The sequence below is a fragment of the Flagellimonas onchidii genome, assembly GCF_004804315.1.
In the GTDB taxonomy this organism is placed as follows: Bacteria; Bacteroidota; Bacteroidia; order Flavobacteriales; family Flavobacteriaceae; genus Flagellimonas; species Flagellimonas onchidii.
Genome location: NZ_SRXX01000022.1, coordinates 1 through 47174, shown reverse-complemented (window position 1 = coordinate 47174; position 47174 = coordinate 1). Strand labels below are relative to the sequence as shown.

At 39.6% G+C, this 47174-nt stretch carries 39 protein-coding genes; 28 read left to right on the top strand and 11 right to left on the bottom strand.

Features of this window, described 5'->3' with window-relative positions; genetic code table 11:
• The first annotated feature begins 151 nt into the window (after positions 1–151).
• From nrdD to E4661_RS17255, 11 genes are all read left to right on the top strand, one after another.
• A complete protein-coding gene (gene nrdD, locus E4661_RS17305; protein WP_136468722.1) occupies positions 152–2029 on the top strand; it encodes an anaerobic ribonucleoside-triphosphate reductase in 1878 nt (625 codons plus the stop codon).
• 132 nt (positions 2030–2161) lie between these two features.
• Positions 2162–2602, top strand: a complete 441-nt coding sequence (locus E4661_RS17300) for a c-type cytochrome (protein ID WP_136468721.1) — start codon at positions 2162–2164, stop codon at positions 2600–2602.
• A gap of 10 nt (positions 2603–2612) precedes the next feature.
• The gene (locus E4661_RS17295; protein ID WP_136468720.1) at positions 2613–3950 is read left to right on the top strand and encodes a cbb3-type cytochrome c oxidase subunit I; all 1338 of its coding nucleotides are present in this window, start codon (positions 2613–2615) and stop codon (positions 3948–3950) included.
• A gap of 16 nt (positions 3951–3966) precedes the next feature.
• Positions 3967–5427 (top strand): copper-containing nitrite reductase, encoded by a 1461-nt coding sequence (nirK, locus tag E4661_RS17290; RefSeq protein WP_136468719.1) that lies wholly within the window; start codon positions 3967–3969, stop codon positions 5425–5427.
• Between the two features lie 10 nt (positions 5428–5437).
• Complete coding sequence (locus tag E4661_RS17285) at positions 5438–6214, top strand: formylglycine-generating enzyme family protein (RefSeq protein WP_417936421.1); 777 nt, start codon at positions 5438–5440, stop codon at positions 6212–6214.
• Positions 6201–6920 (top strand): SCO family protein, encoded by a 720-nt coding sequence (locus tag E4661_RS17280; protein ID WP_240751520.1) that lies wholly within the window; start codon positions 6201–6203, stop codon positions 6918–6920. Before E4661_RS17285 ends, E4661_RS17280 begins: the two co-directional genes overlap by 14 nt.
• Before the next feature lie 109 nt (positions 6921–7029).
• Entirely contained in the window at positions 7030–7854 is an 825-nt protein-coding gene (locus E4661_RS17275) for a CbbQ/NirQ/NorQ/GpvN family protein (RefSeq protein ID WP_240751518.1), read from the top strand.
• Between the two features lie 7 nt (positions 7855–7861).
• Positions 7862–9637: a nitric oxide reductase activation protein NorD gene (locus E4661_RS17270; RefSeq protein WP_136468718.1), complete on the top strand. Its 1776-nt coding sequence runs from the start codon at positions 7862–7864 to the stop codon at positions 9635–9637.
• 20 nt (positions 9638–9657) lie between these two features.
• Entirely contained in the window at positions 9658–10233 is a 576-nt protein-coding gene (locus E4661_RS17265) for a cytochrome c oxidase subunit 3 (RefSeq protein WP_136468724.1), read from the top strand.
• Positions 10234–10470: a cytochrome C oxidase subunit IV family protein gene (locus tag E4661_RS17260; protein ID WP_136468717.1), complete on the top strand. Its 237-nt coding sequence runs from the start codon at positions 10234–10236 to the stop codon at positions 10468–10470.
• Positions 10471–10509: 39 nt separating this feature from the next.
• The gene (locus E4661_RS17255; RefSeq protein ID WP_136468716.1) at positions 10510–12306 is read left to right on the top strand and encodes a hypothetical protein; all 1797 of its coding nucleotides are present in this window, start codon (positions 10510–10512) and stop codon (positions 12304–12306) included.
• A 30-nt stretch (positions 12307–12336) separates the two neighbouring features.
• On the opposite strand, the gene E4661_RS17250 is transcribed toward E4661_RS17255, so the two are convergent.
• Complete coding sequence (locus E4661_RS17250; protein WP_136468715.1) at positions 12337–12777, bottom strand: RrF2 family transcriptional regulator; 441 nt, start codon at positions 12775–12777, stop codon at positions 12337–12339.
• A gap of 140 nt (positions 12778–12917) precedes the next feature.
• Here E4661_RS17250 and nadA point away from each other — a divergent pair, with 140 nt between their 5' ends.
• On the top strand, positions 12918–13844 hold the full coding sequence (nadA, locus tag E4661_RS17245; protein WP_136468723.1) for a quinolinate synthase NadA: 927 nt from the start codon (positions 12918–12920) through the stop codon (positions 13842–13844).
• The gene (gene nadB, locus E4661_RS17240; protein ID WP_136468714.1) at positions 13845–15395 is read left to right on the top strand and encodes an L-aspartate oxidase; all 1551 of its coding nucleotides are present in this window, start codon (positions 13845–13847) and stop codon (positions 15393–15395) included.
• 14 nt (positions 15396–15409) lie between these two features.
• Here nadB and E4661_RS17235 read toward each other — a convergent pair whose 3' ends face one another.
• The 3 genes from E4661_RS17235 to E4661_RS17225 all read right to left on the bottom strand — a co-directional run bounded on the left by E4661_RS17235 (position 15410) and on the right by E4661_RS17225 (position 21795).
• The gene (locus E4661_RS17235; RefSeq protein WP_136468713.1) at positions 15410–16621 is read right to left on the bottom strand and encodes a hypothetical protein; all 1212 of its coding nucleotides are present in this window, start codon (positions 16619–16621) and stop codon (positions 15410–15412) included.
• Between the two features lie 123 nt (positions 16622–16744).
• On the bottom strand, positions 16745–17467 hold the full coding sequence (gene ric, locus E4661_RS17230) for an iron-sulfur cluster repair di-iron protein (protein ID WP_136468712.1): 723 nt from the start codon (positions 17465–17467) through the stop codon (positions 16745–16747).
• Between the two features lie 221 nt (positions 17468–17688).
• Positions 17689–21795, bottom strand: a complete 4107-nt coding sequence (locus E4661_RS17225; protein ID WP_136468711.1) for a hybrid sensor histidine kinase/response regulator transcription factor — start codon at positions 21793–21795, stop codon at positions 17689–17691.
• Between the two features lie 450 nt (positions 21796–22245).
• On the opposite strand from E4661_RS17225, the gene E4661_RS17220 reads away from it, so the two are divergent.
• The 7 genes from E4661_RS17220 (at position 22246) to moaC (ending at position 34105) form a co-directional block, all read left to right on the top strand.
• Positions 22246–23610, top strand: a complete 1365-nt coding sequence (locus tag E4661_RS17220; protein WP_136468710.1) for a Gfo/Idh/MocA family protein — start codon at positions 22246–22248, stop codon at positions 23608–23610.
• 35 nt (positions 23611–23645) lie between these two features.
• The gene (locus tag E4661_RS17215) at positions 23646–26627 is read left to right on the top strand and encodes a SusC/RagA family TonB-linked outer membrane protein (RefSeq protein WP_136468709.1); all 2982 of its coding nucleotides are present in this window, start codon (positions 23646–23648) and stop codon (positions 26625–26627) included.
• Positions 26628–26651: 24 nt separating this feature from the next.
• Positions 26652–28310: a RagB/SusD family nutrient uptake outer membrane protein gene (locus tag E4661_RS17210; RefSeq protein ID WP_136468708.1), complete on the top strand. Its 1659-nt coding sequence runs from the start codon at positions 26652–26654 to the stop codon at positions 28308–28310.
• 62 nt (positions 28311–28372) lie between these two features.
• Positions 28373–31696: a VCBS repeat-containing protein gene (locus E4661_RS17205; protein WP_136468707.1), complete on the top strand. Its 3324-nt coding sequence runs from the start codon at positions 28373–28375 to the stop codon at positions 31694–31696.
• Position 31697: 1 nt separating this feature from the next.
• Positions 31698–33032, top strand: coding sequence for a DUF3472 domain-containing protein (locus E4661_RS17200; protein ID WP_136468706.1), 1335 nt, complete (start codon positions 31698–31700; stop codon positions 33030–33032).
• A 200-nt stretch (positions 33033–33232) separates the two neighbouring features.
• On the top strand, positions 33233–33673 hold the full coding sequence (locus tag E4661_RS17195; RefSeq protein ID WP_136468705.1) for a molybdenum cofactor biosynthesis protein MoaE: 441 nt from the start codon (positions 33233–33235) through the stop codon (positions 33671–33673).
• A 3-nt stretch (positions 33674–33676) separates the two neighbouring features.
• Positions 33677–34105 carry a cyclic pyranopterin monophosphate synthase MoaC gene (moaC, locus tag E4661_RS17190; protein ID WP_136468704.1) on the top strand — a complete coding sequence of 143 codons (429 nt, stop codon included), beginning with the start codon at positions 33677–33679 and terminating at the stop codon, positions 34103–34105.
• Between the two features lie 3 nt (positions 34106–34108).
• On the opposite strand, the gene E4661_RS17185 is transcribed toward moaC, so the two are convergent.
• Entirely contained in the window at positions 34109–35056 is a 948-nt protein-coding gene (locus E4661_RS17185; RefSeq protein ID WP_136468703.1) for an NAD-dependent epimerase/dehydratase family protein, read from the bottom strand.
• A 63-nt stretch (positions 35057–35119) separates the two neighbouring features.
• Here E4661_RS17185 and E4661_RS17180 point away from each other — a divergent pair, with 63 nt between their 5' ends.
• Both E4661_RS17180 and E4661_RS17175 read left to right on the top strand, forming a co-directional pair.
• Positions 35120–35617 carry a hypothetical protein gene (locus E4661_RS17180; RefSeq protein ID WP_136468702.1) on the top strand — a complete coding sequence of 166 codons (498 nt, stop codon included), beginning with the start codon at positions 35120–35122 and terminating at the stop codon, positions 35615–35617.
• The gene (locus E4661_RS17175; protein ID WP_136468701.1) at positions 35607–36107 is read left to right on the top strand and encodes a nuclear transport factor 2 family protein; all 501 of its coding nucleotides are present in this window, start codon (positions 35607–35609) and stop codon (positions 36105–36107) included. The genes E4661_RS17180 and E4661_RS17175 overlap by 11 nt, the downstream gene beginning before the upstream one ends.
• Here the strand turns inward: E4661_RS17175 and E4661_RS17170 are convergent.
• The 3 genes from E4661_RS17170 to E4661_RS17160 all read right to left on the bottom strand — a co-directional run bounded on the left by E4661_RS17170 (position 36104) and on the right by E4661_RS17160 (position 39971).
• Positions 36104–36805 carry a hypothetical protein gene (locus E4661_RS17170; protein WP_136468700.1) on the bottom strand — a complete coding sequence of 234 codons (702 nt, stop codon included), beginning with the start codon at positions 36803–36805 and terminating at the stop codon, positions 36104–36106. The two genes, E4661_RS17175 and E4661_RS17170, sit on opposite strands and share 4 nt — an antisense overlap.
• Positions 36806–36889: 84 nt before the next feature.
• Complete coding sequence (locus E4661_RS17165; RefSeq protein ID WP_136468699.1) at positions 36890–37699, bottom strand: NAD(P)H-binding protein; 810 nt, start codon at positions 37697–37699, stop codon at positions 36890–36892.
• The gene (locus tag E4661_RS17160) at positions 37692–39971 is read right to left on the bottom strand and encodes a M28 family peptidase (RefSeq protein WP_136468698.1); all 2280 of its coding nucleotides are present in this window, start codon (positions 39969–39971) and stop codon (positions 37692–37694) included. Before E4661_RS17160 ends, E4661_RS17165 begins: the two co-directional genes overlap by 8 nt.
• Positions 39972–40093: 122 nt before the next feature.
• On the opposite strand from E4661_RS17160, the gene E4661_RS17155 reads away from it, so the two are divergent.
• Complete coding sequence (locus tag E4661_RS17155) at positions 40094–40564, top strand: CBS domain-containing protein (RefSeq protein ID WP_136468697.1); 471 nt, start codon at positions 40094–40096, stop codon at positions 40562–40564.
• Positions 40565–40568: 4 nt separating this feature from the next.
• Here the strand turns inward: E4661_RS17155 and E4661_RS17150 are convergent, their stop codons facing one another.
• Entirely contained in the window at positions 40569–40922 is a 354-nt protein-coding gene (locus tag E4661_RS17150) for a hypothetical protein (protein WP_136468696.1), read from the bottom strand.
• A 190-nt stretch (positions 40923–41112) separates the two neighbouring features.
• Here E4661_RS17150 and E4661_RS17145 point away from each other — a divergent pair, with 190 nt between their 5' ends.
• Complete coding sequence (locus E4661_RS17145) at positions 41113–41862, top strand: SDR family NAD(P)-dependent oxidoreductase (RefSeq protein ID WP_136468695.1); 750 nt, start codon at positions 41113–41115, stop codon at positions 41860–41862.
• Between the two features lie 38 nt (positions 41863–41900).
• Positions 41901–42482, top strand: a complete 582-nt coding sequence (locus E4661_RS17140) for a TetR/AcrR family transcriptional regulator (protein WP_136468694.1) — start codon at positions 41901–41903, stop codon at positions 42480–42482.
• A 1-nt stretch (position 42483) separates the two neighbouring features.
• On the opposite strand, the gene E4661_RS17135 is transcribed toward E4661_RS17140, so the two are convergent.
• Positions 42484–43185: an SIMPL domain-containing protein gene (locus tag E4661_RS17135; protein ID WP_136468693.1), complete on the bottom strand. Its 702-nt coding sequence runs from the start codon at positions 43183–43185 to the stop codon at positions 42484–42486.
• A gap of 131 nt (positions 43186–43316) precedes the next feature.
• Between E4661_RS17135 and E4661_RS17130 the strand changes: the two genes are divergently transcribed.
• Positions 43317–44453 carry a glycerate kinase gene (locus E4661_RS17130; RefSeq protein ID WP_136468692.1) on the top strand — a complete coding sequence of 379 codons (1137 nt, stop codon included), beginning with the start codon at positions 43317–43319 and terminating at the stop codon, positions 44451–44453.
• Positions 44454–44466: 13 nt separating this feature from the next.
• Here the strand turns inward: E4661_RS17130 and E4661_RS17125 are convergent, their stop codons facing one another.
• On the bottom strand, positions 44467–45066 hold the full coding sequence (locus tag E4661_RS17125) for a GNAT family N-acetyltransferase (protein WP_136468691.1): 600 nt from the start codon (positions 45064–45066) through the stop codon (positions 44467–44469).
• 140 nt (positions 45067–45206) lie between these two features.
• Between E4661_RS17125 and E4661_RS17120 the strand changes: the two genes are divergently transcribed.
• Together E4661_RS17120 and E4661_RS17115 are read left to right on the top strand one after the other, a co-directional pair.
• The gene (locus tag E4661_RS17120; protein ID WP_136468690.1) at positions 45207–46223 is read left to right on the top strand and encodes an RHS repeat domain-containing protein; all 1017 of its coding nucleotides are present in this window, start codon (positions 45207–45209) and stop codon (positions 46221–46223) included.
• 2 nt (positions 46224–46225) lie between these two features.
• Positions 46226–46984 carry a hypothetical protein gene (locus tag E4661_RS17115; protein WP_136468689.1) on the top strand — a complete coding sequence of 253 codons (759 nt, stop codon included), beginning with the start codon at positions 46226–46228 and terminating at the stop codon, positions 46982–46984.
• Positions 46985–47174: the final 190 nt, after the last annotated feature.

Here is a 47174-nt window from a genome sequence, read left to right as displayed (position 1 = left end):
CCTTTGCAGACTTTTGAGGATTCCATACTTTTAGCAAAAGAAAAGCTCATCGAATACAATGAGCTTAAAGGTTCTTTTCAAGTGTCAGATTAACCACAACTGTCAGGTTAAGTAGTGGCTAGTACAACTTATTCCTAAAAGAGCAACAAATATGATACGACTTACCGACGCACAGATTTCAAAAAAAGTAAAGTTCATCAATCAATATATGCATTCGGCCAATGCAGCAGATGGATCAAAACTGGATGCCAACGCCAATGTAACCTCAAAAAACATTGCCACCATGGAAGCCGAATTGAACAAGGATATCAACATACAGGTCAATAGAGAGTTGGTCAAGCATAGGATTCAATTGCTCTTTGGAAAAGAACTTGCCGAAGAGTATATAAGACAAATTGAATCTCATGAAATCTATGTTCATGATGAAACTTCTTTAAAACCCTATTGTGTTTCCATTAGTATGTATCCTTTTCTTTTGGATGGGCTTACCAAATTGGGAGGAGAGAGTAGGGCGCCCCAACATTTGGAAAGTTTTTGCGGTGAGTTTGTGAATCTTGTGTTTGCCATAAGTTCCCAATTCGCAGGGGCGTTGGCCACGGTTGAGTTCTTGATGTACTTTGATCATTTTGCTACAATTGATTATGGCAAAGATTATCTGAAATCCCATGAAAAGGCCATTGCGAACCATTTACAACATGTGGTCTATGCCATCAATCAACCTGCCGCGGCCAGAGGATACCAGTCAGTCTTTTGGAATATTTCACTGTACGATGAAGCTTATTTTAATAGTATGTTTGGAGATTTTGTTTTTCCCGATATGACAAAACCTCGCTGGGAAAGTGTAAGAAGGCTCCAATCGTATTTTATGAAATGGTTCAATGCCGAGCGCACCAGGGCCATTTTGACCTTTCCTGTGGTTACGGCTGCCATGCTCACCAAAGAAGGGAAACCGGTAGATAGAGAATTCACCCAAATGTGTGCAAAGGAATTGAGTGAAGGGAATTCGTTTTTCATTTATCAATCCGAAAATGCAGATAGCTTGGCTTCCTGCTGTCGCCTCCGTAACGAGATCAGTGACAATACCTTTAGTTATTCTTTGGGTGCTGGGGGAGTGGCTACCGGTTCGATAAATGTAATTACCCTCAACATGAACAGATTGGTTCAGAAGGGAGCGGACATTGTTGAGGAAGTTCAAAAGATTCACAAATACCAAGTGGCTTTTCGAACACTCATTGAAGAATATGAGGCAGCTGGATTATTACCTGTTTATAAGGCTGGATTTATTGGGTTGGACAAACAATTTTTAACCATTGGAATCAATGGAATGGTGGAAGCAGCAGAAAGTCAGGGGATAGAAGTTGGCAATAATGAATACTACAAGGCCTTCGTCAACAAATATCTAAAAGCCATTTACACCGAAAATAAAAGAGCAAAACAGGAATATGGCTATATGTTCAACATCGAATTCGTGCCCGCCGAAAATCTGGGTGTAAAAAATGCCGATTGGGATAGAAAGGATGGACTTTTTGTACCCCGGGACTGTTATAATTCCTATTTCTATAAAGTAGAGGACACTACCACCAATACTTTGGATAAAATTATTTTGCATGGCAAGGAAACCATTAAATATCTGGATGGCGGTTCCGCGCTGCACCTTAATCTAGAGGAAGCGCCCAATCAAGAAGGGTTTGAAAAGTTGATTCATGCAACGGCAAGGGCAGGATGCAATTATTTCTGCTTCAATATTAAAATCACTATTTGTAACCATTGCGATCATATCGATAAGCGCACCCTATATAATTGTAGTAACTGCAATTCAAAAGAAGTGGACCATGCAACTCGGGTTATTGGATACCTAAAAAGAGTTTCCAGTTTTAGTTCAGGAAGACAAAGGGAACATGGCTTGAGATATTATGATGAAAACAAAAAAGAAAGGCACTTGGCCAAGAAAAGGCTTGAGACCTTGAATAGTTATCAGTCCAAGAATCAACCTACTCTTGATTATTCAGATGCGCAACAGATCATCTGATAATTGCCCCATTGCTACCGCTCTTTTGGTTGAACACATGATATTTATCATGTTTTCAACTAAGGTGCTTATCTATTTTTGCAAAATAAAGGATAAAATAGTCTTTTATTATCAAATACTAATCAATTTACCATGTTATCAAAAAAACAAGCACGTACTTTTTTTCTTGGAGGGACGGTAGTGACATTTCTTGTCTTTATCGGACTTACGATTTATTCCTTTAGTAAGGAACAAGATCAATCCAACTACGAGAACATTACCGAACAAGTTGTTCGGGGAAAACAATTGTGGGAAGCCAACAATTGTATGGGGTGTCATACCATTCTGGGTGAGGGCGCCTATTACGCACCAGAGCTTACCAAGGTCATTGACCGAAGGGGTAAAGGGTACATCAAGGCGGTACTTACTACTCCAAATGCCTGGGCACCCAACGGTAGGAAAATGGTCGCTTATGGATTTTCGGATGAAGAAGCAGAAGACTTGATCGCATTTTTTGATTGGATAGACGACATTGATCTCAATGGCTTTGATACTGTGGTATCTCCATTGGCAAAGGATAAAACCAACAACTAATCCCAACGTTATGAAATACAAATCACAAAAAGTAGCCTATTGGTTTTTTGCACTTTCCATGCTGCTATTAGTTTTACAATTGGTCTACGGTTTTATTATGGGCTTTGCCCGTGTGGGGCTCGATGGACTTCATGATTTTATACCTTTTAATACTGCTAGGGCGGTACACACCAATTTATTGGTGGTTTGGTTGCTCTCTGGTTTTATGGGGGCCGCCTACTATATTATCCCGGAGGAAGCGCAACGCGAATTGGTCAACGTGAAATTGGCCTATGTGCAACTGATTTCCTTGGCTTTAGTGGGTGTAGCTGCCATAGTTGGCTACCATTTTAACTGGTGGGAAGGACGAAAATTCCTGGAAATTCCGAGACAATTAGACTTTTTGGTAGTAGCCAACGTACTCTTGTTCTTAGGGTTGATTTTGGTCACCCTGTTTAAAGGAAAACGGAGGACCACCACAGCCTTGGTACTCTCCATGGGGCTGTTGTTCGCCGCACTCCTGTATTTACCGGGAATGTTGCCCTTTGACAGTCAAGTTACAGATTCTTTTTTCCGATGGTGGGTAGTTCACCTTTGGGTTGAAGGAGTATGGGAATTGATTATGGGGGGTATTCTTTCCTTTCTGTTGATCAAACTTACCGGAGTGGACCGTGAGGTCATAGAAAAATGGCTTTATGTCATTGTGGGACTAACATTCCTTTCAGGTGTATTGGGAACAGGCCACCACTATTATTATATAGGTGTAAACAAGATTTGGCTAGTTGTAGGAGGAATATTCTCTGCATTGGAACCCTTGGCGTTTTTGGCCATGGCCTTGTTTGCTGTGAACATGTATCGTAAAGGAGAAAAAAAACATCCCAATAAACTGGCATTGTTCTGGACTTTGGGAGCTGCTATCGTATCCTTTTTGGGAGCAGGATTACTGGGTTTTGCGCATACGCTACCGCAAACCAATCTGTATACCCATGGAACCTTGGTTACGGCCATGCATGGGCACCTGGCATTTTGGGGAGCTTACGCGATGATCGTGCTTGCAATCATAAGCTATAGTATGCCCAATATGACCGGCAGGAAACTGTATTTAAGTGCTAGAGGTAGAGCTGCATTTTGGCTTTCAAACATTGGTATGATTGGAATGACCGTGGCCTTTGGAGTTGCAGGTGTTGCCCAGGTGTACCTGGAACGAAAGTTTAAAATGGAGTTTATGGCGGTGCAGAATGAAATCAGCATACACTTTTGGGTTCTACTAATCTGTGCCACCATATTAACATTTGGAATCGCACTATATATCATCGATTTTATCAAACACGGTAAACCAACCGATCAAGCTTTAGAATTACAACCATAAACCAAAAATGATATAAATGAGAAAACCTAATAATGGACTGGCAGTACTATGTCTAATGGCCATTGGAGCCATTGGCCTGCAAAGTTGTATAGATAATACCACAAAAAAGGAGTACGCTTCTGCAGCCGATATTCCAGTAAGTAGAGAAATGACAGCGGAGCTGACAGCTCCACCCAATGTTCCGAGGGGAGTTGGCGATCGTAAAGCTAAAAAACTCATTGTGAACATGGAAATTCTTGAACAAGAAGGTACCATGACTGATGGAACTACCTATAACTATTGGACCTTCGGCGGTTCCGTACCTGGAAGCTTTATCAGAACCAGAGTTGGGGATGAGGTGGAGTTTACCCTATCCAATCACCCAGATAACAAGTTGCCCCACAACATAGACTTACATGCGGTAACTGGCCCTGGTGGAGGGGCGACATCTTCCTTTGTGGCTCCCGGTCATGAAAAGAAATTCAATTTTAAGACCATAAATGAGGGCTTGTATGTATATCACTGCGCTACCGCTCCCGTGGGAATGCACATTGCCAATGGAATGTACGGATTGATCTTGGTTGAACCGGAAGGAGGACTACCAAGAGTGGACAAGGAATATTACATCATGCAGGGCGATTTTTATACCCAAGGTGAAAATGGCGATCCGGGGCTACAACCCTTCGATATGCAAAAAGCTGTTGATGAGGATGCCGATTATGTGGTTTTCAATGGAAGCGTAGGTTCCTTAACCGGTGATAATGCCATTACCGCCAATGTGGGAGAAACTGTTCGACTTTATGTTGGGAACGGTGGTCCGAACTTGGTATCCTCCTTTCATGTGATTGGGGAAATTTTTGACAAGGTGATGGTTGAAGGTGGTAGCAGCATCAATGAGAATGTGCAAACTACTTTAATTCCTGCAGGTGGAGCCGCAATTGTGGAGTTCAGGGTAGATGTTCCCGGCACCTTTATTTTGGTGGACCATTCCATTTTCAGGGCCTTCAACAAGGGTGCTTTGGGCATGCTTAAAGTCCAAGGTGAAGAAAACAAGACCATTTATTCCGGTGTAATACAAGAGGGGATTTATAATCCAGAAGGAGGAGGAATACAGGCCATGCCCAACGGAGGGGATAAAGCAGATACAAGTTCAGGTACCAAAACTTTGGCAGAAAAAATGGAATCAGGAAAGCAGATATATGCCAAAACCTGCTTTGCGTGTCACCAGGCCAACGGGGAGGGAATCCCAAATGCCTTTCCACCTTTGGCTGAATCGGATTATCTCAATGCCAATGTGAATCGGGCCATAGATATTGTTCTGAATGGTAAAACCGGTGAAATCACGGTCAATGGCCAAAAATACAATAGCGTAATGACCAAGCAGGCCATTAGTAGCGATGAGGTTGCCGATGTGCTTACCTATATCTACAATTCGTGGGGAAATAATAAAACCAATGTGACCAAGGCTCAGGTGGACCAGGTTAAAAGTGGACATTAATCAGTAGCGGATGACTGTTTTAAGATTGACATTTTGTGTACTTTTTCTTTGGATGGGCCATGCAAATTGTCAATCTAAAATGGTCGCTGTTCAAGGCGGAAACTATATTCCACTTTACGGAAGGGATTCTTTAAAGGTTACCATAGCTGATTTTTATATGGATGTATATCCGGTCACCAATGAAGAGTTTGTGGCTTTTGTGAAAAAGTATCCCAAGTGGCGAAAATCGCAAGTAAAAAAACTCTTTGCGGATGGTAGTTATTTGATTAATTGGGCCTCGGATACCGCCTTGGGTTATGGACAAAGCTTAAATGCACCGGTGACCAATATTAGTTGGTTTGCGGCGAATGCCTATTGCGAATGTCAAGGGAAGCGATTGCCGACCATAGACGAATGGGAGTATGCTGCCATGGCCGATGAAAGTGAACCGGATGCAAGAAAAAATGAAACCTATAACGCTTATATCTTGGGATGGTATGAGAAGCCCAAGACGTTCAACAATATAATTGGCTCAACCTTTAAAAATTATTGGGGCATTTATGATCTACATGGTTTGGTCTGGGAATGGACTTCGGATTTTAACTCAGTGCTGGTGTCCGGTGAATCACGGAAAGATGTGGATAACGACAGTAACCTATTCTGTGGGAGTGGCGCTGTTGGAGCCACAGATTTAATGAACTATGCTGCCTTTATGCGATATGCAACCCGAGGAAGTCTGAAGGCAAAATACACTATGAAAAACCTTGGATTTAGATGTGTAAAAGACAAAGAAAATGAACAGCTATAAGTGGATTATTGGCATTTTTACAATGCTCTTTGTACTGGTTTCCTGTAATAATGGAGCCAAAACCATGGCAAGAAATGAGACAGCTTATGCATGTCCCATGAAATGCGAGGGGGATAAAACCTATCATAAGACAGGAAGCTGTCCTGTTTGTAAGATGGACTTAATGACCATGGCTTCTATAACACCAGAACCTATGGAAATGGATGGGATTTCCGAAGAATCCATTTTCAATTTAACCTCCAAGTGGAATACGGAAGAAGGTAACACCATCGCATTAAAGGACCTAAAAGGAAAAACCTTGGTCATGGTCATGATATATACCACATGCAAAGCTGCCTGCCCCAGATTGGTGGCCGATATGCGAAATATTGAAAAGCAGATTCCGGAAGCTTTCAATAAAGATTTACAATATGTGTTGGTGAGTATCGACCCAAAAACAGATACGCCAGAACATTTAAAAGCTTTTGCCAAAGAAAACCTTATGGATGCAGAGCATTGGACCTTCCTTCAGGGAACAGAGAAAAGTGTAAGGGAATTTGCTAATGTGTTGGCGGTAAAATATAAACAGATTTCACCCATGGATTTTTCCCATTCCAATATTATCAGCGTGTTTGACCCACAAGGTGAATTGGTACACCAACAAGAAGGATTGGGTGTGGATAACAGAGAAACCATCAAAAAAATTATTGAAACAGTTAAAAAATAGGTCTATTAAGCAATCACGATCAGTAGTAAGGCACTCATTTTTGCTCATACCTGACTCTTCAAAAATTGCTTTGCCCGGATTGCTTTTTAGGCCTTAAAATAGATACACCATGGTCAATGCCATTGAGGAAAAAAGAATAGACATGACTACAATTTCAAAGGAAGTAGCCCCTTATTACAGATCGGTGGGACAGGAGATAGCTGTTTTCAAACACTCCCACAAAAGCAAGATCCCATTCTTGTTAAAAGGTCCAACGGGGACTGGGAAATCAAGGTTTATTGAATTTATGGCCCACGAACTTGAGCAACCATTGATAACGGTGAGCTGTCATGAAGAAACTTCATCTACCGATTTGATCGGTCGGTACATTATTAAGGGTGCAGAAACGGTATGGATGGATGGACCCTTGACCATAGCTGTTAAAACAGGAGCCATATTGTATTTGGATGAGATAGCCGAAGCTAGACCTGATGTAATCGTGGCCATACATTCCCTGACCGATCACCGGCGCGAATTGTTTGTTGATAAACTTGGGGAAACCATAAAGGCCCACCCCGACTTCATGTTGGTCGCTTCCTTTAACCCTGGTTATCAACGCGGGTTCAAAGAATTGAAACCTTCTACCCGACAACGTTTTGTGGCTGTTTCTTTCAACTACCCAGAAGCCAAAGCCGAGGCAGAGATATTGGTAAATGAAACAAACATCCTGGGAGCTGATGCTAAGAAATTGGTCAATATCGCAAATAAAATCAGGAATTTAACGGAGTTGGGACTTACAGAAACTGTTTCCACCAGATTATTGGTGGATGCTGCCAAATTAATGCGTTCCGGTTTACCCAAAAGATTAGCCGTACATGCTGCTATTGTGGAACCACTTACAGATGACCTGGAGGTTATAAGTGCCCTGAACGACCTATGCGATTTAATGATATAGTTGTGCCATGTTTGAGTTTGAACCCGATGAATATATCTTCACCAAGTTTGCCCACTATTTTAAAAAACGAAAAAAGAATAGAGAGGCCAACCTGGCAAATGCGATTATCTTGGAAGATATAAAACCACGGCTTACCATTTTTGCCCGCGCAATCACAGGGGAACCTATAGAACTCTATGCCGCTGAAAGGGAAGGAGGGTATAAAAACAATAATTTTTTTCTGCCAGTAAAGTATGCTGAGTTTGCTACAGTTGAGGAAAATCTATCCTTTTATTTATTTAGGGCCCTGTACTTATCCATTCAAAAAAACTTGGGCCTTAATTGGAAAGACCCCGATGAGCATTCTCTAAAAGATTCTCAAGAAAATGCACAAAAAACCTCCACGCTTGTCCTAGAACAATTGTTCAGGGAATTTCCGGTAACCCAAGAATATTATCAAAAATTCATATCCCATTATTCGGCCCGGGTAAAACCAAAAACAACACCAGATTTTTCATTTATTTATGGCAAATGGATGCGGGATACCCCAGGGGAGGAAATGGGGGATACTTTGGAAAATTTTTCCGAAAAAGTAAAGTCCGCAAATCAATACCAATCTAAAACTACCCTCAAAGCCAATGCCGTAGAAGAGATTGTTTCAGTTCAAGTAGATGAAAAACAAGTGGAAGATGCTGTATTGCAACACCAATTTGAAAAAGTGGAAACTGCGGATGAATTTGGAGGGAATTTTAGAAATATGGATGGAGAAGATGATTTGGAGGATCATGCCAATGCCCTTGAGGATTTAAACATGAAGCATACCGTTCGGGTTGACGATACTGTACATTCCGTTTACCAGGCAGATTTTGTTGAAAACACCACTATCGCAGAAAGTGCGGATCGTGACGATAGCGGTTACTTTGTTAGTTATGATGAATGGGACCAGTCCAAACGCAGTTACAAACAAGATTTTTGTAAAGTATACCCCAAAACCATTGTAAAAACCAATCCGGATTATTATAAGGAAGCGATTTCCAAAAACAGGACCACCTTATCGGGTTTACGAAAAATGTTGACAACGGTAAACAACAAATATCAGCAGCAGCGAAGACAAGCCCAAGGGGAAGAATTTGATTTGGATGCTATTACCGATTTGTTTGTGGATGTGTATTCTGGCCATACCCCTTCGGAAAAAGTCTACTTGTCCAAGCGCAAAAAGGAAAAGGACCTTTCCATTTTGTTGTTGTTGGATAGCAGTCTATCTAGCGATGGTTATGCGGCCAGGAACAGGGTCATTGATGTGGAAAAGCAGGTATCCATACTGTTCGGTGAAATATTGGAGGAATTCAATATCGATTTCTCTATCAATAGCTTTTATTCCAAGACTAGGAATCATTCTTCTTACGTCACCATGAAAGGCTTTGACGAGGATTGGAACCGGGCAAAATTTAAAATTGGGGCTATAGAGCCCAACGGTTATACAAGAATCGGCCCCGCATTGCGGCATTCGGGAGCATTGCTGGACAAAAGAGACACCAAGAACAAATGGGTAATCCTGATTTCCGACGGAAAACCTAACGACTACGATAGATATGAAGGAAAATATGGGATAAATGACATCAAACAGGCCTTACGTGAGCTGAATGAACGCCAAATAAACTCTTACGCATTGGCCATAGAAGCCCAGGCAAAGTACTACCTCCCACAAATGTTTGGACAGAACCATTATCAAATTTTGACCACACCAGTGGAGTTATTGCAATCCTTGGTAAAACTTTACGAGAAAATAAAGCATCAGTCTTAATGGGGGCAATGCAAACAGATATGAATCAAAAACAAATCAATTATAAAAGCATTTATTATCCTCCAGGCGGAATTTTGATTTGGATCATTATCTTTTTGGAGTTGATAACTTTCGGTATTGCCTTAATAGCTATGGTGTATGAAGGTAAAACCGAAGCAGTCCAGTTTCATGGTTCCAGATTGACATTAAATGTTACTTATGGGATGATCAATACTATCTTTTTGCTCACGAGCGGGTTTTTTATGGCGCTTTCTATTAAAGAAGTAAAGGCCAAAGGAAAGCATGCCCTTAAGAAATATCTTCTGGCTACCTTATTTTTTGGCAGCTTGTTTTTAGTAGTAAAGAGCTGGGAATACTATGAAAAACTTAGTGCAGGTTTCAGTATGGGCTACAATACTTTTTTTAGCTATTATTGGATGCTTACCCTATTTCATGTGGTACATGTAATTATAGGATTGGTTATTCTGACCTCGGTATATTTTGGGTTAAAAAAAGAATCAACCACCATTGAAGATATAGAGGCCAGTGCCGCTTTTTGGCATATGTGTGACCTCATTTGGCTTTTACTGTTCCCTATACTTTATTTATTCTTTTAGATGGACAAAACAACAACGATAACTTGGGTTTTCTTATTGGTGCTAACCATCTTGGCGTCGTTTCTTTCAGGAATACAGGGAATATTCCTCGTCATTTCAATTATGATTTTAGCTGGCCTAAAATTTTTAGGGGTGGCCTTTGAGTTTATGGAATTGAAAAAGGCTCACTCCTTTTGGAAAATTATCATTTTAAGCTTTCTAATATTATTTATAACAATCATTTTAATCATTTCATAAAATAATAAGCCACAAGACGGGAGTTGGCTTCACATAATTATGGCACAAACGCATTCATTTCATATTCCTGTAATGGGAATTGGGTTTACTGTAGATTCCCCGCTTAAAGTTTCCAAATTTGGGATAGACTCCGTGATATCATTGGTGGATGATATTTTATTGGAAAGGATGAGGAAGATGTATTGTCAAAAGTTTAAGATTCCATATGAGGAAATCACCGAGAAAATGGAAGATTTCAGGGCCAAGAGGATTACATCGTACTTAAATTTGATCAAGACATTATCTGAAAACGAGTTTGAGGAATTCAGGAAAACCACAACTAGAACCCTAAACGATATTAATGGTTTTTTTGATACACTCCCGGATGCTTCTACGCTAAAGCAGGAGTTTAAACAACTAACAAAGAATCATTTTAGTCTAAATGAAATAAAAGATTGGTTCAAAGAGAATTTTTCTATGGGTGGAATTGATGTAAATATCATGACCAAAGTAGATAAGGACAACTATAGGAAAGACATTAAACTCCCCATTGAATATAATGATGCTCATGCGGCCTTAAGAGGGTTTGCACAAAGTAAAGTCGATTCATCATTGATTCTTTCTGCGGGAATGAACCCGAGATTATATAGTTACTTGGCAAAGTTTCAAGATTTTTATCCGAATGAAAATGGATGTATCAAAAAGAAGATTGTCCTTAAGGTAAGTGATTATCGTTCAGCCTTGATTCAAGGGAAGTTTTTGGCAAAGAAAGGAATCTGGGTTTCAGAATACAGAATAGAATCAGGACTAAACTGCGGTGGACACGCTTTTGCAACGGACGGTTATCTTTTGGGTCCAGTGTTGGAGGAATTTAAGATAAAAAGGGAGGAGTTACGCCAAATCTTACAGGAAACTTTATTTCATACGCTGTCCTGCCAGGGAGGTATAATTCCTAAAAAGGATTTGGGGTTTAAAATTTCGGCCCAAGGAGGGGTCGGTACAGCTGAAGAGCATCAATTTTTGTTGGAACATTACCTTGTGGATTCTGTAGGTTGGGGAACACCTTTCTTGTTGGTTCCAGAGGCCACAACGGTGGATAAGGCTACTTTAAACAAGTTGATTGACGCTAGTGAAGAGGATGTCTATTTAAGTGATATTTCTCCTTTGGGAGTACCCTTCAATAACCTTAAGGGAAATACTAAGGATGAAGAGAAGGCACGTCTTATCCAGAAAGGAAGACCCGGAAGTGCTTGCCCCAAAAAGTTTGTGGCATTGAACAAAGAATTTACAGAGAAGGGAATTTGTACCGCATCCAGGCAATACCAGCACCTAAAAATCAAAGCTTTGGACAAAGAGGGTATTTCGGAAAAAGAATATCAGGTAAAGTTCAATAAAATCATTGAAAAAACATGTACCTGTGTAGGATTGGGAACTACAGCGTTATTGGCCAATAATTTGGACACTAAAACTGAGGGGGAGGGGGTTTCCGTTTGTCCAGGCCCCAATATAGCCTATTTCTCCAAGGCCATGGGACTTGAGGAAATTATTAAAGCCATTTATGGTAAAGCCCCGAGAATTACAAAAAAGAATAGGCCCAACATGTTTATAAAAGAGCTCAATATTTACATCGATTTTTTAAAGAAAAAGTTAGAGGAAGGAATCTTGGACACTAGTCCAAAACAAATAAAATACTTGAAAACCTTTGCCCTTAACCTGAAAGAGGGAATAGTGTATTACCGCAAACTTTTTGACCAAAGTCAGACCAGAATAACAAATTTGATTCTAGTTCTGAGCGATTTAAGAAAAAGCGAGAAAAGATTTAATGAACTAAATACGAAAATCCAAAGTTTGGAATGATATTGCTTATTGACTTAGTGAGATTATACCTTATATATCTTTTAACGAAATATGCCTGCCCTTTTGCTTTATTTCAGCTACAAACTCCTTTATGGTTTTATCTTTAAAATCAGCATAGATTTTTTTCTTGAACGGAGCTACCGTAAAATGAACTGGACACGGGTTTTCATCACCACAAGCTGCTAACCCCATAAAGCATTGGTCAAATTTGTCCGTGCCATCAATGCATTTTATGACATCCCAAACCGAGTTTTCCAAATTTTGTTCATCCAGGAAAAAACCGCCCGTGGGGCCTTTGGATGATGAAACCAAACCGTTTTTGGTAAGCTGTTGTAATAATTTGGCCAAAAAAGGCTGCGGGGTTTCAAGCGATTCGGCGATTCTTTTTACTCCAATCTTCTCATTTTCATTGGCTTGAATGCCCAAATAAAGAATGGACCGTATGGCATATTTACACGCGTTGGATAACATAAACCTTTGTTTCCCCCAAATATATAAAAGACACATTAGTCTTAAATGATAAACATTTGTTAAGGGTATCTAGTATGACTTTTATCATGCTTTTTGGTGTGGTTCAAGATTATTTTCGCATCAAGCAGAGTTATTGCCAAATGGATCTAAAACAGAGCATAGCAGAATTAAAGAAAGAGAAGAACGCAATTATCTTGGCACATTATTATCAGATTCCTGAAATTCAAGAGATTGCTGATTATGTTGGAGATAGTTTGGGACTGTCACAAATAGCTGCAGAAACAGATGCAGATGTGATTGTTTTTGCGGGGGTTCACTTTATGGCCGAAACCGCCAAAATATTGAATCCATACAAAAAAGTACTGCTCCCTGATCTGGAAGCGGGCTGTTCCCTGGCTGAATCATGTCCGTCTGATGTCTTTGAAAGGTTTGTGAAATTGCACCCCGATCACACTGTGGTCACCTATGTGAATTGTAGTGCTGAAGTCAAAGCACTGACAGATATCGTATGCACATCGTCCAACACTCTCAAAATTATTGAGTCCATTCCGGAAGATCAATCCATCATTTTTGCTCCGGACAGAAATCTTGGAAAGTACATTATGAAAAAAACAGGGCGAGACATGTTGCTTTGGGATGGAAGCTGTTTGGTGCATGAGGCCTTTTCCATGGATAAACTCTTGGCACTGCACAAAAAATATCCAGACTATAAGATTATCGCTCATCCAGAATCTGAAGAGCATATTCTCAAAACAGCAACATATATTGGCTCCACTGCTGGAATGATCCAATATGTGAAGGCCCATCCCAAAGGAAAATTCATTGTAGCTACAGAAGCTGGAATTCTTCATAAAATGCGAAAAGAAGTTCCTGCCGCTGAGTTAATTCCGGCTCCTACCCATGAAGACAATACCTGTGCTTGTAGTGAATGTGCATTTATGAAAGTGAATACCCTACAAAAATTGCATGATTGTTTGTTGAACGAAAGCCCGGAAATAGAAGTGCCCAAGCATATTCAAAAGAGAGCATTGGTTCCCATTGAACGGATGCTAGAGCTTTCCAAATAGATGGTTACTGATTATTTGGTCATAGGTTCAGGTATTGCGGGATTGACCTTTGCTGTCAAAATCGCTGAGGAGTTTGCAGATCGGGAAATCACAATTGTTACCAAGGGGGATGAAGACGAATCCAACACAAAATATGCACAGGGAGGTGTTGCGGTGGTATTGGATACTGAGGAGGATTCATTTCAAAAACACATTCAGGATACATTGATAGCCGGTGATGGGTTATGTGATGAACCGGTGGTTCAAATGGTAATTAAAGAAGGCCCAAAACGTTTTAAAGAACTGATAACATGGGGTGCCAACTTTGACATTGACCCCAGAGGAAACTTTAATTTGGGTAAGGAGGGAGGGCATTCTGAACACCGTGTGGTCCATCATAAAGATATTACCGGTCTTGAAATGGAACGGACACTTTTAGCACGGGTCCACCAGCTTGAAAATGTAACATTGTTTTCGCATCATTTTGCAATAGATCTAATTACAGAGCATCATTTAAAGCAAGGAGTCTCTCATCAATTATCTTGTTATGGAGCCTATGTTCTTGAAGAAAGAACCGGGAAGATTCATACCATAAAGGCTAAAAATACCTTGTTGGCTTCCGGTGGTATAGGCCGAGCGTATGGATACACCACCAACCCGGATGTGGCCACAGGTGATGGCATAGCGATGGCATATCGGGCGAAAGCCCAAATAAAAGATATGGAATTTGTCCAGTTCCACCCAACAGCACTATATAACAAACAGGGAGAATCTACTTTTCTGATTTCGGAAGCAGTAAGGGGGGTTGGTGCTTTCCTACGAAATAAAAAAGGACATAGGTTTATGCCAGATTATGATCCTCGTGCCGAACTGGCATCCAGAGACATCGTATCACAAAGCATAGACAACGAGTTAAAAAAATCAGGTGATACCCATGTTTTTTTAGATTGCACGCATTTGGACAGTGAAGCTTTCAAAAAGCACTTTCCAAACATCTATGAAACGTGTAAAACTCTTCATATTGATATTGAAAAGGATTGGATTCCGGTTGTGCCTGCATCGCATTATCTGTGCGGTGGAATTGTGGTTGATAAAAATGGCAAAACCACCATTAAAAATTTGTTTGCATGTGGTGAGTGTTCCAGAACGGGACTGCATGGTGCCAATCGGTTGGCTTCAAATTCGTTGTTGGAGGCATTGGTGTATGCTCATAACATATTTAAATATCTTACTGGGGAATCCAATCAACCTATGGATTTTGAAATTCCTGACCGGAACGATGAAGGCACAAGTATTCCAAAAGAACACGTATTGATTCAACATAACCTTAAAGAACTGCAAGCTCTGATGCGGGACTATGTGGGTATTGTGCGGAGTAATGACAGGCTGACTAAGGCTATTACGCGCTTGGATATTATTTATAAGGAGGTAGAAGAGCTCTATAAGACATCAAAAGTGAACACCTCCCTCTGCGAATTACGTAATATGATCAACGTGGCACATTTGATTATTGGTGAATCATTATCACGTAAAGAAAATAGAGGCGGTTATTTCAATATTGATAATATTTAACGGGCAACTTTATATCAGTTCTTAGTCATTTTTCTGAACTGATTTATAAAAATTTGGGCAATTCCTATTAAAAATACCCCACTGGCCACTGCTAAATACAACAAATAATTGGCTGTCAACCAAGACTTTGACCAAACCACAATCCCCTTATAAAAAATGAGTCCTTCGGTCAAGAAAAAACCGATCAGGTAAAGTAACATTGTTCCCTTTGATAGCCGAATTAGTTTGAAATAGGATAAAAATACCAGAGCTGCAATACTGATGACCCCTAAAAATGTCCAATGAATATATCCAATCATCAAATCTATGTTTGATGAAATTACTGCGGCAAAATAGGGTAGAGACCCAAGAATCTGGAAAAGCAATTTTATTAAAAAAAACATGCCGGTTATTTTTAACAAAGGACAAAAGAGTCTTGAGCTCAAATTTTTGATTTTTTCCCTTAAGGGCAATAGCCACTTCATTAAAATACCAAAGGCAAAAAGTTGAAGCAAAGACCCAAAACCGGAAATGAAGTAGATAAACATTGGAGGTTGCATCCATAGTACGGAAATAGCAAAAGTTGCCACAATACCAATATTCATGGTCCAAAAGAACGGTCTGAATCTCTTTGGAGATAGTTTTATTTTGTTTTGCTCAAGAACGTATAGCAGTATTCCAATAAGAGCCATGACAAACCATCCATTATATTGAAAGTGAAGGTAGAAATAGATAGCATTTCTATAGAGGTCAGAACCACTTCCCGCGGTATTCATGATTATTCCCAAAGCCCATGGGCCTATGCTCGATATTACCATATACCATAATGAAACAAGGATGCATTTGTACGAATATGTTCTTTTTTGCGCTTCGGAAGTATGTTTGATGAACAACCACATAAAAACATAGGAAGCAAACAAGAATAAGGTTGAAAATATGATGGAAAACAAAGCATATCCAGTAAAAGGGAAGGTAAACAACATGCCAACGATAGTGACTTGGGTAAACCAAAACAGGTTTCGGTATTTTTTATGAATGGAAGCTTTGCTTAAGTATGATTTATAGATCAGTGTAGTTAAAGTGGTATATACCCAGCCCAACAAGGCGACATGGGAATGGGTGTGGACCAAAAACCTGTAATCAAACGGAAGTTCAACCAGTTGGAAAAGCCGTAAAACCAGCCCCAAAAGAGCAATCAAAAGAAAATAACCTATGGCAAAAAGGCTGTGTTTTTTTAGTGTTTGCACAAAATACAATTACATGTTAAAGGTACTTCTTCTGAAGAAATGTTATGTGGTATAAAACCAAAAAATGGAGCATCTAAAGCCGTTGATACTCCATTTTATAATGGCTATGAAATTAAAATTATTTTATCCTAAGCTCTTTTCCAGTGCAATGGCTTTGGGGTGCAATATATTGTTCTCTAAATGAATGTGAAGATGTAAATCCTGTTCAAACTCATCAAGCTTAGCATATAGGGCCCTAAACGTATTGCAAGCTTCGGGGGGTGGGGTATAATTGTTTGTCAATTTGGCAATTTCCTGAAAAACTTTCCCCGCATCTTCATGTTCATGTTCCATCATTTGTATAGGGTTGTTTACAGACCCAAAAGGAGGATGAATGTCATTGGCCACATTTTCTTTTTTGGCCTTGGCCAACTGCTTAATATACGGGAACAAAACCTGTTCTTCTTTTTGGAGATGGGATAAAAGTTCATTGGCCACATTGTGGAACAAAATATTCACTTCAAGAATTTCTTTATAATGTTTCCCATGTACCTTGGCCACTTTATTGGCATATTTAGATAAAATAGGCAAACTTTCATTGACGTAGGTATGATGAACATTAATGATATGATCCACTAAAAAATTGATATCCCAATTGTCATAGTCATGGGCGCGATCAATAATCTCATCAACTGCCATAAGCTCTTTTTCCAAGAACACTTCATCGACATTGTTTTTTTCACAGGCCTCTTTTACCGAGATACCTCCTCCACAACAAAAATCAATCCCATATTTTTTAAAAATATGGGCAGTTTTAATGTTTTCAGTAACAAAATCTGCTACAGTTTTATTTTTTATGATTTCCATTTTTTAAATTAAAAGACTTTTTTATCTTTTATTGTGCGAAGGTATGCTCAAACATAAAGTAGTAGTATGATATTTATCATATTTTTCAACCGATTTGGCCCGAATAGTATCTTACAATCTTTTGGAATAGTTGTTTATTGTTATTGACCCTTGTCTTTTAAAACTATTTTAGTTCATGTATCACTTACAATTTGAAATGTTGGAATGGTGGATTAGTAAAATTAAACCTGGGCCGGAGGTTCAAAAAAGTTGACATCGCTAATGTGATATTGAGCAAGATAAACATCTACATCATCGGATAGATCAGCGTGTTTCTTAAAATCCTTGGGCGTTTCCGCAAATTGGTTTTTAAAACTTTTTGAGAAGTACTTTGGGTCATTAAAGCCTACCAAATGAGCAGCCTCGGAGATGGAATAACCAAATTTGGCCAGAAGTATGGCACCTTTTTTAAGCCGCATTTCTCTAATAAAGTCAATAACACTTAAACCAGTGACACTTAAGCATTTTCTGTATAAACTCGAATAACTCATGTTCAAGTGTCCTGCCAGTTGCTGTACCTTAAAATCCGGATCGGTGATGTTCTTATTGATATGGTCCACAAAGCTTTCTAAAAAGATCTCATCTTGTGATCGATTTTTCTCAATATGTGGTCTGTTGATCAGTTCTTTTCGATATTTGGAAATAATATACTCTTTGGATAACAGAAGGTTGTTCACTTTTAAGACAAGCTCGTTGGTGTTGAAAGGCTTGTTTATGAATTCTACAGCTCCGGTTTTCAATCCTTCAATCTTGGCTTTGGTGGAATTTTTCGCCGTTAATAGAATTATGGGAATGTGCTTGGTCAAATTATGTTTCTTAAGTTCCTTGCTCATCTCAATCCCATCCATCTGGGGCATCATAATGTCGCTTATGATCAGATCGGGAATATTGTTTTTTGCATGATAGAAACCTTCTTCGCCATTATCAGCAAGCAAAATATTGTATTGGGGAGATAAGAGATCTTTTATAAATTGCTGTAGCTCGTAGTTGTCCTCCACCACCAAGATGCTCCTTTTGTTTATATTTTCTTGGGATACTTCTTGCGCTTGAATGTTCTCCATCTGTTCTTTTTTGGAATTTGGATGGTTGATGGCAATCTTCTCAGTATCATCATAAAATTTTTCAGCAACCGGAAGTTTTATCATAAAAGTTGTTCCTTCATGAGGGGCGCTCTTAACCTTAATTTTTCCTTTGTGTAAGGTTATCAGGTCTTTGGTCAGGGCCAAACCAATTCCAGCTCCTTTAAATCTTTTGTTGGTATTGGATCTATAGAAAATTTCAAAAATTTTATCCAACTCCTCCTTCTCGATGCCCAGTCCTGAATCTGAAACAGAAATCTTGACACAACTTTTTTTGTTTATCGGTGAAACGGTTAACTGGACATTCCCCTCAGCAGGAGTATATTTAAAGGCATTGGAAAGTAGGTTATACAATATATGCTCCAATTTTTCTTTGTCGTACCATGCCTCGCCAAGGTTTTTCGGACAATTGATGGATAAGTCAATCTGTTTGTTTCTGGCAATTTCCTTAAAGGACGAACAAATATCCAATATATCTTTATGTAAGTTGTTTTGGCCTACGAGCAAACGGAGTTTGTTTGCATCCCTGTTTCTCAATAAGGTAAGTTCTCTTGCAATTCGGCTGAGTCTTTTCGCATTATTGGAAATAATGTTCAGTCTTTCCCTTAAAAGCATATTTCCATTAAGCTCAGCTCTTTGGAGCATATTTTCAATGGGACCAAGAATTAAGGTAATCGGTGTTTGGATTTCGTGTGACATCTTTGTAAAGAAGTCCATCTTTGCATTGTGAAGGTCATGTTCCTTGGTTCGGATTATCTTATTAATCAACAGTTTTTTTCTGAGCCTGTACCACTTTACAATGCTAAATATGAGCAACGAGATAAACGCAAGGTATATGATATGTGCCAGGGGTTTGTTCCAAAAGGGCCGTGCAATTGAAATATTGATTTTTTTTTCAATTTTGGAAGAAAGGTTGTCCATTCCATGGGCTTTTATATCAAGCGTATAATCCCCTGGAGGAACATTGGTGTAAGACGCCAGTCCTTCAGTATAGGTATGTCTCCAGTCATCATCAAAACCCGTCAACCTGTAAGAATAGAAGTAATTGGGATTCAGTATGTTGTCAATGGCGGAAAACCGTATGGAAAAGGAAGACTGGTCGTAGGCAAGATCTAGGTTTTCAAGATCAAACACTTCAGACTTTATCTGGTCGGGAAGAAGGTCTTTGACAGGTCTGTTCAGCACTTGTGCATCGTATACCACGAGTTTGGGGCTGGAGGGGCCTTTGGTCAATTTTTCCGGGAAGAAATGGGCCACACCTTTGGTACTCCCAAAATAAAGCTGGCCATCTTTGTCCTTAAATGTACTTCTTATCATAAAGCTACCATCTGGGAGACCGTCCGAAGCATAATATAATTTGGTCGATTTGGTCTTAAGGTCCAAGTGGACAATTGCATTGCCCGCACTGGCCCAAATATTGTCTTTGTCAACCAGATTTACTGCATTAAAACCATGATCGTTGATAGCCTTTACTTGGTCATCCTCCAAAAATGTTTTGCTATTGATATCGAAAACATTCAATTTAAACTGCTCATTAATGAACCAAATCTTATAATCCTCACTGGATACCATGGAGACCACCCGGGGAACGGTCTCTCCTGATCGGGAATGGTAATTTTCAAAAAATGAGTGGGCAAAGTTCTGGTTGTCCTCCACAAACTTAAAAAGCCCCCCACCGATCTGACCGAGCCAAATGCCGCCTTTCGAATCCTCCACTATTTTTTCAACTATGGTGCCATGTAACCCATTTTCGTTGTTACAAAAGGAGGCCAGCAACCTTTGGTTTGAATCATAAACGTTTAACGACACGTTGGAACCTACCCATATTCTACCTTTTGAATCGGTAAATAACTCACGGATATCTTGGGCAATCTGACCCTTATCGTTGGTTACGGGTACTTCCTTAAAGGTTTTGGCGTCCTCCTTGCGATGCCATAGCCCATTTCTATAGGTTCCGAACCAAATATTGGCTTTTTCATCCTCTGCAATGGATTGTATGTAAAAAGCATTGTTGTCATCATTAAAAAACTGCTTTGGGGGGGCATTTTCCGTAATCTGGGTGAGCCCAGCCCCATCGGTTCCAATCCAAAGAGCTTTGTCCGAAGCTTTTAGAATGCTCAATACCCTCATGGGAATGTCATTGTCCGAACCTGGATGGTAACCTACATTTTTGTTGGCTTTCGGAATAACGTTCAACGTGCCATACTTGTTGGTCAACCAGATGTTTTCGTGGTCATCCTCGTTGATGTCCAGTATGGTATTGCTCTCAATGGAAAACTCATCCAGATATCTTTTTTTGTATACCTGAACACGGCCGGTCTCACTGTTGATCTTAAAAAGGCCATTCCCATCTGTTCCTGCCCAAATATTTTCATTGCTATCCAAGAACAGGGTCAAAAAAAGAGAGGATCCAATATCGGAGATATCTCCGTTTAGGAAATTATCGGAGATCATTTTTTGTTGGGCAATATCATAAATGTGCAAGCCATGCCATTCGGTGCCTATCCAAAGCCTATTGGCACCATCCATTCTAAGGATGATACCACCTGGATAATCTGTAAAAGGGCCTATGATTTCGGTTTGTCGGCCAGACTGCACCGAGTATTTGTATATTTTACCTTGGGTAGTACCCACATAAACATTGTCGTTTTTGTCAAAGTCCAAAGTATTTACCTGATTGTCGGTCAGATTGATGTTTGGAATGGTGGTAATACTGTCAAACTCACTATTGTGATATTTATAGATGTCACCAGCTTTTGTGGCCATCCATACCTGTTTGCCATTGGGGCGAACTTTCCAAATGGATTTTCCCGCTAGCTTGTCATCGAAGTTCTGAAATTGACCCACCCCACCTTCGTATTTTGCCAAACGCCCATTACTCGTATTAATCCAAACATTTTTTGAGTCATCATTGACGATGTATTCAATCCTATCTTCCCAATCAATATTTGGAAAGATATCACCCTTATTTATCAAGGAAAAAGTGTAGCCGTTGTAGATTAAAACTCCATGCGATGAGGACATCCAAATGTTACCTAATGAATCCTGGCCAATATGACTTACAAAGAGCTGTTTATTATTGTGGGTTGGGATAAGGGATTTAAAATAGACCTGATCCTGCCCAAACAAAAAGAACCCTCCCAATTGAAATAGGGTAAGTATCAAAAGGAGAATCGTTTTTATTCCCGAAAAGGGCGACAAATATTTCATTTTACTGGATAAAGATCCTATATAGGTACAAATTTTGTCATTTCCACTTCAATATTGATGGGGTATTTCCACTAAAAAGGTGGAATATATAATCAGTCCACTCGTTATAGAGCATTTTTCATACATAAGGAACAAATAACCTTAAATATTACGAGTTCAATTTATTCAAAAGTTTGGATTAATGGGAGACTGATATCAACAATCAATGTAACGAAAGCACTCTTTACCTGTGGGGAGTTACAAATCAAGGGTCAAAGAAGCTATGTTGTTCTAAATCAGTTAACTCCTAAGCATCTTTGACTTGCCTTTCCAGTTGTGCAAAATCTGTCATATAGGTGTAATATTTTGTCATATCCCATTAAAAAGAAGAAATATGCCCCTTTTTTGACTGAAAACCGTAAAAACATTATCCCGTAAAACCACCAAATTTGAGTCAAATTAAACTAAAAAATGAGTTCAAGAAGAGACTTCGTCAAAACGGCCGCCCTAGCTTCAGCAGGTATGGCCATTGTTCCAGAAACAGCTTTTGGAACTAGTTCAAGCTTAAACGATAGTAAGCTAAAGCTAGCTTTTATTGGGGTAGGCCTAAGGGGCACGAACCATCTCAACAATGCCCTTCAGCGCAAAGATGTAGAAATTACCGCTATTTGTGATGTAGATCCCAAACGTATTGAGATTGCTTTGGGCAATATTGCAAAGGCAGGCTTTAAAAAACCAAACGTTTTTGGTGAAAATGACCTGGATTATTTGAACTTATTGGAATTAAAGGAAGTTGATGCAGTAATTATTGCAACCCCATGGTTGTGGCATACAAGAATGGCTGTTGATGCCATGAAAGCTGGCAAGTATACGGGCTTGGAAGTTTCGGCGGCCAACACCATTGAGGAATGCTGGGATCTGGTAAACGCTCACGAAGAAACCGGCTCCCATTTGATGATTTTGGAGAATGTATGCTACAGAAGAGATGTGCTGGCCGTACTTAACATGGTAAAAAAGAATGTGTTTGGAGAATTATTGCATTTTACCTGTGGGTACAAGCACGATCTAAGGCACGTTAAATTCAACGATGGCAAAACAGCATACGGAAAAGGAGTGGAATTTGGAGAAAAAGGAATTTCAGAATCCAAGTGGAGAACACAACACTCGTTGCTTCGAAATGCAGATGTATACCCGACCCATGGCTTAGGACCTATCGCCGTAATGGCCGATGTTAATAGAGGAAACCGTTTTGTTTCCATGACTTCTCATGCCACCAAAGGTGTGGGACTTCATAAGTATATAGTGGAAAATGGAGGGGTCGATCACCCAAATGCCAAATTAAAATGGAAGCAAGGAGACGTGATTACCTCTACCATTGAAACGGCCAATGGAGAGACCATTATAGTAACACATGATGTGAATTCACCTCGACCTTATTCTCTCGGATTTAGAGTTCAGGGATCGCAAGGCATAACCGATTTTGATTACCATACCAGAAGAATATTCGTAGAGGGCAAATCCCAAGGGCATTCATGGGAGGAAATGGATACTTGGTTAAAAGAATATGACCATCCCCTTTGGAAAAAACATGGCGAATATGCATCTGGCTCAGGACATGGGGGCATAGATTTCTTTCTAATGAATGCCTTTGTTGCGTCAGCCAAACAAAAGATAGCCCCGCCAATGGATGTTTATGATGCGGCAGCTTGGAGCGCCGTTACCCCATTGTCCGAAGCATCAATTGAAAATAATGGAGAACCTCAGGGCTTTCCTGATTTTACCAGAGGTATGTGGATCAAACGCAAGCCCTACAACTGGATAAAAGAAACCTACTAAACTAATCAATCTATTTACTAACTAAATAACTCTATATGAAAAACCGTAATTTAATTTTATTAATTCCGTTGCTGCTTTGCGCTATGGTTTCTTGGTCGCAAGAGAGGTCTATTAGTGGCACCGTAATCGATGGCGAGGGAGAACCCGTAGTCGGTGCCAATGTGGTGGTAAAGGATCAGCCCAAAGGTGCCGTTACCGATTTTGATGGAAAGTTTGCCATTGACAATGTTACTTCCCAAGATGTTTTGATAATCTCATCAATAGGATATGCCACTCAAGAAATCCAGGTGGGAACGCAAACGGACATAACCGTAATATTACAAGAGGACGTGAGCCAGCTCGAAGAAGTGGTGGTAGTGGCTTATGGAACCCAGAAAAAAGAGACGGTGACCTCATCCTTGGTCAGCATAAAGGCTGACCAATTAACGGATGTTACAACACCTGAGGTTTCCTCAATGTTACAGGGGAAGGCCGCCGGAGTTCAGATAACTGCGGAAGGAGGCCGCCCTGGAAGCCAACCCGGTATTTTAATTAGAGGTGTTGCTTCCTTAAATGGTCAGGTAACTCCACTATGGGTAATAGATGGTGTCATACAGCATGGAGTACCCGTAGTCAATCCAAATGATGTTGCTGATATTTCTTTGTTAAAAGATGCCTCGGCAACGGCGCTGTATGGTTCCAGAGGTGCCAATGGAGTGGTTTTGGTGACCACCAAAAGAGGAAAAGTTGGTGCCAGACCCCAGTTGAACATAAGTAGTAAAGTGGGGATAAACCAATTTACTTCAGGACCATTTAAGGTGATGAACTCACAACAACTATTTGATTACCACCAAGAAATGGGCATTGAACAGGCCTGGTTTTCCCAAGATTTGCTAAATCAAGATTACGATTGGTTGGAAGGAGGCACCAAAGATGCCATAGTAAATGATCATAATGCCACTTTTACGGCAACAACAGATAAACTCAGTCTGTATTTGAATGGAGGTTACTATAATGAAGAAGGTACATTGAGAGGTAATGAATTGGATAGATTCACCTTTAGAACAAATTTGGATTATAAAATTTCAGATAAACTGACAATCAAACCGAAGCTGGCATTTAGCTTTGATGATAGACAAGGAACCGCAGAAGCTCCGTTGTATGAATTGTTTTTAAACCTTCCATGGGATCAACCTAGGTTTGAAGATGGGTCTGTTGTTAATCCGGATAACCTGCCTGTAGACTACTTATGGTATGGAAGAGATCAAAGAAACTACTTCTTTGATCAACAATGGAATTATAGCGATGACAATATCTTTAATTTGAGTGCCAACTTTGATTTTGAGTTTCAAATTGTACCTCATCTGAGCTATATATCAACCAATAATTTTACCCAATTTAAAAGAAAACGATTTCAATACACAGATCCAAGATCTAATGGTGGCCGAGCCGATAATGGGAGTATAAGGGAGGACTCTGACAACAGGCGTACTAGGTTAACCACCCAGATGTTAAAATACTCCAATGTATTCAATGAGGATCATTCGGTCAATGCCCTTGTGGCCTTTGAATATAATGATTATGATTACGAATATTTCAGAGCAGTTGGTGTTGGAATAGTACCCGGATCAGCCACTATCGGTCGGGCATCAGAGGCCAAAGAAACTGATGGAACTAGAAATGATTATGCTTTCCAGTCGTTTTTCGCCGCAGCGGATTATGACTATCAAGGTCGCTATTTTGCCAAAGCCTCTATAAGAAGAGATGGGTCTTCAAGATTTGGTAAAGACAATCAATACGGTACCTTTTTCTCCTTAGGTGCAGGATGGAACATCCATAAAGAGGATTTTTTCAATACCGAAGCCATAAACGAGCTTAAACTAAGAGCCAGTTATGGATCTGTGGGTAATGTTCCTACCAATTTATATGGACATCAAACCTTATATAGTCTTTCTGGTAATTATGATGGTGCTCCTGGTGCTATTTTGTTTCAAAGCCCGAACCCAGATTTAGGTTGGGAACAATCCTATGAAGCCAATTTTGCAGTAGACACTAGATTCTTCAATAGAGTAAACCTAACTTTGGAATACTATCATAAAACCACTACAGATTTATTATGGACCCGAGAATTACCAGATGACAGTGGATTTGATTATCAATTGATCAATGCGGCAGATATGGTCAACAAGGGTTTTGAAGCCGCCGTCTCGGCAGATTTGGTGCAAAACGACGATTTAAATATCAATATCGGATTTAACATCGGTATCAATAACAACGAAATTACTGGTTTGGTGGATGATTTAACCTCTTTACCCGTTGGAAGTAAAATTTGGGAAGTTGGTAGTGATACGGGAGCTTGGTATATTCGAAAATGGTTAGGGGTTGACCCCCAGAGTGGTTTAGCACTATGGGAGGTAGTGGATGAAGATACCGGTGAAACATCGGAGACCAGCGATTGGAATGCTGCCACCTTACAAAAGGTGGGAACTGCCACACCCGATTTTATTGGCGGATTTAATACAAACATAGCCTACAAAGGATTCGCTCTAAGATCTAATTTTAGTTTTTCTAAAGGAGGGACTGTGTATAATGCGTCACGTCAACTTTTTGATTCAGATGGGTTTTATCCCACCTTCAATCAAATGGTGTTGGACGAAGATTGGTCAAGATGGCAACAGCCCGGTGATGTGGCCACACATCCAAACCCTGTTAGGGCAAGAGAGGCAAACGGGTCAGATGAAACACAGATTACCAATAGAAGGTCTTCAAGATATCTGGAAGATGCCAGCTATTTAAGATTAAACAATGTTACCTTTTCGTACAACCTGCCAATGAGCGTCTTAAGTAAAATAGGATTGAACAATGCCCGTATTTATATCACTGGAGATAATTTGTTCACCCTTACCAAATTTACAGGTGCAGATCCAACAATTGCAGATTTAGCAGCTCCTTTTGGCACAGATAGGGACAGAGGAAGTATTTCATTGGGTTATCCAATTCCTAGAAGGTATGCACTAGGTATAAATCTAACCTTTTAATGTTTAAAGAAAAAAAATAAGAAAATGAGAAAAATAATTTACGGTGCTTTATTTGCACTAACAAGTATTTTTTATTCTTGTGATATAGATAGAACTCCTTATGATTCCATCTCAGCAGAGGATTTGTTTAAAGATCCAGATGCTATACAGGTTGCTGCCGTGGGGAATTACGCCCTTTTAAAGGGAGATACAGGTTATGATGGCTGGGTGGATGATCTGCACAGAATTTCAGAATATTCTGGTGATAACGTTACCCTTAGTGGAAGTACAACAGACCATTTGTTTTTTCTGTACAATTACCAGTCAATTACCACAAATGGCAGGGTGGCCAGGTTTTGGTCCAATTCCTTTAAGATCATTGTAGGAACAAACACTATTATAGAGCAACTGCCAGAGGGTAGATCGCCTGAGGATGACCAGTTGTTGGGCGAGAATTACTATTTGAGGGCCTTGGTGTACTTTCAGATGGGGAACGTATTTGGTAGACCTTTTAACCAGGGAACATCAAATTTATCCGTGCCAATAAAATTAACAACCGACCCAGATGAAGCGCTTGTTAGAAATACGGTAGGTGAGGTTTATGATCAGGTTATTGCAGATTTGTTGAAGGCAGAGTCATTAATGAGCATCAACAAAGGAGCTTCTTTTGCCTCTAAAGGCTCGGCACAGGCCTTGTTATCTCGGGTATATTTATATATGGAAGATAATGCCAAGGCACAGGAGTATGCGGACAAGGTGATAAACTCAGGAGAATATTCATTGCTTTCCACCGAAAGGTTTTCCGTAATGAATACGTTAAAGCCAACGGATAATGAGGAGGCCATTTTTGCAGTTACCCTTAACACAAGTTCTGACTTGGCTGGGCAATGGGACGATTGGTTCACCATTGGTTCCTTTTATGCCTCTATTGAAGGAACCGGCTGGGGAGAAATGTATGCTTCACGTTCCTATTTGGATTTGATCGACCAAAACCCTGGAGATGCCAGAAAATCATTTATTGATCCACAATACTTAACCGATGAAGGTGGTGAAAGAATTCCAGCGGTGTATTGGGTAGATGAAAGCTATGTGTATCAATTTGCTAGAACTACCGATACAGGTGGAACCATTACTTTTGATTACGATGGTAGCAACCATACCTTACAGTCTGAAGATGTTGGCGGAGAAACGATATATTACTTTGATGGCCCTGGTGGACGACAAGATGTGATTTTTGACTTTGACTTGGAAAAAAGAAATGGTCATCCAAAATTCTTTATTCTTAAGGCTTCATTACAGGAAAATGACGTCCATTTATGGTCGCCAATGGTATCTCGATTAGCAGAAATGTACCTAAACAAAGCTGAGGCATTAGCAAAGTCTGGATCAGACCAATCGGCTTTGGACAACATCAATATGTTGAGACAAAGAGCCGGTGTGCCGGAATATACGCTTGGAAGCCTTCCAGCAGGTAAAACGGTTTTAGATGTGGTTTTGGATGAAAGAAGACTTGAATTGGCTTATGAAGGTCATAGAAGATATGATATTTACAGAAATGGGTTAACACTGGATAGAAGGTATCCAGGAACACATTTAGGAGCTGGTTCAGCATTTTTCCAAATTCCCCCATCGCATCCGCGGATAATTGAATTTATTCCGGAACAACAAATTATTTTAAATCCTGCCCTAGAGCAGAATCCTTAATAAACTTGAACTCCCAAGAAAAGTGCTATATTTCTTTTCTTGGGAGTCTATTTTAAAAGTTTATGATAATCAACCGCCTCAAATATTGTGTTAGTGCTATTTGTTCCATAGCATTTTTTTCTTGTTCCAAATCTGTTAAAGACCTACCACAAAATAAACTGTTCACAGAGGTGCCGACCGAAATCTCAGGGGTGACCTTTGCCAATAAAGTACTGGAATCGGAACAGCTGCACTATTATAAGTATTTGTACATCTACATTGGAGGCGGGGTAGCAGCGGCGGATTTTAATAATGATGGATTACAGGATCTTTTTTTTACTTCAAACATATATCATAACAAATTATTTCTGAACAAGGGCGATTTTAAATTTGAAGATATTACTTTAAAAGCGGGCATTGAGAAAAGAGCTGGCTTTGATACCGGAGTCTCTGTGGCTGATGTCAATAATGATGGCTTTTTGGATATCTACATCAATAGAGCGGGCTGGTACAATGGAAAGCAAAAACTCGCTAATATGCTTTATATCAATAATGGTGATTTAACCTTTACAGAAAAGGCCAAAGAATATGGACTGGCCGATTCAAATAGATCTATTGCTTCCACTTTTTTTGATTACGATAATGATGGAGATTTGGATGTTTATATAGCCAATGCACCTTCAGGAATTGGACATACAGGAAAGGTGTTGGACTTAAAAAAAGTGCAGCAGAGTGAGGAAACAGCAACCTTCAAAAGCAGTGACAGACTCTATAATAATGATGGCAACGGACACTTTACCAACGTGTCCATAAGTGCTGGAATCCTTCCTGAAATGGGCTTTGGACTGAACGCTCAAGTGGGTGACCTGAACAATGATGGCTGGCTCGATATTTATGTGAGCAACGATTTTATCATGCCCGACTTTGCCTATATCAATAATGGAGATGGAACCTTTACCGATAAAAGGGACGAACTTTTCAAGCACATGTCTTATTATAGCATGGGTGCCGACATTGCGGACATCAACAATGATGGATTGCAAGACATGCTGGTTTTGGACATGAGCCCTGAAGATTATGTGCGATCCAAGACAACCATGTCAATGATGTCCATTGATCGATTTAACTCCATGGTGGCCAATGACCATCACCATCAGTACATGCATAACGTGCTGCAGTTGAACAAAGGCAAAGACAATTTTAGCGAGATTGCGCAACTGTCAGGAGTGGCCAAAACAGATTGGAGTTGGGCTGCGTTGTTTGCCGATTTTGATTTGGACGGATACGACGACCTCTATGTGACCAATGGAATTTATAGAGATGTCGTGGACAGGGATGTCAATAATGAAATCAATAAGTACATCAATCAAAATAGGAACCAACTCAAAGAAGAAGACTTTTATAAGTTTACCCAAAAACTTCCGCAGCAAAAGCTGACCAACTATCTTTTCAAAAACAAGGGAGACCTAACTTTTGATGATACCACCCAAGAATGGTCCGACCTAAAGAGCGCTTTTTCCAACGGAGCGGTTTATGTGGATTTGGACAATGACGGCGATTTGGATATTGTGACCAACAATTTGGATGAAAATGCCACCATTTTAAAAAACAACAGCAGAGAACAAAACAAGGGCAACTATCTTCAGTTGACTTTCAAAGGACTTGCGAAAAATCCTTTTGGAACTGGGACAAAAGTTGAGCTTTTTGGGCAAGGTGGGCTATACATGACCAAACAATTGATCAATGCTAGGGGATATCTTTCGTCTACCTCCAATAAATTACATTTTGGACTCGGACAAAATACAAGTTTGGATTCCATTAAAATTACCTGGTTGAATGGAAAAGAGCAAAAAATAAACAAGGTAAAGGCCAATCAACTTCTTCAAGTGGATTATTCCAACGCAAAAAGCCCTTCAGAGACTTTCGTGGCCGAAACCACGCAGCTCGTTTTTGTTGAAGAAGCCTTCCCATTTTCACACAAGGAAAATGACTTTAACGACTTTGATATCCAGTTGCTATTACCCCACAAACTGTCCCAACTAGGCCCAGCGGTTGCTAAAACCGATATTAATGGAGATGGAATTGACGATGTCTTTCTTGGAGCTTCACATGACCAAACCGCACAGCTTTTAATATCTAATGCTAAAGGCAGGTACACCGCAAAGAAGGTTCCTGACTTTATTAAGGATAAAACCTTCGAGGATGTATCCGCTTGTTTTTTTGATGCTGATGGAGACGGAGACAAAGATCTTTATGTTGTAAGTGGAAGCTACGAGTTTACTCAAGATGAAAGCCAATTGCAAGACCGCCTTTATATAAATAATGACGGTAGCTTTAAGCGAGCACATGGAAAACTTCCCAAAATAACGACTACAGGTGCGGTTGTAATTGCTTCCGATTATGACCAAGATGGGGATGAGGATTTGTTTATAGGAGGTAGGGTTGTTCCTGGCCGATATCCATATGCCCCAAAAAGCATTTTACTTGTCAATGAGAACGGTCAATTTAGAAATACCACGATGGATTTGGCGCAGGACCTTGACGAAGTGGGCATGGTGACCACCGCACAATGGGGAGATATTGATAATGATGGCGATGAAGATTTGGTCGTTTCAGGGGAATGGATGGGGATAGAAGTGTTCTTAAATGACCAAGGTAAACTCTCCCAGGATAAAAAATATGAGAATCTTTCCGAAAAAACAGGTTGGTGGAACAAGATTGCATTAGAAGATCTGGACAATGATGGAGATTTGGATATGGTTGTCGGAAATTTAGGCCTCAATTATAAATTTCATGCTTCAGCGGAAAAACCATTCCACATTTATACCAACGATTTTGACCAAAATGGAATAGAGGACATTGTGCTTGCAAAACATTACAAGGAAAAGTTGGTTCCTGTACGTGGCAAAAATTGTACCTCTCAGCAAATGCCCTATCTGAAGGAACGAATCAAAACCTACCAAGAATTTGCAAGCAGTGATTTACAACAGATTTTGGGAGAAGAAATAACCAACGCAATCCACTTACAGGCAGTTGAGTTTAGATCTGGATACTTTGTCAACGAAAAAGGAAAGTTTCATTACATCCCATTTCCAATAGAAGCTCAACTAAGCCCAATTAATAGTATTGTATATCACGATTTTGATGGAGATGCTATAAAGGACTTGCTGTTGGCGGGAAACAATTATGGAGCGGAGGTGGAAACCACTAGGGCCGATGCAGGTGTTGGGGTGTTTTTAAGCGGGTTGGGAAATAACAAATTTGCATATCAGGATAATTTAAAAACAGGGCTCTATGCCCATGGCGATGTTCGGGGTGTTCAGCTGATTAAGCATGGGCCTGACAACGCTATTTTGATTGCCAACAATAACGATAACCATCAATTTTATAAAATAAACAACCCATAGCATGTTGAAAAAGACAGTACTGGTCAATCATATCCTTTTTTTGTTTTTTGGAATTACGGTTTTTGCCTGCTCATCGGACAATACAACAGATCCAGTTGATCCGCCAGAGGAAAAACTGAATCTCGCTATTAAAATTCCTGCTGGAGCCAACAGTTGGGTAATCAATAATACGACAAGGGATGCAGATGTCATATTCGACACAGGGATACATAACTGGACCAACCTTGATGATGTGATTCGTACTTACTTTAAAACCGAATCCAAAGGAGAATTACATGTTGGACTTAGGATAAAATCTCCTGAAGGCACTTCAAAAATTAAGGTGTCTGTTGGGTCTGAATCAAAGGAATTGGAGATTTCTAACAGTGAATACAAGACCGTTGAGATAGGTAAATTCAATATTTCTTCGTCGGGATATCATTATATCGAAATACAGGGAATGAGCAAGCCCGGAACTTATTTCGGAGACATCAATGACATTTTTATTGGCGGCCCAGCAGCAAGTTCAGTGACTTTTGTGCCTACAGATAACTTTCATTTTGGAAGAAGAGGACCATCTGTACACATGAGTTATGAAGAACCCCAAGGAAAGGATATCAAATGGTTTTATAATGAGGTGACTGTTCCTGAAGGGGAAGATGTTATAGGATCTTTTTTTATGGCCAACGGACATGCGGAAGGCTATTTTGGAATGCAGGTAAATTCAGCTTCCGAAAGACGCGTTTTGTTCAGTATATGGAGTGCCTTTAATACCGATGATCCCAATCAAATTCCAGAGGATTATAAAGTCTTGAACCTTGGCAATGGAGATGATGTTACCGTTCAGGATTTTGGAAATGAGGGTTCTGGTAAGCAGAGCTTTAAAGTGTTTAATTGGAAAGCAGACACTACCTATAAATTTTTATTGAAGGCTGAACCTTCAGTAAATAATTCTACAGATTACACAGCCTATTTTTTTGCCCCGGAAGTTGGGGAATGGCAGTTGATTGCAAGTTTGAGAAGACCACAGACATCAACCTATTTAAAACGCCCGCATTCATTTTTAGAGAACTTTGTCCCTAGTACTGGTTTTATGGCAAGAGAAGTGCTTTTTGGCAATCAATGGGCCTATACTACCGATGATACTTGGGTTGAATTGAACAAAGGTACTTTCACTGCAGATGCCACTGCTTCTCAAGGCCACCGATTGGATTTTACGGGGGGCGCCCAGGGAGATAAGTTTTTCCTGAAGAATTGTGGTTTTTTTGATGAAAATGGTACCGCTGGGACGGCATTCACACGGACTCTTTCACAAGATGCTCCCGATATCGATTTTTCAAGTTTGAAAGTCCCTTAAAAGAAATTTATGGAACTGAAAACAATTTTTACGTAGTTTAAGTTTAGTTGATTTTAATCAACGGTTTGAGTCAGTTCGTGGCGAGGCCTCCAGAATTTCTGGAGGCTTTGTATTTTATTCGTGACTATGGTGAAATTCTTTGTGGTGTTTGAATTTTATATCCAATTTAGGTTGATTACCTTAGCGAAAACAAGCCTTCCATGGAAAAGAAAGTAAAAAATGTTTTTGTAGAAGGAGCCATATCGCCTTCATTTATAGCCGACTCCATTGCTAAGCATCAATCCAAGACCCAAATTGGCGCGCATGATATTTTTTTGGGACAAGTTAGAGCTGATGATATTGAAGGAAAGACCGTTGAAGCAATAGAATATACAGCTTATGAGGAGATGGCCAATTTGAAATTCCACGAAATAAGGGAAAGCACTTTTTCCAGATTTGAGATTACCTGTATGCACATATACCATAGTTTAGGGAAGGTAAATGTTGGAGAAATTTGTCTTTTTGTGTTTGTTTCATCTCCGCATCGTAGAACGGCTTTTGAAGCTCTTGAATATGTGGTGGAAGAAATAAAATCGCAGGTTCCTGTTTTCGGGAAAGAACTTTTTGGGGACGACTCTTATCAATGGAAAGTAAATAGCTAATAGATGGTTGACATAACCCAAAAACAATCGACCCATAGAACGGCCATTGCACAAGCGGTGGTGAAAGTAAGCTCCCAAAAAACTATTGAAGCAATAGAATCGAACAATGTCCCCAAAGGGGATGTTTTTGCCATGAGCAAGGCAGCAGGCTTTCTTGGGGTAAAAAAAACAGCGGATTTACTTCCAGACTGTCACCCTTTACCTGTTGAATTTTGCGGTATTGAATATGAAATTGACCACCTTGAAATCATAATAAAGGTCAAGGTAAAGACATTCTATAAAACCGGAGTGGAAGTTGAGGCCATGCATGGAGCTAGTATAGTAGCCTTGAATATGTACGACATGCTCAAACCGATTGATAAAGGAGTGGAGATACACCATATCAAACTTTTAAAAAAGACAGGTGGCAAGTCCGATATTAATCGAAGCTAAGATTTAAGGGAGTTTGCCCAAATTTTCCAACATTTCCTTTGTAGTGGCATTCAAATCGAATCTTGGTTCCCACCCCCAATCAGTTTTAGCAGCAGAATCATCTATGCTACTGGGCCACGAATCTGCAATTTGCTGTCTAAAATCAGGTTCGTAGGCCATTTTAAAATTAGGCATTCTAGCTTGAATACTGTTTGCCACTTCTGCTGGAGTAAAACTCATACTTCCCAAATTGTAGGAAGATCTTATTTTAAGGTTTTCTGAAGGACTTTCCATTAATTTTATGGTTGCTCGTATAGCATCATCCATATACATCATTGGCAGTTTGGTGTCTTCGCTCAAAAAGCAGTTGTATTCTCCAGTTTCAAGAGCTTTGTGATAAATTTCCACAGCATAATCCGTTGTTCCGCCACCTGGCATGGTTTTCCAACTTATCAATCCCGGATATCTTACACTTCTAACGTCCACATCAAACTTTTTAAAGTAATACTCGCACCATCGCTCTCCAGATTGTTTGCTAATGCCATACACTGTACTGGGCTCCATAATTGCATGTTGAGGCGTGTTTTCCTTTGGAGTGTTCAGGCCAAAAACAGCAATACTGGAAGGCCAGAAAATCTTGGATATTTTTTTCTCCTTCGCTAGATTTAAGACATTGAAAAGTGAATTCATATTGAGGTTCCATGCCCGCATCGGAAATTTTTCCGCAGTGGCACTTAACATGGCTGCCATTAGATAAACTTCATCAATTTCATAATGCATTACCACGTCCTCGATTGCTTCATAGTTTGTGGCATCCAACAATTCAAAAGGCCCTGACTCCATTAGGTTTTCACTCGCTTCCCTTATATCACTGGCAATTACAGTTTCCGAACCATGTTTAGCTCTCAGCTCCATGGTAAGTTCTGTACCAATTTGGCCGCATGCACCAAGAATTAAGATGGATTTTTGCATTTAAAATGAAGTTAATTATATCACGCGCAAAGATAGCCTTTATTAAAATTTGTACATTCGCTTATGCGAAAATTGTCCTGTTGGATTGCTGTTTTGTTATTGATGGCAGCATGTAAAAACAAAGATGGTGTTTCGGAAGATGTACCGGAACAAGAATTGATATTCAACTATCAAAAAATGCCTAAAAAAATTGGCCTTGATTCAACAGCGACGGCGTTATCCGAGGATTGGGCAGAGTTTAAAGCTTTCACGGGTAGTTTTGATGTATTGTACAAGGCCAAGAACAATGAAGATTTGATTTTAGCCATAGACGACCTTATAGAAAAGGAAAAGTTTCTGGCTGAGTCCACCTACCCCGGAATACTTAATGATCTTCAAATTAAAAGTAGACAACGCGTCTTGAAAACGTATTTTTTAAAGGTAAAAGCAAGTATTTTAAACAATCAGGATACAACCGAACCTACCGTTGAAATGTTGGAAGCATATAATATCTTTCTAAACCAGTTTAAAGTGGTTGTCAATAGTCAATTGGATAAAAAGTTGATTTTGGATGAAGAGTAGTATACTTTCACTGTTCCTTATTGTATTTTCTTTTGGCCTAAAAGCGCAGATAAATGAAGAGCAAGCCATTGTAGAGTTATTGGACAGTTGGCATTTAGCGGCAGCCAATGCTGATTTTGATGGATATTTTGGTAAAATGACTTCGGATGCAGTTTTTATTGGTACGGATGCCATAGAAAATTGGCAAAACAAGGCGTTCAGAGAATTTTCAAAACCCTATTTTGATCGCGGAAAAGCTTGGAATTTTACTTCAGTGGAGCGGAATATTTATCTGAACGGATCAAAGAATTTTGGATGGTTCGATGAATTATTGGACACCCAGATGAAACTTTGCCGTGGCTCAGGTGTTGTAAAAAAAGAAAATGGGCAATGGAAAATTGCCCATTATGTACTTTCTATTGCAGTGCCCAACGATAACGTGGGTGAACTTATTGAACTCAAAAAAGAAAAAGACAGTCTTTTACTATTACAGCTTAAACAGCGCTATTAATTTTGGGTTTCCCCTTCCGGTTTTTGCTTCCGGCCTTCCAAAGCTTGTTTGCTTAAGGTTGCCAGATTGAAATTGGGGTCTATTTTGAGTGCTTCGTCAATAGAAGCGATGGCACCATCAATATTATTTTTATCCTTATTAAAGATTCCCAAGCCTTTTAAGTGGTGAAAAGCAGCCTTTAACGGCACTTCGTAAGGTTGTTGTCTTTCGTAAAATGCATACTTCTGGTCATCTTTGGCATTTGCGATACCATATTCAATATTTGCCAAAGCACCATCATTATCACCCACTTGAATTTTAAGGTCGGCCAATTCATAAGCCAAATACGCTGAGGGGTTTCTGGAAAACAATACTTCAAAATGCTCTAAGGCTCTCTTGGGTTGGTTCAACGCTTTAAGCGAAACAGCCTTAACCTGAACTGCCAAATCAGAATCATCTGAATTCTTTTCAATCCCTATGGTATTTAGTGCTTGAAGATGTTGGTTACTGTTCATATAAACAAAAGCCAATGTATCTCGTCGCTCTTTTGAAGGGGCAAGTACGTTCAAATGTGTCAATGCATTGATTACACCATTGACATCGCCTTGCAAACGCATTTCATTATAAAAAGCCTTATAATGTTCAGCAAGTTGGTCGTTGCTCTGTGAAATTCCATTGAAACCCATAAATAAAAGTAACAATGCCGCAATTTTTCTCATCTATCATGTTTTTTGGTGCGCCAAAACTAAAAAAATAATTGATATTAGCCTGTTAAAGAATACTATAAGCCCTAGGAATTTATGTTATAATCCGACTGGGTTTTCAAAATGGTGTGATTTATCCAAAAAGTTCTTGCTTACGATAACTTTGTTCAATTTAGAAGGAAGGCTTTTCGAATAATCTGGAGGGGGAAGACCTATTTTAAGTGCTTCTTTTGTATAAAACTCTTTTTTGGTTGGGTGAAACGGATAAACCCCATTGAATATCTCACCCCAATAATCATTTTTAATTATGGTACTGATCATATGGATGCAGTCATTTAGGTGGATTAAGTTGATTGGGTCATGGCCGTTGACAAGGTTTTGCCTTTGGGACAACATGGTTACAGGGTGGCGGTCGGGACCTATCAGTCCTCCTAACCTGATAATGGTAGAGAGAAGTTCATCATCCTTTTTAAAAAGCTGTTCTGCAGCCAATAATTGCTTCCCCGATTCAGTTACAGGCTTAGGTATACAATCTTCGGTAACTTCTCCTTTAATCTCACCGTAAACCGCAGTGCTGCTGATAAAGATGATATGCGAAACCGAACTTTTCTTAATTTCATTATATAGCAGCTTTATTTTTTCGTAAAAACTCTCTGGATTTCCACTCCGAAGTTTTGGCGGGATGTTAATGACAAGAGTGTCTATTTGGGATAAGAGACCTTGGATATCTCCGCCGATTGTACTGGAGGACAAAGTAATTTGGTGTGGCACTATATCTTCCTTCTCCAATATCGAAAGTTTTTCTTTGGAAGTGGTTGTGCCATGCACTGAATATGAATTGGCAACAAGGTGTTTGGCAAGGGGCAGACCGAGCCAACCACAACCCATGACTCCTATTTTACTACTCAAAGCGTAATGTTTTGGTAACCAATATGGCATCGTTGAGTACAAATGGCATTGGAATACTGGTTTCAGGTCGCTTAGGTACCGTGAAATCTGGATTGCTCAATAAATCATTTGAGGATTCATAAAAGGTTAGCTCCAAAACCGAATCTTTAGGGAAACTCAACTCAAGTTCGGTGTAATCATTATTACTGATATAGTGGGTAAGGAGCCTTTTTCCTCTTTCGCGCAAAAAGTCATCGGGTAAAGCAATGCCGTTTGCCTTGGCAGCGTTTAATTTGATGGGATTGGTATAAATGTCCAAGCGGTTAACGTTTCTCTTGGGTGTGATGCATAGCTCAAGTATCCGATTTTCTCCCATAACGGTATCTTTGACCATATCTATCCAAGGTGCAGCAATCCCTTTTTTTGGTGCTTCTGATGTATAGGTAAATCCAGACCCATACTTGCTGGCGAGTGTTTTAAATGCTTCTGATTTGGAGATTTCCAGACTGTCTTTTAAAAATTGATTGTTCCATTCAATCAACTGCTTATCATAAGTTGCCCAAAGAGCATTGTCATTATCTGCATCATACACATATAGTAAACTGCTGGGTTTGGGATGTTCCGCAGTAAATTCCGAATTGATATGGGAAGAGATGCTAAAAACAAAGAAAAGAAACAATGCCAGGTAAGCGAATCTGTTCTTGTTTTTAAACTGTCCCCAAAAGGGTAGCACCAGTATATAAAGAAGTGTGGTAAATATGGTCGCGGAGATCATCATTTTTAGCCCAAGCCCTACAGGAAACATTTTAATAAAGGGAGAGTATATGAAAATTGCAGGAAGTGCTAAAAACAGCAATAAGAACGCATTCGGTTCTTTTTGGTTGATAATCACCATAAAAGCAACAAGCAAACCAAATACAGGTATAATAAAAAAGCTTGCCCCAGGGAGATATGAAGCAACAAGCCCGCTAATGAGTAACCAGATTACAATGGGAGCTATCAAAAGCTCGGACAGACTAATCTTTCGGAATTTATGGTAAAACCAAAAACACACAGCCAGCGATAGCATTGCAAATGACAATATATATAGATGCCCGTTGTAGGTGAACCCATGTAGCATGTCGTCAAATTCCGGATACCACCATGTAATCGCTGTCCAACTGAAATATCCAATCAAACCATTAATGATCAAGGCCAATAAAAGCGGTATAAAGCCTTGGAGCATGCCCTTTAAACCCAATTGCCCCTTCTTTAACCCCAGAATCAATAATATTATAAAGACAAGGACTGCAATCGTGAACATGGGCCATATCCATTTAAAAGGATAGGAAACCAATTTGAAATAAGGGAGATTGAAATAAATATAATCTTCTATACTTCTTAAATCATCCAGATTAGCATTGCCAAAGTAATTGAGCAAGGGCATTAAATAACTGCCTTGATGCGCCAAAGAATTTTTATCTAGTCGGTCATAATTATCCAGAACAGTGTGATAGTCATAATGGTCGTCAATAAAGGCAAAATTAAAACCTTGAATGTCTCCATCTTCGCGAAATACAGTGAGATCTGTATCATTAGGAAGCATTTTATAAATACTGTAGGCCAATGAATTGGCGACAGGGAATTTCGGATTTGCCTCTGAAAACCCTTTGATCAATCCCCCATTGCCCTGATTGGTTTCAATAAGCATATAACTTGGCCCACCACTGCCCCTAGCTTCAAAATTCAGGACAAGCCCCACCTCTTTAGCCCATGGATGCTTGTTGACAAAAAGATCGGCACCGTTCAATCCCAATTCTTCTGCATCGGAAATCAGAATTATAATGTCATTTTTGGGAGTTTTGTTTTCAGCAAGAAAAGCACGAATTCCTTCTAAAATAGTAGCAACACAGCTACCTGCATCACTGGCTCCCAAGGAGGAATGGGGACTACTGTCATAATGTGACAATAGCAATAAAGCTTTACCTTCTCCAGAACCTTCGATTCTGGTTAAAATGCTGGTTGCTTTGCTAAGACTGGCCCAATCGCCTGCTGTGTAACCCTCTTGCAAGGTGACTTCCAACCCCATTTTTTGAAGTTCCGCAACGATGTAACTTCGTACGTTCGCATGGCCAGCAAAACCAACAGCGTGGGGTTCTTTGGAAAGCTCTTTAACATGGGTCAAAGCCCTATCTGTTGAAAAAGAGGTCGGTTCAGCGTTCAAATCACCTTTATAGGAAGGCATCAATGATTTGTAGCTCCAATAAACTGCCAATACAAGCAGTAAAAAGGCAAGCGTTCGGGAAAATTTCATGGTTTATTAAGTTGGCACATAAAAATAAGAAATTATGAAAGATTTGCGCATTTGGGCTTAAAAATTTAAATATTTCGAAGAAAAATCCTATATTTAATATTCAACCTTAAAAAATCAACACTATGGCAATCAAGAGTTTTCAGGGTGTTCGAGCAAAGGATTCCTCCAAAAAAGAATATAACGCCCCAATATTGGTTGAGGATTATATGACCAGAAAATTGGTGACTTTTGCTCCAGAGCAATCTATTTTGGAAGTGATGGAAGCTTTTGCCAAGCATCACATTTCTGGTGGACCGGTAATGGATGAAAATGGGTTTTTGGTTGGAATTATTTCTGAAGCCGATTGCATGAAGCAAATTTCTGAAAGTAGATATTTCAATCAACCCATATTGGATAAAAGCGTAGAGCGTTTTATGACCAAAAATGTGCAGACTATTCCACACGATATGAGCATTTTTGATGCAGCGGGAGTTTTCGACAAACATAACAGACGTAGACTTCCAGTTATGAAAAATGACATTTTGGTAGGACAAATCAGCAGAAAAGATATTGTAATTGCCGCACTAAAGTTAAGTGCGCAAAATTGGAAATGAGGCGTCATTCCCTTTTTACGATCATGTAACGATCATTATCCAAGGGAAGATACCCAAGATCATAAAGGAAGTAGTAAGTACTTCCTTTTTTTGTGGTGTAAAGATTGGTTATGTATTCAAAGTCAAACCCTTTGTCGATCAATCTCATTTTGGTGGTTGTGGTCTTTCCGTCCTTTAAAGGAAAGCTATCCAAGATTCTGTAGTTTTTGCGTAATCTATTGTTGATGTTCCTTACAAGGTTTTTACTATCCTTGTTCAACTTGTTGTTGTAGGCATTCCTGCAATGATCGGAGCAGTATTTTTTGTCGATCCTGCCCAATAGTTTCTCACCACATTCCAAACATTGTTTCTCTAACATAGTTTTTCGATTTAGGATACTACAATATCGTGCTTTTTGATAAGACCTTGAGATTCATGCATGTTTTCGACCAAAAACTATAAACAAATGTTAAATCCATATTTTTATTTGGAACGATTGTTCCATATTTAATATGTTTGTTTTGGAATGAATGTTCTAAAATGAAATAAAAATCAAAAATCGCATCAAAATGAACAAATTGGAAGGCAAAGTAGCCATAGTTACAGGAGCAACAAGTGGAATAGGCCTAGCAACTGCAAAAAAGTACCTAGAAGAAGGAGCAAAAGTAGTATTGACTGGAAGAAGTCAAGAAAAATTAGACACATTAAAGGACGAACTTTCAGGTGAATATCTTTTGATAAAGGCTGAAGCCTCAAGCATCAAGGATAGTCAAGCCTTGGTGGAAAAGACTATAGAAGCCTTTGGGAACATTGATGTTTTGTTTCTTAACGCAGGAGTGTTTCGTTTGGAAGGAATCAATGAACTTACCGAGGAGATTTATGATGAAGTTTATGACATTAATGTCAAAGGTCCATTGTTTACCGTGAAGACAGCATCCGAATATTTGAATGAAGGCGCAAGCATTATTTTCAATACATCGATTGTCAATGTCAAAGGTTTTGCTGGAATGGCGGCATATGCCTCAAGCAAGGCTGCACTACGATCATTGACCAGAACACTGGCGGCGGAATTTGGACCAAAAGGTATTCGAGTGAACGCCATCGCACCAGGACCTATTGATACTCCTATTTATGGGAAACATAATGTTCCTCAAGAGAATGTGGATCAAATGGCATCCGGTCTTCCATCCATGGTTTCGTTAGGAAGATTTGGAACTGCTGAGGAGATAGCGTCAACAGCACTTTTCTTAGCTTCTTCTGACGGCAGTTACATAACTGGTGCAGAGATTCCTGTGGATGGAGGGTTGGCACAGGTGTAATTTTTTTTGAATAAATTTGGAACAATTATTCCAAAATAATGCCCAGAACAAAACAGTTTAATGAAAAAGAAATATTGATTAAGGCAATGGAGCTCTTTTGGGAAAAGGGGTTCCATGCCACTTCAATGCAAGATTTGGTTTCCTATTTGGAAATCAATCGAGCCAGTCTTTATGATACTTTTGGCGGCAAGGAACAATTGTTCAATAGGGCATTTGAACATTATAGGACCACTTCCGCAGATATGTTGGCAGCAGTTTTTGAAAGTGAGAAAAGTGTTAAGTCAGGATTCCAAAAACTTTTTAGTAAGTCCATTGAGGAATCCGTTCAAGATTCTTGCAGAAAAGGATGTTTTGTAGTGAACACAACAACCGAGCTTATCCCAGGAGATAAGGCATTGCTTCAAGTGCTGCTGGAAAACAAAGCCAATATTGAAACCCTATTTGCCGATTATATCCAAAAAGGAATTGAAACTGGTGAGTTTTCAACATCTCTGGATGCAGAAGGTGCAGCATCTATGCTTTTTACTTTTTATAATGGCTTTCGGGTTGTCGCAAAAGTAGACCCTAATCCAAATAAACTTGATAAAATGGCCAATACTGCACTTTCTATACTAGGCTAGACTATTCCGTTATCCTAAACTTTACGTTAACAGAGGTCTCCACTTTTATCTTCTCAAAATCGATATCCAAAGGTTCCGCTTCGGCCATATCCATTGACATCGCTTTCATTTCCATTCTGGGAGCTTGATTATATCTGGGATAATAAGGTGTTGATGTATCTAAAATATGAATGGCTGCACCTACTTTTTGCCCAAGGGGGGCCGTGAGTGCCTCTGCTTTTTTCTTTGCCTTCTTTATGGCCCTGGACTTTAATTCCAGTTCAAGCTCATCCATTTTGGAATATTCGGTCTTTTCAAGATAAGTGTTGGCAATATCCAATTTCTCTAGAGCGACCATTACCTCACCTGCTTTTTTCCCTGAATACACCAAAAGGGAATATTGCTTGCTTTTGAGGACTTCTTTTTGTCTCAGGAAGTACTTTTTAAAATTGCTGCTCAAATCTTTGATGACCAATTGTTTGTCCAAATCTATTCCCAACGAACGCAGACTTTGCGCCATTTTGTTTTCTTGTTCCTCAACTGATTTTTTTCCTTTCGAATCTTTCTCTTGAATAGTGATGTTCAAATAGATTTTATCAGGAGTGACCAAGGTGTCCACTCTGGCTGAGGTTTCTAGATAAGGGATGTCCAAAAAGTTTTTGGTTTGGGCAATAGAACTCATAACAAAGCTGATGAATAGTAAAATGGTTAATGTTTTTTTCATGATAAGAATTTTATTTAAAGGTAAATACTTTGAGAAGGGGAGCAAAACATATGCCGTTTTAAAATTTGCAGTAAAAGAGAGAGGTGTGGTTATCGATTTTAAAATAAAAAAGAAGTCTTACTTTTAGTTGTATGAAGTTCATTTTAGCTCCAGATAAATATAAAGGTTCGTTGACCGGGCAGCAGTTTTGTGAGATTGTGGAAAGAGGGATAAGAAGAGTGTTTCCCAATGCCGAAATTGTACATATGCCTCTTGCTGACGGAGGTGATGGAACCATGGAAGTGGTCAAATACTATTTAAAAGTATCCAAAGTTAGTGTATCGGTCCAAGACCCTCTTTTTAGAGATGTCGAATCAGGGTATCTTATTTCAAAAGGAAAAGAGACTGCATTTGTTGAAATGTCTGAAGCTTCGGGTTATAAACTATTGGAAAAAGATGAACTGAATTGTATGCTAACCACATCATACGGAATGGGGCAACTGATTGCGCATGCCATAAAACAAGGTGCCAAAGAAATAGTATTAGGTATTGGTGGAAGCGCAACAAACGATGCAGGAATGGGAATGGCAAAAGCTTTGGGGTATCAATTTTTAGATGAGGAAGGAAACCAACTTACTCCTATTGGTGAAAACCTTGTAAAAGTGTCGAAGATCGATGTTTCAAACGTACTTCCAGGGCTTAAAAATATTCAAATCAAGGTAGCCTGTGACGTAAACAATCCTTTATATGGTAAAGAAGGGGCGGCCTACGTCTATGCTCCCCAAAAAGGAGCTTCTCCCGAAGATGTTGTTTTTTTGGATGAGGGCCTCCAGAGTTTTGCCAAGGTGGTTCAACAACAATTTGGGGTTGATGTACAGCAAATCCCTGGCGCTGGAGCTGCTGGGGGAATAGGTGCAGGAACAAAAGTATTTCTGGATGCTGAATTGATTTCGGGCATAGATTTGGTTAAGAGTATGGCCGATTTTGACAATGCCATTGATGGTGCAGATTGGATCATCACCGGTGAGGGGCAATTGGATGGGCAAACACTCTCCGGAAAAACCATTGACGGGGTGATGCAATCCGCAAAAGCAAAGAACATTCCGGTGGCTACCCTTTGCGGCTCGGTGGCGGTATCTATGGAGGAGTTGGAGACTATGGGATTGCATTATGTCACTTCCATTTTAAATGGAATAGGCACTTTGGAAGATGCAAAAAGAAAAAGCGTTGAAAATTTGGAACAGGCTAGCTACAACTTTGCCAAGCTTTTAAATCAAGCACGGAAGTGATGGTTTGAAAACCCTACGAATACTTCTTTTGCATTTTAAACTCCAGCGACTTTTTAACCACGGGCCATTCGTTGTCCAAAATGGAAAAAATTACGGTATCCCTTATAAGTCCATTGTGATCAATTCGGTGATTTCGGATAATTCCCTCTTGCTTGGCTCCCAGTCGCAAGATTGCATTTCTAGAAGGATGGTTATGAAAGTGGGTTCTAAACTCCACCGCAATGGTGTTCAATGTTTCAAAAGCATGGGTTAGCAAAAGATATTTACACTCCGTATTGATTCCAGTCCGTTGGGTGCGTTTGGCATACCAGGTGGCGCCAATCTCAACACGTTTGTTTCGGGAGTCTGCATTCAGGTATCTTGTAGATCCAACGATATCGCCGGTTGCTTTTTCAACAATGGCAAAAGGAAGGGCCAAATCGGCTTTTTGCTCATCTAAAACTGCCTGTACATAGCGCTCCACGGTATCCGCCGAAGGAACGGAAGTGTACCATAACTCCCACAGCTTACCATCCGAAGCCGCTTCGAGCAAAGCAGGAATATGGGACATTTCCAAAGGAATTAATTTAACCAAGGTTCCTTCCAATACAATAGGGTTCAGCCAAGTTTGCATACAGATTGATTTTAATCTCCAAATATAGCCTTATTGTTCTTCCAAGTTGTATATTTTGTTCGGAGACAATGCCCGCAAGGGCGATAACCTTCCTTTAGTGCTTCCGCTTCTGAACCAAAGAAAACCCTTTTGGTTCTCCTATGCCCGGGAGAAACTTCGACTCCCAAGAGTACCGCTATGGATTTAATGGAAAGGAGAAAGATGATGAGATAAAAGGAGAGGGGCTACAATATGATTATGGGTTTAGGGTATATGATCCACGGATCGGAAGATTTTCATCGATTGACCCGATGGAAGGTGAATATCCTTCATTATCTCCATACTCATATGCTGCCAACAATCCAATCATGTTGATTGATAAATACGGAGGAAACCCCGAACCCCCACTTACTGGTTGGACAGGAGTTACTCGTCAAATGTTTATCAAATTGGTTTATGCAAATGGTTTCGAAATCAGACAAAGGCCTAACGAATCAAGAGATGATTACAGAAGAAGATTTAATACCACTTTAGGCAAAGTATTCGAAAAAAATGTGCTGAACATACTTGGTTTGAAAGCCAATACCAAACGTATATTCCCATATAAATTCAACAATCAATTTACCGTACCTGACGCTATTGAGGCCACTCGTTTTAATCAAATATCAGATGAAAAGCTGTTCGGTGTGTTTAATCAAGTGGAATATGCTTTGGATTTTGAAGATGCTTTATTCTTTGAAGCCAAGTTCACAAAGAATGTTCTGTTTGAACAAAAATTTAATCCGTGGCAGTTTAAGAAACAGATTGATGCACTTGCTAATGTAAATACAGCGACCAAGCGTGAAGGAAGCATGTTTAACCGCAAAGTAACCGAAGTTAAAGCAAAAGCAACAGAGTATGGTGCTGCAGTTTTAGCAATCATTGTACCATCAGATGCTGTTATCGATGAAAAACTGATTGAATATGCAACTGAAAAAGGTGTGTTGCTCATAAGGCACAACTTAGAATTTAAGGAAGACGGAGATGATACTCTTGGAGATTTTCAAGGAAAAATCAGACTTTCGAAGGGTGAAAGCTTGAATCCAGAAGTTATTCAAAAAGCTACCAAAGACAAAAACAATGATAGAAGTCGAGGCGATAGGATTATAGGCACACCTAAAGACGTAATAATTGATTAATCATGAAATTTTATCTAGGTTTAATAGTCCTTACAACGATTCAAAATCTAACTATGGCTCAAGGTTTGATTGAAAACATTAAAGAAAGAAATTCACAGGAAATTAGATTGAACAGTCCGAATGAAAAAATTGAATTTTGGTCTATTGATTCCAGTGAAGTGTCCAGACTAAAGGAGAATCATCATTTCATTGCTGTTGACAGCTTAAGCTCACCAGAAGAAGACCTTTGGATTTATGAACTTGAAGGAATAGATGAATGTATTGCCCTGGAAGGAGGGTTCTACTCTCTTTTTAAAAATCTTGAAGATATTATCAAGATTTCAGATAATTACTCGCCTAATAGGAGTTACGATCCAATAGAGGATTTCAATTATTTAGGAAAAGAATTTGTAACCATTCTTGATGATTCAAAGGAGAGCTTAGAAACTGTAACTGGTTTGAAACTGAATTACACAGTTGATTCTTTAGATGTATTTGACGAATATTTTGAAACCCTGTCCGATAAAGACGCCTTTTTGGAGAAGAATAAATTACAACTCTTAGCTTATCTTGGAAACACATTGATTGATAATCTGGATTCCAATGTGTACTGGGAAATTAAAAAAGCTAGTGATAAAGAATATTGGGAGCCTCTTCTAATAAACAAAGAATCAATGAAGGAAATTGATATTACTCGATGGTTTTTAAATTATATGTATGATAATGAGACCAGAATCATCGGTTTGCGAGGAATCTTTGAAACATTGAGAATAGAAATTTAGTTTTGCAGATATATTTCTTAACCGCTCTGCAAAGTCTCCCGACTTTGTAGCGGACATAAAATTCGAGGAGAAAACCACGGTCTTTTTGGTCGTGGTTTTTTCGTTTTAGTACCCTACACAAAAACTTATCAACAGTCATTTTGAGAGTTCCAATCCCCCTCCAACAGCAGTCCTTTATCGGGGGCGGGGC

Excerpts from the sequence above, each read along its gene's own strand:
- nadA (WP_136468723.1), top strand. The coding sequence starts at position 12,918 with ATGGATCTAAAACAGAGCATAGCAGAATTAAAGAAAGAGAAGAACGCA.
- E4661_RS17255 (WP_136468716.1), top strand. The coding sequence starts at position 10,510 with ATGGCACAAACGCATTCATTTCATATTCCTGTAATGGGAATTGGGTTT.
- E4661_RS17120 (WP_136468690.1), top strand. The coding sequence starts at position 45,207 with ATGCCCGGGAGAAACTTCGACTCCCAAGAGTACCGCTATGGATTTAAT.
- E4661_RS17295 (WP_136468720.1), top strand. The coding sequence starts at position 2,613 with ATGAAATACAAATCACAAAAAGTAGCCTATTGGTTTTTTGCACTTTCC.
- E4661_RS17270 (WP_136468718.1), top strand. The coding sequence starts at position 7,862 with ATGTTTGAGTTTGAACCCGATGAATATATCTTCACCAAGTTTGCCCAC.
- E4661_RS17175 (WP_136468701.1), top strand. The coding sequence starts at position 35,607 with ATGAAGAGTAGTATACTTTCACTGTTCCTTATTGTATTTTCTTTTGGC.
- E4661_RS17265 (WP_136468724.1), top strand. The coding sequence starts at position 9,658 with ATGAATCAAAAACAAATCAATTATAAAAGCATTTATTATCCTCCAGGC.
- E4661_RS17155 (WP_136468697.1), top strand. The coding sequence starts at position 40,094 with ATGGCAATCAAGAGTTTTCAGGGTGTTCGAGCAAAGGATTCCTCCAAA.
- E4661_RS17285 (WP_417936421.1), top strand. The coding sequence starts at position 5,438 with ATGACTGTTTTAAGATTGACATTTTGTGTACTTTTTCTTTGGATGGGC.
- E4661_RS17195 (WP_136468705.1), top strand. The coding sequence starts at position 33,233 with ATGGAAAAGAAAGTAAAAAATGTTTTTGTAGAAGGAGCCATATCGCCT.
- E4661_RS17150 (WP_136468696.1), bottom strand. The coding sequence starts at position 40,922 with ATGTTAGAGAAACAATGTTTGGAATGTGGTGAGAAACTATTGGGCAGG.
- nirK (WP_136468719.1), top strand. The coding sequence starts at position 3,967 with ATGAGAAAACCTAATAATGGACTGGCAGTACTATGTCTAATGGCCATT.
- E4661_RS17140 (WP_136468694.1), top strand. The coding sequence starts at position 41,901 with ATGCCCAGAACAAAACAGTTTAATGAAAAAGAAATATTGATTAAGGCA.
- E4661_RS17210 (WP_136468708.1), top strand. The coding sequence starts at position 26,652 with ATGAGAAAAATAATTTACGGTGCTTTATTTGCACTAACAAGTATTTTT.
- E4661_RS17160 (WP_136468698.1), bottom strand. The coding sequence starts at position 39,971 with ATGAAATTTTCCCGAACGCTTGCCTTTTTACTGCTTGTATTGGCAGTT.
- E4661_RS17260 (WP_136468717.1), top strand. The coding sequence starts at position 10,234 with ATGGACAAAACAACAACGATAACTTGGGTTTTCTTATTGGTGCTAACC.
- nrdD (WP_136468722.1), top strand. The coding sequence starts at position 152 with ATGATACGACTTACCGACGCACAGATTTCAAAAAAAGTAAAGTTCATC.
- E4661_RS17130 (WP_136468692.1), top strand. The coding sequence starts at position 43,317 with ATGAAGTTCATTTTAGCTCCAGATAAATATAAAGGTTCGTTGACCGGG.
- E4661_RS17125 (WP_136468691.1), bottom strand. The coding sequence starts at position 45,066 with ATGCAAACTTGGCTGAACCCTATTGTATTGGAAGGAACCTTGGTTAAA.
- E4661_RS17275 (WP_240751518.1), top strand. The coding sequence starts at position 7,030 with ATGGTCAATGCCATTGAGGAAAAAAGAATAGACATGACTACAATTTCA.
- nadB (WP_136468714.1), top strand. The coding sequence starts at position 13,845 with ATGGTTACTGATTATTTGGTCATAGGTTCAGGTATTGCGGGATTGACC.
- E4661_RS17220 (WP_136468710.1), top strand. The coding sequence starts at position 22,246 with ATGAGTTCAAGAAGAGACTTCGTCAAAACGGCCGCCCTAGCTTCAGCA.
- E4661_RS17185 (WP_136468703.1), bottom strand. The coding sequence starts at position 35,056 with ATGCAAAAATCCATCTTAATTCTTGGTGCATGCGGCCAAATTGGTACA.
- E4661_RS17180 (WP_136468702.1), top strand. The coding sequence starts at position 35,120 with ATGCGAAAATTGTCCTGTTGGATTGCTGTTTTGTTATTGATGGCAGCA.
- E4661_RS17135 (WP_136468693.1), bottom strand. The coding sequence starts at position 43,185 with ATGAAAAAAACATTAACCATTTTACTATTCATCAGCTTTGTTATGAGT.
- E4661_RS17250 (WP_136468715.1), bottom strand. The coding sequence starts at position 12,777 with ATGTTATCCAACGCGTGTAAATATGCCATACGGTCCATTCTTTATTTG.
- E4661_RS17300 (WP_136468721.1), top strand. The coding sequence starts at position 2,162 with ATGTTATCAAAAAAACAAGCACGTACTTTTTTTCTTGGAGGGACGGTA.
- E4661_RS17170 (WP_136468700.1), bottom strand. The coding sequence starts at position 36,805 with ATGAGAAAAATTGCGGCATTGTTACTTTTATTTATGGGTTTCAATGGA.
- E4661_RS17115 (WP_136468689.1), top strand. The coding sequence starts at position 46,226 with ATGAAATTTTATCTAGGTTTAATAGTCCTTACAACGATTCAAAATCTA.
- E4661_RS17200 (WP_136468706.1), top strand. The coding sequence starts at position 31,698 with ATGTTGAAAAAGACAGTACTGGTCAATCATATCCTTTTTTTGTTTTTT.
- E4661_RS17225 (WP_136468711.1), bottom strand. The coding sequence starts at position 21,795 with ATGAAATATTTGTCGCCCTTTTCGGGAATAAAAACGATTCTCCTTTTG.
- E4661_RS17205 (WP_136468707.1), top strand. The coding sequence starts at position 28,373 with ATGATAATCAACCGCCTCAAATATTGTGTTAGTGCTATTTGTTCCATA.
- E4661_RS17215 (WP_136468709.1), top strand. The coding sequence starts at position 23,646 with ATGAAAAACCGTAATTTAATTTTATTAATTCCGTTGCTGCTTTGCGCT.
- E4661_RS17280 (WP_240751520.1), top strand. The coding sequence starts at position 6,201 with ATGAACAGCTATAAGTGGATTATTGGCATTTTTACAATGCTCTTTGTA.
- E4661_RS17145 (WP_136468695.1), top strand. The coding sequence starts at position 41,113 with ATGAACAAATTGGAAGGCAAAGTAGCCATAGTTACAGGAGCAACAAGT.
- moaC (WP_136468704.1), top strand. The coding sequence starts at position 33,677 with ATGGTTGACATAACCCAAAAACAATCGACCCATAGAACGGCCATTGCA.
- ric (WP_136468712.1), bottom strand. The coding sequence starts at position 17,467 with ATGGAAATCATAAAAAATAAAACTGTAGCAGATTTTGTTACTGAAAAC.